The sequence below is a fragment of the Streptomyces sp. NPDC015345 genome (assembly GCF_043078805.1).
In the GTDB taxonomy this organism is placed as follows: domain Bacteria; phylum Actinomycetota; class Actinomycetes; order Streptomycetales; family Streptomycetaceae; genus Streptomyces.
On record NZ_JBIBTX010000004.1, the window covers coordinates 794843 to 852513 of the forward strand.

The window sequence follows — 57671 nt, forward strand, 5'->3', positions numbered from 1 at the left end:
ACTCCCCGCGGGAGGCCCTCCTGATCGACCCGCAGCAGCGCGTCTTCCTGGAGGTGGCGCACACCGCCCTGGAGGACGCCGGACACGTGCCGAGCCCGGACGGGCCCAGCGTCGGTGTCTTCGCGGGCGGCAGCATGACCACGTACTACTCCGTGCTGCAGTCGCAGCGGGACCGGCTGCCCTTCGCCGACGACTGGGAGTTCCGGCTGGCCGCGGGCGCCGATCACCTCACCACCCGTGCCGCCCACAAGCTGGGCCTGTCGGGGCCCGCGGTCACCGTGGCGACTGCCTGCTCCACCTCGCTGACCGCCATTCACCTGGCGGCGCAGGCCCTGAAGAACGGGGACTGCGACGTGGCCCTGGCCGGGGGAGCGGGCATCCGGCTGCCGCTGCTGCCCGTCCGGTACACCGAAGGCGGCCCGTTCGCCCGGGAGGGGCACGTGCGGTCGTTCGACGCCGACGCGTCCGGCATCGTGGGCGGCAGCGCCGCCGCCGTCGTCGTACTCAAGCGGCTCTCCGACGCCGTCGCCGCCGGCGACCACATCCACGCCGTGCTGCGCGGCTCCGCCGTCAACAACGACGCGGGCGCGAAGGTCGGCTTCACCGCACCGAGCATCGAGGGCCAGGCCAAGGTCATCCGGGCCGCCCACACGGCCGCCGGCGTCGACCCCTCGTCGATCGGCTACGTGGAGACCCACGGCACCGGCACCCCGCTCGGCGACCCCATCGAAGTCGCCGCCCTCAACCGGGCGTTCGGCACCGGCCGGACCCAGAGCCCCTGCTACATCGGCTCGGTCAAGACGAACATCGGACACACCGACGCGGCCGCCGGCGTGGTCGGCTTCATCAAGGCCGTCCTCACCGTGGAACACGGAGAGATCGCGCCCAGCCTGAACTACGAACGCCCCAACCCCCAGATCGACTTCGCCGACGGCCCCTTCGAGGTCAACACCCGGCTGCGCCCCTGGCACCGTGCCGAAGGACCGCGCCGCGCCGCTGTCACCGCTCTCGGCATCGGCGGCACGAACGCGCATGCCGTCCTTGAGCAACCGCCCGCCCGCGGCGCCGCGCCGAGTGCCCGTACACCACAGCTGATCCCGCTGTCCGCCAAGACCGAACGGGACCTCGACGAACTCACCCGAGCCACCGCCCACCGGCTCGCCGAAACCCCGGACGCACGCCTCGACGACATCGCGCTCACTTTGCAGCAGGGCCGCAGGGAGCACCCGTACCGTCGCTTCCTCGTGGCTGAGGACACCCTCGACGCGGCACGCACCCTGGCGGACACCACCGCGCGACGCCTGGTGACCTCGACCGGCACACCCGCCGAGCGTCCGGTCGCGTTCATGTTCCCCGGCCAGGGCGGCCAGCACGTCGGCATGGCCCGCGACCTGTACCGGCAGCAGCCCGCGTTCAGGCACCACCTGGACGAGGCGTGCGACGCCGCTCTCGACGGCCTCGGGCTCGACCTGCGCGCTCTGCTCTTTCCCCGTGAGGACGACACGCGGGCGCTCGCCGAGGCACGGCGCCGGATCAACACCATCACGGTCGCCCAGCCGGTCGTGTTCGCGGTCGAGTACGCCCTGGCCTGCCTGTGGCGGCACTGGGGGATCGAACCCTCCGCCGTGGTCGGACACAGCCTCGGCGCCTACGCCGCCGCCTGCGTGGCGGGGGTCTTCCCGCTCGCCGACGGCATACGGCTGGTCGCGAGGCGCGGCCAGTTGCTCCAGACCGTGGAGGCGGGCGCGATGCTCGCCGTCAAGCGGCCCGAGGAGGAGGTGACGCCGCTGCTGCCCGACTCGGTGACCGTCGGCGCGGTCAACGGCCCCGGCCAGGTGACCGTCTCCGGGCCGGAGGCCGACATCGACCTGCTGGCCACCCAACTGGCCGACAAGCAGATCGACTTCCGCAAGCTGCGGATCTCCGGTGCCGGGCACTCCCCGCTCGTCGAACCGATCCTGGAGGAGTTCCACCGGACCGTCGCCTCCGTCGAGCTGCGCGACCCCGAGATACCGTTCGTCTCGGACACGACCGGCACCTGGGTGCGGCCGGGAGAGCTGACCGACCCCGCCTACTGGACCGCACACATGCGCCGGGCCGTCCGCTTCGGCGACGCCCTGTCCACGCTTCTCGCCGAGCCGGACCGGATCCTGGTCGAGACCGGCCCCGGCATGACCCTCACCACGCTGACCCGCCAGCACCCCGACCTCACGCGGCGGCACCTCGTCACCCAGTCCCAGCCGCACCCCACCGACCCCACGTCGAGCCATGCCGTCGCTCTCGACGCCCTCGGCAGGCTCTGGCTGACGGGCGCCCGCGTCGACTGGAGCGCGGTCCAGGCGCGGCGTCCCGGACGCCGCAGGGCCAAGCTGCCCGGGCACCCGCTGCACCGGCAGCACTACCTGGTCGAACCGGTGCGGGAAGCCGGCCGCGGAGCGGGACTGCCGATGCCGCCCGAGTGGATGGGGCGCGGCGGTGCCACGGAAGCCGGCCCCGCGTCCCCGAGGACGGCCGCCGCCTCGTCACCGACCGAGCGGGACATCACGGGCGTCTTCCGGGACCTCCTGGGAGTCGACGAAGCCGACCCCACCGACAACCTGTTCGACCTCGGTGGTGACTCCATCGTCGCGGCCAGGCTCGCCGCCTGGCTCCGGGACACGTATGCCGTCCCGCTGGAGACCAAGGAGATCTTCACCAACGCGACCGTGGCCGCCCTGGCCGCGTTGGTCGACGAGCGCACGACGACAGCACCACAGGAGAACCCCCGATGAACCTCACCACCTCACCCTGGCTGGTGCGCCGCCGCAAAAGGCCCGAAGCGCCACTGCGCCTGTACTGCTTCCCGCACAGCGGCGGCTCGCCCGGTGAATACGTGCGCTGGTCCGACGCGCTGGACGACGTGGAGGTCTGGGGCATCCAGGCACCCGGCCGCGGGTCCCGCGTCACCGAGCAACCGGCCACCTCCATCGAGGAGTTCGTCGACGGACTCCTGGACACCACCGAGTTCACGGCCCCGTTCGTCTTCTTCGGGCACAGCCTCGGCGGACTCACCGCGTTCGAGACGGCCCGCGCCCTGCGCGCCGCGGGCAGGCCGATGCCCGAGCACCTCGTCCTGTCGGCCTACCCCGCACCCCACCTCGACCACCCGCGCACCCCGCTGCACACCCTCGGGGACGACGCACTCCTCGACGCCGTCGACCGGCGCTACGGAGGACTGCCCGCGGCCCTGCGGGACGACCCCGAACTGGTACGCCTGGTACTGCCCGCCTACCGCGCCGACTTCACGATCTTCGAGACGTACCGGCACGAGACCCAGCGGCCCCTCGACGTCCCGATCACCGTGCTCGGCGGGAGCGACGACATCGCCACGCCCCTGCTGCCCGAGTGGCGAAGGCACACCACCGCACGGTTCGAGCTGCGGCTCCTGCCCGGTGGCCACTTCTACCTCCGTGACCGGCCGGAGGAGTTCATGCACGAACTACGGAGAACGATATGCCCCTGAACATCCTGCGGGACATGATCCACGGCACGCTTCCCTGGGACCGGCTGTGCGCCCTGCCCGAGGCGTCCGACGCGGACCGGCGCTCGGCCGACCAGGCGGTGGCCGCACTCCAGGAGATCCTCGACGAGCACGTGGACCCGCGCGCCGTCGACGCGGGCCGCCCCCTGGACGACGCCCTGGTGCGCGCCCTCGCGGACGCCGGATTCCTGGCCATGCTCCTGCCGCGCGAGGACGGCGGCCTCGGCCTGTCCGAGCACGGCGCGTTCCGGGTCTACGAGACGGCCGCCGCCCACAGCCCGGCGGTGAGCATGATGCTGGCGGGCCACAACTCGATGGGCCCCAGCACCTATCTGCCCACGCTGCCCGATGGCCCCCTGCGGGACCTGCTGGCCCGGCACCTCGCCGAGGGCTCGCTGTCCGCCATCGCCAGCACGGAGCCGGAGGGCGCCGCCAACACCGGCCGCACCGCGGTCGCCCGCCGCAGCGCGGACGGCACCGGCCATCTGCTGAGCGGCGACAAGGTGTTCATCACCAACGGCTCACGGGCCCGGCTGCTCGCCGTCACCGCCACCATCGAGGAGAGCGGGCAGGTCGGCCTGTTCTTCGTGGAGGCGCCCGCGCCCGGCTTCGAGGTGGTCGCCGAGCACGAGTTCATGGGGCTGCACGGCGCGCCCACCGCCCACATCCGGATGACCGACGTCTTCGTGCCGGACGGCCACATGGTCTCGGCGCACGAACAGTGGCGCACCGCCTCGCCCTTCGCCGAACTGCACACGCTCGCCCGCGTCTACCTGATCAGCGCACCGTCCATGGCCCTCGCCCGGCGCAGCCTCGCCTGGGCCCGCGACTGGGTCGCCACGCGCCGCGTCGACGGCAAGGAACTCGGTTCCTACGAAGCCGTGCGGTGCATGATCGCCGCATCGGCCGCCGATGTGTACGCGATGGACAGCGCGGTGCGCTGGGCGCTCGCCCGGCAGGGCACCGAGGCCCCGCTGTGGGAACGTGACGCGCTGAAGAACATCACGTCGATGGGGGCCTGGCGGGTCACCGACCGCACGGTCTCCCTGCTCGGCGCGCAAGGCTACGAGAGCGCCCGCGGCAAGGCGGCCCGCGGGGTGCCGGACCTGCCCGCCGAACAGGCCCAGCGCGACGTGCGCGGCCTGCGCGTCGGCGGCGGCGTCGACTTCAACCTCGACCGGGTCCTGGCGGCCCGGCTGCTCGCCACGTACTACCGGGGCGAGCAGCCGGACGCGACCGGGCCCGTCACGCCCGGCGCCACGGCCCTGTCAGCCGCCAACCAGGGCCACCTCGCGCAGGTCGAGCGGGACGTGCGCCGCCTCGCCGACGCCTGCCGTGCCCTCACCGCCTCGCTGCCGCCCGCCGAGCTCCTCGCCCGCCAAGAGACGCTGATCACCGTCAACCGGATCGTCACCGAGCTGTTCAGCCAGGCGGTCGTGCTGGCCCGCACCGCGCACACCGCATCGGCCGACGCGGCGGCACCGCTGGCCCAGGACCTCGCCGACGTCCACTGCGACGCCTCCCAGGGGCGCCTGGCAGGGCTGTGGGACCGGCTCGCACGCGACGTACCGGCCGCTTATCCGCGCCTGGCGCAGGCCTGGATGGACGGCGAGAGCGCCGGCCTGCTCCACATCTGACGCGCCCCCTCTCCCTACACACGAAGGACGACAGGAACACCATGACGACCCTCACCGAGACGGTGCAGGCCGCGGGCACGGGCGACGACCTGGAGCGGTGCCCGCTCCCCGACACCTACCGCGCCGCGCACATCCGCGCGCAGGACACCGAGATGTTCACCGGCGTGCAGGACAAGGACGTCCGCAAGTCGCTGCACGTCGGTTCGGTGCCGATGCCCGAGATCGCCCCGGACGAGGTGCTGATCGCGGTCATGGCCAGCGCCATCAACTACAACACCGTCTGGTCGGCCATGTTCGAGCCGCTGCCGACCTTCGGTTTCCTCAAGCACCTCGCCGCACAGGGCGGGTGGCACGCCCGGCACGACCAGCCGCACCACGTCCTCGGCTCCGACGCGTCCGGCGTCGTCGTACGCGTCGGCTCCGCCGTGCAGCACTGGAAGCCCGGCGACCACGTGGTCGTGGCCACCGCCCACATCAACGACCAGGAACCGGCCAGCCACGCCGACGGCATGATGGGCGAGGACCAGCGCGCCTGGGGCTTCGAGACCAACTTCGGCGGGCTCGCCGACTACGCGGTGGCCCGCGCCAGCCAACTCCTGCCCAAGCCCGCCCACTTGTCGTGGGAGGAGGCGGCCTGCAACCCGCTGTGCGCGGGCACCGCCTACCGCATGCTCGTCAGTGACCGCGGCGCCCGCATGAAGCAGGGCGACACCGTGCTGATCTGGGGCGCGAGCGGCGGCCTCGGCAGCTACGCCCTGCAGTTCGTACGCAACGGAGGCGGCACCGCCATCGGTGTCGTCAGCTCCCCGGAGAAGGCGGCGACCGTCCGCGAGCTGGGCTGCGACGTCGTCATCGACCGCACCGAGATCGAGCAGGGCGATCCGGGCAGCCTCCAGCGGCCCGACGGCTGGAAGCGCCTGGGCAAGGCCATCCGCAAGGCCGTGGGCGAGGACCCTCACATCGTCTTCGAACACGTCGGCAAGGCCACCTTCGCGGCATCCGTGTTCCTCGCCCGGCGCGGCGGCACCGTGGTCACCTGCGGGTCGAGCACCGGCTACCAGCACCAGTTCGACAACCGCTACCTGTGGATGAAGCTCAAGCGCATCATCGGCAGCCACGGCGCCAACCTCCAGGAACAGTGGGAGACCAACCGCCTCATCTCCAACGGCCGCATCGTGCCGGCCCTTTCGGCCGTGTACAGCCTCGACGACGCCGCCGAGGCGGCACGCAGCGTCCAGACCAACCAGCACATCGGCAAGGTCGGCGTGCTCTGCCTGGCTCCCGGGCCCGGCCTCGGCATCACGGACCCGGCGGCCCGTGAACGCATCGGCACCGACCGCATCGAGCTGTTCCGCAACGCCGCCGGAGGTGGCCGCTGATGCACGCGATCCGCGAGGCGATCCTCGCGACCGGGGAGACGGGCCCGCTGACCCCCCGCGAAGCGGCACACCTTCCGCTGCCGGAGTCGTACCGCGCCGCGGTGCTGCGCCGCGAAGACACCGAGATGTTCGCGGGGATGCCCAGCGCGGAGAAGGACCCGCGCAAGTCCGTGCACATCCAGGACGTACCGGTGCCCGAACTCGGCCCCGGTGAGGCCCTGGTGGCCGTCATGGCGTCCTCGGTGAACTACAACACCGTATGGTCGTCGATCTTCGAGCCGCTGCCGACGTTCGCGTTCTTGGAGCGCTATGGCCGGCTCAGCGAGCTGAGCAGGCGCCATGACCTGCCGTACCACATCATCGGCTCGGACCTGGCGGGCGTCGTGCTGCGCACCGGCGCCGGTGTGAACTCCTGGAAGCCCGGTGACGAGGTCGTCGCGCACTGTCTGAGCGTGGAGCTGGAGTCCTCGGACGGCCACAACGACACGATGCTCGACCCCGAGCAGCGCATCTGGGGTTTCGAGACCAACTTCGGCGGTCTGGCGGAGATCGCGCTCGTCAAGTCCAACCAGCTGATGCCGAAGCCCGACCACCTGAGCTGGGAGGAGGCCGCCTCGCCGGGCCTGGTGAACTCCACCGCCTACCGCCAGCTCGTCTCCCGCAACGGCGCCGGCATGAAGCAGGGCGACAACGTCCTGATCTGGGGCGCCAGCGGCGGACTCGGGTCGTACGCCACGCAGTTCGCGCTGGCGGGCGGCGCCAACCCCATCTGCGTGGTCTCCAGCCCCCAAAAGGCGGAGATCTGCGGCGCGATGGGCGCCGAGGCGATCATCGACCGCAACGCCGAGGGCTACAAGTTCTGGAAGGACGAGCGCACCCAGGACCCCAAGGAGTGGAAGCGCTTCGGCAAGCGCATCCGTGAGCTGACCGGCGGCGAGGACATCGACATCGTCTTCGAGCACCCCGGCCGCGAGACCTTCGGCGCGAGCGTGTACGTCACCCGCAAGGGCGGCACCATCACCACCTGCGCATCGACCTCGGGCTACATGCACGAGTACGACAACCGCTACCTGTGGATGTCCCTGAAGCGGATCATCGGCTCCCACTTCGCCAACTACCGCGAGGCGTGGGAGGCCAACCGCCTCATCGCCAAGGGCAAGATCCACCCGACGCTCTCGAAGGTGTACTCGCTTGAGGACACCGGCCAGGCCGCCTACGACGTCCACCGCAACCTCCACCAGGGCAAGGTCGGCGTCCTCGCCCTCGCCCCCCAGGAGGGCCTCGGCGTCCGCGACCCGGAGAAGCGGGCCCGGCACATCGACGCCATCAACCGCTTCCGTATCGGAGGGGACCAGTGAACTCAGCCATGACCGCGGACTCATCGGTCACGCCCGACGTCTGGTTCTCCTGGAACGACGTCGACGTCGAAGCCGACCCCGCCGAGGAGGCGGCTCTCGCGCCCACGGGCCTGCTCTTCGACGAGACGCTGCGCGACGGGCTCCAGGCCCCGAACGTCACCAACCCCCGACTCGCGCAGAAACTGCGGATCGTCGACCACATGGTCCGCTGCGGGATCCGCGCCGCCGACCTGGGCTTCCCCGGATCCGACCCGGCCGCCGCCAGGGAGTGCCTGGAGATCGCCCGGCACGTCGCCGACCGGCGCCACCCGCTGGCCATCGGATACGCGGGCCGCACGCACCCCGCGGACATCCACGCCATCTGCGAGATCGCCCAGCAGGCCCAACTGCCGGTGGACGCCTACGTGTTCATCGGCGTCAGCCCCATCCGGCAGTACGTCGAGGAGTGGGACGTCACCTCCATCGAGCGGACGATCCGCGCGGCGGTGCGCTCCTGCGACCGCGAGGGTGTCACCTTCGTCCTCGTCCTTGAGGACACGGTCCGGTGCACACCCGAGGTGCTGAGCCGCGTCTACGACGTGGCCATCGACACCGGGGTGGGGCGGCTGTGCCTGTGCGACACCGTGGGCGCCGCGGTGCCCGGCGGCACCGCGGCCCTGATCCGCTGGACCCGCCGCTACTTCGCCGGGCGCGGTCACGCCATGGCCCTCGAATGGCACGGACACAACGACCGGGGCCTGGCGCTCGCCAACTCGCTGACCGCGCTCTCCCTCGGCTGCGCCCGCGTGCACGGCACGATCCTGGGCGTCGGCGAGCGCACCGGGAACGCGTCCCTGGACCAGCTCGTCCTCAACCGCGCCCTCGACGGCGCCGCGGGGTACGACCTCATGGCGCTGCGCGAGTACGCCGAGTACGCCGAGGAGGTGCTCGGCGTGCCGATCCCGCAGAACCATCCGGCGCTGGGCGCGGACGTCTTCAAGACCAGCGCCGGCGTGCACGCCTCCGCGATCCTCAAGGCCCACGAGAAGGGCGACACGCTGCTCAAGGACGCCGTGTACTCCAGCGTCCCCGCCGCCCTGTTCGGACGCGAGCAGGACGTCCTCGTCGACGAGGCGTCCGGCGCCAACAACGTCCGGTACTGGCTGACCACCCACGGCTTTGACAGCGGCGACGACGCGGTGGTCAAAGCCGTCCTCGAAAAGGCCAAGGCCGGACGCGGCCCGCTCACCGACGCACAGATAAGGCAGATCATTGCGACAGCACCTTGAGACGACGGGCGCCGGGCGTCGGCGCACGATCGCGCCGCACGGCAACGTCCTCGTCCTGACCGAGGACCCCGGTACGGTCGCCGCCCAGCTGACCGGTGCCTGCGACCGCACCCCGGCCCAGCTCCTCGAGGAGCCGCTGCGCGCCAACATCTCGACCGACGAGATCATCCCGGGCTGGTGCTGCTACTGGTACGACGAGAAACTCGGCGACTACGCGTACCTCGGGCTCAGGGACAGGCAGTTCGGCGAGGGCGCGGTGAAGAAGTTCGCGCCGAGGATCATCGTCAGTGGTGAGGCGAAGGGCTGTGGATCCTCCCGTGAGCACGCCGTCTACGCCGAGAAGTACGCGGGCGTCGAACTCGTCTTCGCCCGCTCCTTCGAGCGCATCTACCAGCAGAACTGCCGCAACGTAGGCATCCTCACCTGCGACGACTTCACCCTCCTCGACGCCTTGCTGGCCGGTGAGGAACTGCCGCTCGAAGCCTTCACGCGGCGTGCCACCGCCGTGGAACGGTCCATCATCGACCTGGGCGGCCTGTTCGGCTTCAACCGCGCTTCACGGGACGGGACGGGCACCCGGGTCGAGGCCGCCTTCGACGGCGCGCGCCCCCGCAACATCGTGGAGAAGATCATCGAGGGCCGGCTCGCCCCGCGCAACGCGCTGCCCGAGGGCGCGAGCGTGCGCGTGGGGCAGTCCTACTTCCTGACCGCCGACGTGCGGTTCTCCCACGAGTACGTGACCCCCATGGCCGCGGGCATGTTCCGGCAGCAGTTCGGCCCCGAAGCGGGCCTCGACGACCCCGACAGCTGCTACTTCTTCCAGGACCACCTCTCCCTGGCCTCCCAGGTCCTCGGACAGCGGCCGAAGGGTCCCGAGCTGATCGAGCGCGTGGAGAACCTGGGCCGCCGACAGGAGGCGTTCGCCGCGCTGAACGGCGGACACTTCATCGGCCCCGCCGACACCGGCGGCAGCCGGGCCATCTGCCACAACTACATCGTCGAGAACGTCGCGGAACCCGGTCAGGTCGTCATCGGCACCGACAGCCACACCTGCACGGCCGGTGCCGTGGGCGCCCTCGCGTTCGGCGTCGGCGCCACCGACATCGCCAACTCCTGGTACAACCGCGAGATCCTGGTGAAGGTCCCGGACGTCATCCGGGTCGACCTCCGCGGCGACCTGCGGCCAGGAGTGTGTGCCAAGGACGTCATGCTCGCCCTCCTCGCCCACCCACGCATCGAGGGCAGCCGGACGCTGGGCAAGGTGCTGCTGTTCGACGGGCCCGGCGCGCGCTCCCTGAACATGGACGAGCGGGCGACCCTGTGCAACATGGCCGTCGAAGCGGGCGCCATGACCGCGCTGTTCGAACCGGACGAGATCACGGACGCGCATCTCGCGCGACGGGGCGGCGGCAGCGGGCCGGAGCACCCGCGGTCGGACGACGGCGCCGGCTGCGCGGCCACGCTCGCGCTCGCCCTGGACACGATCGAGCCGATGGTGGCCCTGCCCGGTGACCCGCGCAACGCCGTGCCCCTGGCCTCGGTCCGCGAACACATCAGGGTCGACAAGGTGTACGGCGGCTCGTGCACCGGCGGCAAGGCCTACGACATGGACATGTACGCCAGCGTCTTCGAGCGGGCCCGCGAGCGCGGCGTCCGCGTGCCGGAAGGCGTGCAGGCCTTCATCCAGGTCGGCAGCGAGAGCGTCATGGAGTACGCCCGCGAGCGGGGCTACGTCGAGCTCTTCGAGGAGGTCGGCGTGCGGGTCCTGCCGCCGTCCTGCGGTGCCTGCATCAACGCGGGCCCCGGAGTCTCCGTGCGCCCGGACGAGGTCACCGTCAGCGCGCAGAACCGCAACTTCCCCGGCCGTTCAGGACCGGGCCAGGTGTACCTGGCCTCCCCGTACGTCGTGGCGGCCACCGCCGTCGCCGGCCGCCTCACCCGCGTGGAGGACATGTTCACGGCGCGGGAGAGCGCATGAGGATCGCGATCGTCCCCGGCGACGGCATCGGCAAGGAAGTCGTCCCCGCCACGCTGCCCGCCCTCACCTGGCTCAGCGACGCCTTCGGGCTCGGTCTCACCTACGACGTCCTGGACTGGGGCGCCGACCGCTGGCTGGCCGAGGGCACCGGCCTGCCCGACGGCGCCATCGACCTCCTCAGGAAGGAGTACGCGGCCGTGCTCCTGGGCGCCCTCGGCGACCCGCGGATCCCGGACATGGCGCACGGCCGGGAGATCCTCCTCGGCCTGCGCACCGGCCTCGACCTGTACGTCAACCACCGCCCGCTGGACCTCGGCCACGGCACCGTCGACCTCTACCGCGAGAACACCCAGGGCCTGTACAGCCAGGTCGGCGGCGCTGTCAGCGGCCAAGGACGGATCACGGTCGCCATGGACGAGTGCGTCTACACCCGGGACACGGTCGAGCGTTTCGTACGCAACTGCCTGCTCCACCTGCGGGCGGCGGGGCGGCGCAAGGTGACGCTCGTCCACAAGGCGAACGCCGTGCCGCACACCGGGCGACTGTGGCAGGAGGTGTTCCGTGCCGAACTCGCCCGCGTCCCGGAGCTGACCGGGTCCGAGGAGTACGTCGACGCGTTCTGCTACCACCTGGTGCGCGATGCCTCCGCCTACGAGGGTGTCCTCGCCCCGAACATGTTCGGCGACATCATCAGCGACATCGGCGCCGCCCTGATGGGCGGGCTGGGCCTCGCCTGCAGCGCCAGCGTCTGCCCGGAGACGGGCTTCGCGCTGTTCGAGCCGGTGCACGGCAGCGCGCCCGACATCGCGGGCCAAGGCATCGCGAACCCGTATGCCACCGCGATGTGCCTGGCCATGCTCCTCGGCCACCTCGGCCACGCCGACGCGGCCACGCTGCTGCGCGACTGTGTCCTGGAGGCCGGGCACACCAACGCGGCGACCCCCGACCTCGGAGGCACGGGCACCACGGACGGCTTCATGTCCGCGGTGCTCGCCCTCATGGACAAGCGACAGGACTGACCCATGACCACTGACCCCGATCACGTCCGCACGGGCGACGAGGCACTGCCTCTGCCCGAACTGCTGCGGCTGCGCGCCCGACTGCGACCCGACGACACCGCCTATGTGTTCCTGCACAACGGCGAGGACCCGCAGGACCACCTGACCTACGCGGAGCTCGACGCCGCGGCGGACGTGCGGGCCGGGCTCCTCACCGCCCGGGGGCTCGGCGGGCGGCGCGCGGTGCTCATGTACCCGTCGGGCCTGGAATTCGTCCGTACGCTCCTGGGATGCATGCGGGCCAAGGTCGCGGCGGCGCCCGTCCAGGCGCCGCGCCGGCTGAAGGACGTGGAGCGCATCCGCCGCGTGGCCCGCGACGCGGGCACCACGACCGTGCTCACCGAGACGTCGGTCCTGCGCGAGCTGGAGGATCGGTTCGGGGACCTGGAGGAACTGCTCGGCCTCACCGTTCTCGACACGGACGCGCTCGCGGTGGCGGAAGCCGGGGCGGCCGCGGCCGCGGTGCCGGATTCCGCACCCGGCCTGGACGACATCGCGCTGCTCCAGTACACGTCGGGCTCCACCGGCGACCCCAAGGGCGTCATCGTCACCCACGCCAACTTTCTCGCCAACGCAGCCGAGACCGACGCCCTGTGGCCCTGCGCGCCCGATGGCACCGTCGTGAACTGGCTCCCCCTCTTCCACGACATGGGCATGCTGTTCGGGGTGGTGATGCCGCTGTGGGCGGGCATCCCCTCGTATCTGATGGCACCCGCCGCCTTCATCCGCCGGCCCGCCCGCTGGCTGGAGGCGATCGCCCGGTTCCGCGGCACTCACGCCGCGGCGCCCAGCTTCGCGTACGAACTCTGTGCGCGGGAGGCGGCCGAGGGCAGGACCGGCCAGGTCGGCGACCTCTCTTCGTGGCGCGTCGCGGCCAACGGCGCGGAACCCGTGCGCTGGCACGTGATCCGGGAGTTCACCGAGGCGTTCGCCCCGCACGGTTTCGCGCCCCGCGCCATGTGCCCGGGCTACGGGCTCGCCGAGAACACGCTCAAGGCCACCGGCGGTGACCAGGAACGCGAGCCGACCTCGGTGTGGCTGTCCGGGGCGGCGCTGCGCGAAGGGCGCGTGGAGACCGTCGGCGTGCGGGAGCCCGGAGCGGTCCCCATCACCAGCAGCGGCCGCACCGTGCCCGGCACCGAGGTGCGGATCGTGGACCCCGGCACGTCGCGCGCCTGCGTCCCGGACACCATCGGCGAGATCTGGATCAGCGGGCCCTGTGTGGCCGCGGGCTACTGGGGGCGCCCCGAGGCCACCGAGGAAACCTTCCGCGCCCGGGTGAGGAACGCGGACGGGAGCCTCGAGGACGAGCGGACCTACCTGCGCACCGGGGACATCGGCTTCCTGCACGCGGGCGAACTCCACGTCGCCGGCCGGCTCAAGGACCTCATCATCCACCAGGGCCGCAACTACTACCCCCAGGACATCGAACTCACCGCCGAGGGGTCGGCGGAGGGCCTGCACCCCAACTGCGCCGCCGCCTTCGCCGTCGAGGACCTCGGCAAGGAGCGGCTCGTGATCGTCGTCGAGGCCGACGGCCGTGCCGTGCGCGCCCACGGCACACAGGGCCTGCGCGAACGTATCGCCCGTGCGATCCACGAACACCACCGGCTGAGATTCGACGCGGTCGTCCTGGTGCGCAGGGGAGCGATACCGAAGACCTCCAGCGGCAAGGTGCAACGTCGCGCCTGCCGCACGCTCTACGAGAACGGTGACCTGCCCGACCTCGCCGCACCATCGGCGGTCCGCTCATGAGCGGCCTCGGCGCGCACACCGGTACGGCGGGCTCGCGCATCCTGGGGCTCGGCGCCTACCGGCCCGCCCGCGTCGTGGACAACGAAGAGGTGTGCGCCCGCCTCGACTCCGACGACGCCTGGATCCGCCGCCGCTCCGGCATCGTCACCCGACGGTTCGCGGGGCCGCAGGAGACGGTCATCTCCATGGGGGCGGCGGCCGCCGCCAAGGCCCTGGCGGACGCGGGGACTTCTCCCGCGGAGGTCGACCTCGTCCTCCTGGCCACCATGTCCCACCTGGAGCAGTCGCCCCCGGCCGCTCCCCGGATCGCGCACGCGGTGGACGCCGAAGGGGCGGCGGCCGTGGACATCGGCGCGGCCTGCGCCGGGTTCTGCCACGCCTTGGCGCTGGCCGACGCCGCCGTACGCTCCGGCACTGCCCGCCGGGTCGTGGTCATCGGCTCCGAGCGGATGAGCGACCTCATCGACCCGACCGACCGGTCCACGGCGTTCCTCTTCGGGGACGGGGCGGGAGCGGTCGTCGTCGGCCCGGGAGCCGAGCCGGAGATCGGGCCGACGGTCTGGGGCGCCGACGGAAGGGGGGACCGGCTCATCGCGCACGAGCACAGCTGGCTGAACGCCCGGCGGGAAGCCGGGGCGTGGCCCGTGATGCGGATGGCGGGGCCCGAGGTCTTCCGCTGGGCCACGCGCGTGGTGCCGGACATCGGCCGAAAGGCCCTGGCGGCGGCGGGAGTCGAGGCGGCCGACCTCGGCGCGTTCGTCCCGCACCAGGCGAACGCCCGCATCGTGGACTCGGCGGCCAGAGCACTGGGCGTCGGGGAACGCACCGCCGTGGCGCGGGACATCGTGGAGATGGGCAACACCTCGGCCGCCTCCGTCCCGCTCGCCATGGAAGCGCTGCGCGCCCGGGGGGAGGCGAGGCCGGGGGACACCGCGCTCCTGGTCGGTTTCGGGGCGGGCCTCTCCTATGCGGCGCAGGTGGTCAGGATTCCCTCATGAGAAGTTCAAGATTCCGTAATGTGGAAAAGTAATTCCGAAAACGCTTGCGTCTCGCGCGCGAGGAGACATAGCGTGCGGCGTCATGTTGTCTCCCAGTGGCGGTTCGTTCCCCTTCTTCTGCCTGGTGGTGACGGGAGTTGCGGTCGCGGCGTGGGCGCTGTCCCGGCTGCGGGACCCCGGCGAACTGCCGCACCCCGCCGGCTGGACCCTGGCCCGGCGCGACGTGGGCCTCGGCGGGACGGCCGTGCTGCTCGGCGGCACCGTGTACACCGCCTACACGGTCATCGCGGTACCCGGACTGACCTACGCCACCGGCGGGTTCGGGCTCTACGCCCTCACCTACACCCTGCTCCTCACACCCGCGGCACTGATCGTGCTGCCGCGCCTGCACAAGGCGGCGCGGCGGCACGGCCTCGTGACGGCCGCCGACCTCGCCCTCGCCCGGCACGGCTCGCACGCCCTGTCCCTCGCCGTGGTCATCTCCGGGCTGCTGGCCACCATGCCCTACCTGGCACTCCAAGTCATCGGCCTCGGCGCCGCGTTGAGAGGCATGGGCATCGACCCCACCAGCCCCCGCGTGATCCCCGGCCTCCTGCTCGTCTTCACCCTGCTGACCGCGGGCTTCCTGCCACGCGGCCTGCGGGTGTGCGTACGCGTCGCCGCGTTCAAGGCGGTCCTCATGGCCACCCTGCTGACGGTCGCCCTGATACTGCTTCTGCGCCACGGCACGGGCGGCGGCTGGGTGTTCGACGAGGCGGGGCAGCGCCTGGCCGCGCGCGGCATGAGCCTGGCACCGCCCGCGGGCACCGGCACCGCCTACATCACCCTCGCGCTCGGCAGCGTCCTCGCCCAGCTGATGTACCCCCAGGTCCTCACCGTCGCCCTGGCCGCCCGCTGCACGGACACGCTCAGACGGGCCACCCTCGCCCTGCCGCTGTGGACGATCGCCCTGGGCGTCTTCGCCTACCTCGGCTTCGCGGCGCTCGCGTACGGCATCGAGACCCCGGCGGGCCACGCCGAACTGGCCGCCCCCGCGCTGCTGCGCCGACTGGCCGCCCCCTGGCTCGCCGGCCTGCTCCTGGGCGGCCTCGCCGTCGCCGCCCTGCTGCCCGCCGCGGTCATGGCCATCGGCATGGCAACGCTGGTGGCCCGCAACCTCTACACCGAGTACTTCAACCCGACGGCCACCCCCAAGCACGAGGTCCGCATCGCCCGCTTCGCCGCCCCCGTCATCATCTCCGGCGCCCTCGTCTTCTCCTTTCTGCTACAGCCCCAGGACGCGGTCAACCTCCATCTCCTGGGCGGCGTATGGATCATCCAGACGGTCCCCGCGGTCGGCTGCGCGCTGTACACGCGCTGGTTCCACCACCGCGCACTGCTCGTGGGCTGGGCCATCGGCATGACCACCGGCACGGCACTGACCGTCGCCCACGGCTTCGACTCCGTCGTCACCCTGGAGTTCGGACACACACACCTGTCGTTCTACGTCGCCTTCGCCGCGCTCGTCCTCAACCTCATCGCGGCCGCGCTGCTCACCCCGCTGCTCGACCGCGCCGGGGTCATGCGTGGCCCCGACACGTTCGCGGCACGCGGCGGCCTGCCCCGGCGGGGCTCTCGCTTCGCCTTCCGCGTCGACTGAACGCACCGGCCCCCGTGGCCTTCCCGCCGATCCGAGCCGTACTGAACAGGAGTTGCAGGATGAAGCCCTTCAGCAGTCCGAGCCATGCCGGGCGCGGCGGGCGCGGCGGGCGCGACGGAGAAGGGGAGGGAGATGAGCGGCCCACCGACATCACGGACATGCCGCGGAACACGTACACACCAGGACACGGCCTCAGCCCCGTCATGGACATGCGCAACGCAGACCGGGACGCCGCGGTGGCAGCCCTCTTCGAGGCCCATCACACCGGCCTGCTGCGCCTGGCAGTCCTGCTGGGCGCCGGAGCCGACGCCGAGGACATCGTGGCGGAGGCGTTCTACCAGCTCCAGCGCCGCTGGGGAAAGGTACGCGACAAAGGGGCCGCGCTCGGCTACCTCCGCGGCGTGATCCTCAACCTGGCCCGCATGCGCCTACGCCATCTCCGCGTGGTCCGCCGCCACGCCCGGTGGAACCTGGAGGCCACCGAGGACTCGGCCGAACAGCACGCACTGCTGCGCGAGGAGCACCGGCACGTGGTGCGTGCCCTGCGCACGCTGCCCGCCCGGCAGCACCAGGTACTGGTCCTGCGATACTGGCTGGACCTCAGTGAGGCGGAGATCGCCCGGACCATGGGCATCTCCCAAGGAGCCGTGAAATCCCACGCGTCCAGGGGCATGGCGAAACTCAGCCGCATCTTGAAGGGAGCCGACGGATGAGCGGGGGCACCGAAGAACAGCTGCGATCCGCCCTCGCCGGGCTCGCCAACACGGTCCACGACGCGCCGGACGCCTACCAACGGGCCCAGCGGCAGTGGCGCCGCAGGGACATGAAGCGCCGCGCGATCACGGTAGCGATCGTCCTGGCCGTGGTCGTCGTCGCCTGCGGCATAGGCATCTGGGCCCTCTCCGGAGCCTCACCCGGGCAGCACGTCATCTTCAACGGCAACGGCAACGGCAATGGCGGGGGCGCGGCGGGAGATACGAGCGTCTACCCGCCGGGAGCCCCTTGAGGCACTGCCGCAGCACCAGATCCATACGTGGGCGGCGTGGTGCGCGACGGGCGGAAGGCACCTGGAGGCTTACGCTTGTGCGGGCGCCGACCGTGCTCCCGGGTGCTCCCCTCGCGCGAGGAGAGGTCAGGCGATGGACGAGGACACGTATGGGGCGGCGGCCCGCCGGGTGCGGCTGCTGCTCATGTCGGATACGCATGTGCCGCTGCGGGCCAGGCGACTCCCTGACGAACTGCTGCGCGCGGCAGACGAGGCCGATGTCGTCATCCACGCCGGGGACTGGGTCGATGTCGCGACCCTGGACCTCCTGGAGGGACGCGCACGGCGCCTGGTCGCCGTGTTCGGCAACAACGACGGCGCCGAACTGCGTGCGAGGCTGCCGGAGACGGCCCGTGTCGAGCTGGGCGGCCTGCGGTTCGGTGTCGTCCACGAGACAGGGGCGGCCCGCGGCCGGGAGGCGCGCTGCGCCGCGCGCTTCCCGGACCTCGACGTCCTGGTCTTCGGCCACAGCCACATCCCCTGGGACACCGAGGCGCCCGGCGGACTGCGCCTGCTGAACCCGGGATCACCGACGGACCGCAGGCGACAGCCGTACCGCACGTACATGACGTGTGTGGTGACGGACGGGTCCCTCGGCGAGGTCGTGCTGCACCGCCTACCGATGCGCTGACCGCCCACATCCAGCGCCACGCCGGCGCCCTGCACAAGAACGACGGCCACGGCACCCCAGCCGAACCCCGAAGTGCAGATCCTCGGTCCCGACCTGCACGCCTGCTTCGACGAGGATCCCAAGCAGGCAAGTGCTGCGCGCCGAAGGGTTCTTGCGTGGGCAGCCGACAATCGGGCGCTTGTCCTGCCGGCTCACATCCCCGGCAATGTTGCCGCCGAGGTCAAGAGGGAACGGGAGCCGGTTCTCGATCAAGGAGTGGGCGCCGTTCGGCAGCTGATCCGGTGGTCGGCGGCAGGCGACTCGACCCCATGTGTCGAAAGACGCCGCCCGAGGCCGGGCGCGACCCGGTCAGCTGTCGATTGTGCGTTCGTCGCTGCGCTGATTGGCGCGGTCCACCTCGGCCATGTGCTCCTCGGCCCATTCCCGGATCCTGGCCAATGGTTCTTCGAGTGTCAGGCCGAGTGGGGTGAGCCGGTAGTACACACGGGGTGGCACTGACGCTTCCACCCGACGGTCGACCAGGCCGTCGCGGGTCAAACCCCGAAGGGTGACCGAGAGCATCTTCTGCGAGACGCCAGGCATCCTGCGCTGCAGTTGCGCGAAGCGCACCTCCTCGGGGGATGCCTCCGCCAACACCTTGATGACCATGGACGTCCACTTGGTGCCGATCCGGTCGAGCAGACGGCGGGTGGGGCACTGCGGATCGAACAGATCGCCGCGGTGCTCCCGCGTGGAGCGCTGTGTCGGGGAGGTCACCTGGAGCTCACCACCTGTGGCAGAAGTGCGGTCTTGGGCCCCGCAGCGTAGTTGCCTATCGTTTGGTTGTCACCTTTCGTAACCACAAGGAGTTGCTGTGCCCGACGCCCCCCGCGTGTCCAGCCGTCCCCCCTCCGGTGTCCAGCTCCGGCGGGTCGCGGTCAACGGCGTTCGCCTCAACGTCGCTGTCGCCGGCGAAGGACCGGCGGTGCTGCTGCTCCACGGATTCCCGCACACGTGGCGAGTGTGGACCGACGTCCTGGACAGCCTCGCGGCGCGGCATCGGGTGATCGCTCCGGACCTGAGAGGAACGGGCGCGAGCACGCGTGCACCGGAGGGTTACGACGCGGGCACGCTCGCTACCGACGCGGAAGGACTCCTCGACGCGCTGGGGGAGACCTCGGCGGCTGTGGTCGGCATAGACGCCGGTACCCCGGCGGCCTTCCTTCTCGCCATGCGTCGTCCCGGCCTCGTACGGCGACTCGTGCTCATGGAGTCGCTTCTGGGCAGACTGCCGGGGGCGGAGGAGTTCCTTCGCCAGGGGGCACCATGGTGGTTCGGCTTCCACTCGGTGCCCGGCCTCGCGGAGACCGTCCTGACCGGGCACGAAGACCGCTACATCGGTTGGTTCCTCGACGCGGGCACTCTGGGAGAGGGGATGGATCCCGGCATCCGAAACGCCTTTGTCCGCGCGTACACCGGGGCCGAGGCCCTGCGCTGCGCCTGCGCCTTCTACCGCGCACTGCCCACGAGCGCCGAACAGATCGCGCAGGTCGCCGCCAACGGGCGGTTGACCATGCCCACCATGGCCATCGGTGCCCACCCCGTCGGCAGAACCCTTGAACAACAGCTGCGCGCGATCACCGATGATCTCGTCGGCCACATCATCGAGGACTGCGGCCACATCATCCCGCTGCACCGCCCTCAAGAGCTTCTCGGTCTGCTCAAACCGTTCCTCGCCTCGGCAGGGACAGCCATCGAGCCTCACGCGACCACCTGTGACACCCTCCGGGGACGGTGAAGGGAGCAGCAGCCGCGGTCACGCGACGACGTTGGTCCGGCGATGAGCAGGCCGGCGACCGTCCCGGTCCAGTTGGGGCGCGCTGCGTGACCTGTCCACCATCGTGCCGTCGACGACAGGACATCCACCCGCCGTACCTGCATCGGCCCCTTGGCCAGGACGGACGGCCACTCCCTGCCTCGACGGCTCCGACGGGAGGCGGGAGACAGGGAGGCCGGCGGTGCCGAACAGTGGGTTCAGGGGGTCAGCAGGTGGAGTTGGTCTGGGTGAGCAGGCCCATCCGCCAGGGCAGGCGGAGGTAATCCCCTCCGGCGGCTGGGTCCATGCCCTGGTAGACGTACTGCAATCGGCACGGATCGATGGTGAGGGTCTGGTCGTTGCCCGCGCGGATCAGCTCGCCGTGACTGATGTCCTGTGTCCACGCGCCGCCGGGGAAGGTGACGTTGGCGCGGCCGGCGAAGGGTTCGTTCTCCGTGGCGGCGAGTGGCTTCCAGCTGCCGGTGAGGCCGGTGGAGGTGAAGGAGCGGAAGTAGCGCCGGCCGGTGGAGCCGATGGCTTCCTGGAGGAGCAGGTACTGGTTCTGGCCCGCGACCTTGTAGACGTTGGTCGCCTCGAAGAGGTTGAACTTGGTGTCAGTGAGCACGATTTGCGTGTTCCCGAAGCCGTTCGGGAAGTTGGCCAGGCTGGTCTGGGCGCGGTAGATATGGCCGTTGTCGTCGCTGAAGAACAGGTGGCAGTCGGCCGTGTCGCAGATGACCCAGAAGTCGATCCAGGTGCCGTCGCCCTTGTTCTGGGTGACGATGGGCGGCTCCTGCGAGATGAAGGTGCGCGGCGCGGACCACGAGCGCGGGTTGGCCGGGTCGGTGCTGGTGGAGTAGGTGGGCGGACCTGTCTGGTAGACCATGTACCAGAGCTTCTGCGGCGCGAAGTAGAACACCTGGGGCGCGGCCCGGTAGCCGGGTCCCATGGGCGAGCTGTCGAGGTAGGTGTGTGGTGCGGAGGACGCCTTGGACCAGTCGTCGAAGTTGAACTGCACCAGACCCCAGCCGGCGGGGCTGGCGGTCGTCGCGTAGGTCAGCCACTGGTTGTTGTGGCGGACGACGGAGAAGTCCTTGATCGCCAGTGCCTGCGGGTGCTGGGCGTCCGGCTTGGGACCGGCCAGGACACCACTGGAGGACCACCGGAACGTCGACGGCAGCGCGCCGCCCGAACCGGAACCGACCCGGACCAGTCGCCACTGCTGGTTGGTTCCGCCCCAGTCGGTGTACTGGACGACCTTGGCGCCGTCCGTGGTGGACGCGCCCTGCACCTCGACGGCCTTGCCGCTGTTGCGGTTGATCAGCCGGATGTGGCCGTCCGGCGAGTCTGCCAGCCGGAACTGCTGGTTGGCGCCGTTGAGGTCACTCCACTGCACGATGCCCGCGCCATCGGCGGTGGAGTGGTTGAGGACGTCCAGCGCCTTGCCCGAGTGCTGCGCCCGCAGCCGGTAGTGGCCGCCACCCGAGTCCACGAACTGGAAGCGCTGGTTGGTGCTGTCGGTGCGGGTCCACTGCTGGAGCGGCGCGCCGTTTCCGGTGTCCGCGCCGGAGACGTCGAGGGCCTTGCCGCTGGCCCGGTTGACCAGCGCGTACCACGCGTTGGGATCCACGGTGGCCGCCTGCGCCGGTCCCGCGGTACCGATGTCGGTCAGGAGCACCGCCAGTAAGGCGGTCACCACGGCGAGCAGTGTTGCCCGTCTGCTGCGCCCTCGCCTGCGCTTAGGTGTCATGGGCGTGCCAGTCATCTGCTGTCCGTCCTCTACTGAATGTCGTCCGGGTGAGGGGGAGCGCTCCCATTGTTCGAGATATGGAACAACGGCCGGTAGGTCGGAGGTCTGAAGGGGCACGGTATTGACGCCCACGACTGCCGTCAACGGGTCCGGAGGGCACGGGTGTTCATGGAAGTCGTCGGGTACCGCCCGCGCATCAGCAACCGGCAGGAGTGGTCGAGACGTGAGCGTCTCCTCTGCGGAGTGAGACACGGCCCGCTGGACTACCAGTCCCGTGCGTACGTCTCGCCGCACATCGGCGCCCTGCCGGCGACCCGCACCGCTGTCGAACCGCAGGCCACCAGGAGTGCACCGGGCAACGGCGGCACGTGTGCGCGCTCGCCCCGATGTGGTCCCAAGTGCATCCTCGTTCCGGTGTGGTGTCGGTGAAGGCGTACCAGTTCGACGACAGGACGTACGCCGGGCCCGTGCGACATCGGCGCCGTCGGCTTCTGGTACGACAAGGCGCTGTTCGCCGATGCGGGGGTGCGGACGCCGTCGCCGAGCCGACCGCGCGCACGAGGCTGCCGGCGGCCTCGTATCCGCGGAGGGCTTCGCCAGTGCTAGCGTGCCGCACGACCGCAACACGCCCTTGTTCAGGAGGTGTTGAGCGCGTGCCGCTTCCCGGGACGGATGAGGCCACGGGCGCAGAGGATGGCACGCAGCGCCCGGGACTGGGGCGCCTTCGCCGTACCTACCGCCCGCAGCGCACCAAGTTCTCCGCGTACGTGTTGCTCCTGCTGGCCCTCACCCCCTTCTCGGCCCTGACCTACCTCCTGACGATCCTCCTCGGCGCGTCCTTCGGCTGGGACGGAGCCGTCGCGGCCGGTGCGGTCGGCGGGTTGACGCTGCTGGTGCTGTTCTCCGTGAGGGTGCTGTGGTGGTGGCGGCACACAAAAGTGGAGTTCCTTCTCTACGAGAAGGGCTTGGTCGCCGTCGCGGCCGACGGGACGGAGGCGGTTTACCCCTGGGAGGCGACTGCCGTCTTCACGGACGGGTTCGACCGCTACAAACTGTCCAACTCCGGGGGAACGGTGGTCACACTCGGGGCCGCGCATCGTGGCCCCGCACTCGGTGGGGAGAAGATCCGGGGCCTGCGCACCCATACGTTGATCCGAGGTGCCCAGCTCCCCCAGGAGGAGGAGTGGGGTCCGGCGATCCGGCAGGGTGTACTCGGTGCCCAGCTGGCCCCGGCCGTCGAAGCGGCTCTGAACGGCGGTGAGGTGGCGTTCGGGGACCTTGTGTTGAGCCAGGACGGGCTGACCGTACGGCGCCGGCGCGGCCGGGATGACTTCACTGCCTGGCAGGACGTCGACTCGCTTACCGGCACGGCTGAGGGTGGCCTCTTGGTCACCTCGCGTGGCAGCGACTTCCCCACCTATTTCGCAAGGTCCGGGTATCAGGTGCCCAATCTGGAGATCTTCCTTGATGTCGCCTGCCGGCTACACGAACGCGCGTCACGATCCGCTCCAGCCACACCGTCTCCGGCCGCCGCCCCCGCCACGATCACGCCCTCCTCTCCGCCTCCGCGACCTGTTTCGCCGGAATCCGCGTCCCCGGCCGCGGCCCCAGTCCCGGCGGACCACGGGAGGGCCGTCCGCGATGACGAGGAGTCACCGACCGATGTACCGCGGCTCCTGGCCCTCTACGTCACCTTCGGAGTGGCCGCTTGGGCGGCCTGGCGTCTCGGCACCCGGCAGGAGGCCGACGGAGTGGGTTCCGTGCTGCTCGCCGCTGCCGGGGCTGCCTTCGGTGGGTTCTTCGGCGCGGTGTTCGGTCTGGGTCTCGCGGCAGTCTGCATGGCCGCGCCGAAAACGGTGGGCGGGCTGCTGGTCGAACCCCTGATCCGCTGGTTCCGGCATCGCCGATACGTCGCTACGGCCGCCCTCGCCCTGTGCACGGTCGTCCCGCCGGTAGCGCTGCTCATTCTCGCATTCCGCGCGATCCCTTCTCGTCTGGTCCCCTGCGTGGTGCTGCTCTTCTTCGGCGGCTGGACGTTGCTGCTGGCGGTGAAGCGGTGCGAGGCGTCCGAGCGCCTGGTGGTGCGGCACCTCCCGGACGCCCCCGGTGTGCTGCTGGTCGTCGCCGCCGTCGAGCAACTCGTCTCCGGCGACGTACTGACCCTCACGCCGGCAGCCGGGCTCTTCTTCCCGCTCGCCGTCTGGCTCTCCTGGCGCGGCTGGCGAAAGCTGAAGGACTTCGGGCGGCCGATGGTGCAGGCGCTGGCCGACATCGTCCTGTCCGTGGAACTCGGCCTGGTGATGAGCGTGTTCATGGTGTGGCTGGCCAACGTACTGTCATTCACCCCACCCCAGGTCGCTGCGGTGCGCGGCATGGTGGAAAAGGTACAAGCACTGACCGAGGTGCACTGGTCGTACTGGCTGGCGGTCTACGCGGTGCTGGCCGTCGGCAGTTACGCCGTACTGCGCTGGCCGGAGCGCGCGGCGCGGGTCAGAGGGTGGCTGCGTCCGGCGCGGTTCAGCGAATCCCGGCTGCCCTTCGGCCTCACCGCGAACTTCGCACGGCGGTCCCTGTCAGGGATCAACATCGGCATCATGGTCGCCCTGTTGTTCCTCGTCGTCATGGCTCCGGTGTCCGAGGGTGCGTGGAAGCGGCCGGTGGCTGAGAGGTACGCGCTCGAGGTGCAGCGCAGGCAGTACGCCGAGGGTGCCGCGGCCGCGTACAAGGAGATACACCAGCAGGTCTCGGCGCATCCTCTGGACGCTGCCCGCCTGAGGGCCGTGGTTCTCGCCGTGCACCGGGCTGCCCCTTCGCCACCCGGGGAGCCCGTGAACCGGACGGCGCTGGACATCGCCCGGCAGGTCGGCCGCTTCCAAGCCGCTGCGCTCCCGCTCGACGACTCGGCGCCGCAGCCCGCCCGGACACCGGAGGCCGACGGCCTCGACGACCGGCTCGATCAGCTCGACGAGGCCCAACGGCGCACCGCCGAGCGGGAGCAGCAAACCGACCGGTTCGCTGAACTCGCCTCCCTGGCCGTCACTCGCACCTTCGATGCCCTGGACCTGGGTGAGAACCAGGCCGTGCAGCTCGTCAAGGAGTATCTGGGCGGACTGGTGGAGGACGGCCCGGTGAAGAAGATCTTCCACCGGTGGGGCGAAGGAATCGGTGGGCCCCCACCGGAGGGCGGCAGGCTCGTACGCATCGACGTCCGCCGTCTGACGACGGTGGCCTACGAGCGTACGCACGCGGCAGTCGAACGCGCCGACGCCGGTCTGCTCGCCTTCTACGGCCGATTCGGCATCGGCATCCCCACCGAGAACGCGTCGTTGAGGCCCGCTGTCGATCTGGCGAACCAGCACCGGTATCTACGGCAGGGCACAGGACCCTGCACCGGCTGCGTCACTTCCACAACCGGCGGTTCCAGCACGGGCGGAGGCGGCGGCCGCCGCTGAACCGAGGCCGTCCGGACCCACTTCGCGTAGGAGCAGGCCTGCCGGCCAGCCGTCGAAGGTGATGTGGTGCACCAGAATGCCCACGAACGCGTGCCGGGGAGTTCTGCCGGTACTTCACGCAGCCGCCCGTCGACGGTGAAGTGAGCCCGGGTCTGCCAGAACTCACCGTGCAGGACCGCCACTTCACCGCTTGGGAACGCGGCAGGCTGAGCAGCCGGTCCTGCCGATGGTGCCCGGCGCTCGGGAGCGCCGCAGCCACGATTATGTTCGCGTCGGATCAAGAAGTGGCTGCCGGCCCACCCACAGCGGTCCGGCCACGCGTGGACCGTCTGCCGTGACACCCCGAAACGCAAGGCCACCTCGACTACCGGTCGACCAGTGGGTGGCGGGCCCGGGTCGTCGCACAAGCCGTCCAGGCCGTGTTCGAGGAAACGAGTTGGGACCAAGGAGCTGGTAGCAGGACTTTGGTCCCTTTTCTTATCTAAATCCTATGTGGCCCTTTCATGGCAGCTACGACATATGCCACAGTTCTTCAAGATCATTTCGGGGTTGGGGGCTTCCGTTCGGGTTCCCGCGCCGCCGCACTTTGCGTGTCCTACTGGAGGGGCTTCATGAATCACCGTCAGCGCACCGCGACCGGTCTGGTCGCCGCAGTGACGGTCACCTCACTCGTCCTTGCGATCGCCCCGTCGGCCTCCGCCGATGTGCGAGACCAGCGCAGCGAGAAGGCAGCTGCGCGAAGAGTGTCGAGGGCGTAAAGGCGGGCTCCGGGACGATCGTCTACCCCGACGCCGCGGACTCCACCGACCTCGCTGTCCAGCCCACCACGGACGGCGGCGCCCGCACACTGGTGACCCTCAAGGACAAGGACGCTCCCACCGAGCAGCGCTTCGACCTCCAAATACCGGCCGGTGCGCACCTGGCCGCGAACGACAGCGGCGGCTACGACATCTTCCAGGACACCGGAAAGGGCTTCACCACCCTCAAGGGCACCATCTCGGCGCCGTGGGCCAAGGACGCCAACGGCAAGGACGTTGCCACCAGCTACAAGCTGGAAGGCGGCACGCTGGTGCAGAGCATCGACACCAACAGCACCACAGCCTTCCCCGTGGTGGCCGACCCTCACTACACCTGGGGCATCATCAGCGGGACGGTCTACTTCAACAAGAGCGAAACCCGGAAGATCGCTCTCGGGGGCGGTCTCGCTGCCACCATCATCGCGTCGATACCCGCGGGCTTCACCACCGCTGCCGGCATCACTGTTGCCGCGATCACCACGATGGCGAACATTGCTCAGTCCCACAAGAAGTGCCTGAAGATCAAGAGCTATGGGAAGCCCGGTGAGTACTCGGGTAAGCAGGGCGACGGATACTGCCGCTGACATTCCTGCGGAGAAAGGTGCATTTCGATGACTATCGTCTGGCTCGCGCTCATCGTCGTCTTCGTCCTGGTCGAGATCTGGCTGACGAAGCGGTCCCACCGCCGGTCCGCGTGGCGCACGCTTGACGGAGACCGTGTCGCCTTGGCCGTCGGTGTGGCGTGGTGCGCTGTCGCTGTCGCCACCGCGTGGGCCGATGACGGCGACCCCATCGGCGGCCTGCTCTTCGGCGGACTGACAGGCGTCGTCGTCGCCTGCGTCGTCGCCACAGCGCGACGCAAGATCGCGTATATGCGAGGCAAGAACAGCGCCTCCTATTGATCACTTCGAATACGGGTGGGCACGCCGGGAGTGGGAGTCACTCCTTGGCCCGCCCGCCGGCGCGAAGGCACCGGGGCAGCCACTCAGCGCCCTCATCGCCTGCGCACCCGGCCCAACTGCGCGCTGCCTAAGTGAACTTGGGTTGGTCGAGCTGAGGGTGCAGTCACATCACCGGGTGCTTAAATGCTCCCGCCTGATCCAAAAGGCGTTGTAGTCGGCGGCGGCGAGCTTTGGAGGTTCTGATGGCGGCGATGACGGTGGGCAGACCATTTCGGGGGTTCCTGCGAGAGCTGACGTTCCTCACCGCATGGGTGGTGGCAGCAGGCGCAATGGTGGTGTTTCCCACGGGCCGGGCGGAAGCAGCCGCCGCTTCGTCGATCAACATCATCGCTGCGCACAGCGGCAAGTGTGTGGCAGTGGATGGCTCGTCCCAGCTTCCGGGTGCTCCGCTCATCCAGGCGGAATGCGCCGGACAGGCCGGTGCCGTATGGACGTTGCGGCCGTCCGCATCCGGCCGGGACACGGTGAACATCATCAACGTGCACAGCAACCAGTGCCTGGAAATCGCTGGCCATTCCGGGACCCCACGGGCACGGCAGGCCGAATGCAACGGACAGAAAGAGGCGGACTTCCTCTTCACCGACCGGGAGACCTTCGCGTGGATCGAGTCATCGGCCACCACTCCGTCGCAGTGCCTCCAAGTTGTCGACGGTTCACACACTCACGGCGCGCCGATCGGGCTCACGGACTGTCACGGGCAGACAGGCACCGCGTTCCGACAGCGTGCGCCGAAAACGGGCAACGATCCGGCAGCGCCCCCGGAGATGCCGATGGTGACGGCCGCCGACCTCGAGAACGACGGAAAGGCCGATCTCGCCGTCCTGCGCGCCGAAGGCGTCATCACCGGTCACAGGAACGTGGACGGCCGCTTCGACGGTGGCACTGTTTGGAGCAAGGGCTGGGCCAATTTTCTGGGTATGCCGGGGCAGGGGCGTCTTTATTTCGCTGATGTGTCGGGTGATGGCAGGGCTGACCTGGTCGTCCATGGCACCGATGGTGAGGTCAGCGTCCGTACCAACAAGGGCACTTACTTCGATGGCGGCACTGTTTGGAGCGAAGGCTGGGCCAACCACCTGGCTATGCCCGGACAGGGAAGCATCAGTTTCGCCGACGTGTCAGGCGACGGCAGAGCCGACCTCGTCGTCCACGGCTCCGACGGCCAGATCGGCGGCTGCGTGAACCTGGGCGACCGCTTCGACGCTGCGGTCCCGATGGGCAGGATCTGATGCGAGCACTGGACTGACCCTAAGGCTTGTCCCGCAATGATCTTCGAGTCGGTGTAGACGCGGTGGCATCCGTGGTCGGCGCACGCGCTTCTGGCCGATGTCGGTCCGGAGGTGTCGCACTCGGGCGCTGTGCCATGACCTAGATCACGCGATGGCATGTCACTTTTCGGAGAGCCGGCCCGTCAACTCCGTGAACATCCAGTTGTCCTTTACACGGAACAGGAAACCTCGTGTTCGCCGCCTATCTCGCAGTCACTCTTCTCGCCTCGGTCACCAACGGATTCGCCGCCGTCGCGAACCTCGTCGGTCACGACTACCCCAGAAGTCAGGCGGACAAGATGGGGCTGCCTCACTCGACGATGCGCCCGTTCGGCGTGCTGCTGGCGCTGGGCTCGCTGGGGTTGCTGGCAGGGTTCGCCGTGCCGGTGCTGGGCGCGCTCGCCGCGGGCGGCCTCGTGTTGTACTTCCTCGTCGCGTTCGGTGCCCACCTGCGAGCTCGCGACTACCACTTCGGCGGCTGGGCCATGTTCTTCTCCCTGGCGGTGGCCGCCCTGGCCCTGAACCTGTCGTACCACGGCTGAGCTGTCTTGATCCGCTTACTGCACATCGCTGACGGAAGGAAGCCAGCCCCGGTGAACACCCCCAAAGACCCCCGGCCACTGCTGTACCGCGCGGCCGGCCAGTTCGCCGCACTCGTCGCCACCGTCGAACCTGGGCAGCTCGACACACCCACCCCTTGCCACGAGTTCGACATCCGCGCTCTGATCGCCCACGTCCTGGGCAATACGCTTGCCTATCCGCACATCATGCAAGGCACCTACAGAGCGGCTGAACCCGGAAATGTCGCCGAGGTCCCGGGCGACGACTGGGCAGCGGCGTACGCGGACGCCGAGGAGCGGCTCATCGTGGCCGGGTGGGCGATGGACGATCGCGCGCTGGACCGCATGGTGGATCTCGGCTTCGCTACCCTGCCTGCGCCTGCACTACCAGCGGATCTTCGGTGACCCCGTCGACTGGGTCCACCGCCGGCTCGGTCACACCTCGCAACTGTCGACCTTGATCTATCTACATGCCCTGCGGGAATTGGAGATGGAGACACGCATAGCCCTCGTCCCGGACACCTGGGAGGACCCGCGAACACCCCAGTCGGTGAGCTGGGCGGGCCGCCCGCGGACCTGCCCGAGGAAGCGGCGACGCGGTGACCCGCCGCCGAGGCCGGGGCAGCACTGGAACGAACCGCCCGGCTGCCGTCCCCGCCGAGCCCTACGAGGCCCCACCGCTGGTCCGGGAGGATGTCCCGGGCTCACTCCTCGTCGACTTCCACGGCGAGGACGGCCGAAGCAGAACCCTCGACTTCAGCACGCTACCCATGCCGGGCCGGCGGCGGTTCCTGGCCCGGTCGGTCGCCCTGCGAACCGGCTACAGCGGCGGGGCCAGGACTCTGGAAAGCTCACGGCACGCCTGGGACGCTGTGCTGAACTGGTCCCGGTTCCTCGAGACCCTCGTCCTTCCGCCCCCGACTCCGCAGCACCTCACCCGCGCACACGTGGATGCCTACCGGACCCGCGCGGATGCGACCCCCCGCACGGCCGATGCGCTCACTGCGTCCTCGCCGAGCGGGTCAACGCCCTGCTGGCCGGGCCCGACGGCACGATCACCCCACAGCTGGAACCGCTCGCGGCCGCACTGGCGCGCGCTCCCTCACCATTCCCTGCTATCCAGTGGCTCAAGGAGAGCCCGAACACCAGGCTCCTCGCCCGGCTGGCGTCCGAAGGGCACGAGCTCAGCCACGAGCTGCTGGATGAGCTTCCGCCCAGCCGGAACCAGCGATACATCCGCCAAATCCTCGTCCACATCGAGGTGTTGGAGGGACGCAACGAGGACCTCGAACGCATCCCGGGTTGGCTGGAGCACGAGCTCGCCGACAAGTCGGCCGCGCACGCCAGCCTCGCCCGTCCCTTCCTGGACTGGTTCCTGCTCCGACGCGCCCGCCAGCGGGCCGCCATGCGCCGCCACCCTGCCTCCGCCGACCGCGACCTGCGGCGCCGCGTCAGCGTCGCCTTGGACTTCCTGGCCTGGACGGACCAACGCGGCCTGGCCCTCGCCGACCTCGCCCAGGAGCACATCGACGACTGGATCGCCGGGGCCACCAGCCAGCGGCGCTACCTGATCCGCTACTTCCTGAAATGGACCACGAGCCGCCGGCTCACCTGCGAACGCACCGTGCCCTCCATCCCTAGCCAGGAGCCCCAGAACCTGCTCGACGACGACGATCGCTGGCGGCTCCTCCAGCGCTGCCTGACCGACGACGCCCTGCCGCCGGATGTCCGGGCCGGCGGCGCGATCACCCTGCTGTTCGGCACGTCCACCCAACGTCTTTGCCACCTGACGCCCGAACACCTCAAGTTCGGTGACAAGCGCGCCCACCTGCTCCTGGGCCGCCACCCCGTCCTGCTGCCTCCACGGCTCGCCGAGCTCCTCCGGCAACCTGCCGAACAGCCCCAAGTACGGCCGCAGCTCTCGCGAGCCCACCCTGGTCCTCGCTGGCTCTTCCCGGGCATGGTCCAGGGCAAGCCCATCTCGACACACGGCATGACCCAGAAACTCAACCGCCACGGAATCATGGTCCGCACCGCGCGCAACGGGGCACTGGCCGCGCTTGCTGCTGATCTCCCTAGCCCGATCCTCGCCGACGTGACCGGCATGCACCACCACACCGCGCTCCGCTGTGTCGCCTACGCCAGACGCGACTGGGCCGAATACCTTGCGGCTCGTGCTGCAGACGAGCGGCAACAGGCACGGACACACGGTTGATGCTCAGTTCGCCGGGGGCGGATCGACTTCGCCGCCAACGCCGGAGCGTCCTGCGGGAACGCCGACGACGTACACAGTCACATGCCGTCGGACGGATTCGCCGAAGACCTCGACCATGGCATCGGTGACAGACGTGATCAGCTGTGTGGGGGCATTGTCGATGCCTGGCAGGTTCAACGCCGCTTCGCGCACGTTCAGCGAGACGATCGGTGCGTTCACCGCGGCGGGTACGCCGCCGATGCCCCAGCGGTGGCGTGGGATGCCAAACAGTTCGACGACTGCCATGGGGCGTGCTCGCTCTCCGTATACCTTGACCAGTGCCTCGGTCAGGGCAAGGACGAGTTTAGGCTCGACTTTTCCGTCGAGCTCCTCTTCGTGGATCCGTACCTCGAAGTGTGGCATCACAGCTCCGTTTCAGATGGTTCGTTACCATGAAGACAATTTCACTTTGGAGGCAAAGCACCTTTGTCATCAAAGCTAAATGGAGGGATGGTCGATGTCAATCGAGGGCCGGAGCCGCCGCAAGACGGACCGGGAGGAACCCGAGCCGGGAGTCGACGAGGCGATCAGGGCACTGCTGCTTCTCATGCCTCGCATGGTTGGACGCGCGAAGCGGATCCGGGTGCCCGAGGAGCTCCAGTCGCTTGCGCTCGCGCCGCGGCACCTGTCGCTGCTGTCCTATCTGCTGTTCGACGGCCCGATGACCGTGAACGATCTGGCCGCCCGTCTGGAGGTCGCCCCGACCACCGTCAGCCTCATGGTCAGTGAGCTGAGCCGGAAGGACATCCTGGAGCGGCGCGAGGACGAATCGGACCGGCGTCGGCGCATCGTCAGTATTACCGATAGCAAACGACCGTCCATCGACAGCTGGTTGGCACGGGGAGCACGCGCCTGGCGTCAGGCACTGCACCCCCTGGCCCCCGAACAGCGGCAGATGTTTGTCCAGACTCTGCGGGCATACGAGGCGGCCATGGCCGATGAGGACGACTGATGATGAGGCTCCTCGGCGATACGGTCGCCTCCCGGGGCCACGGCGCAGGTCAACAAGTTCATCACCTATGCCGACCAGCTCTGCGTGGCCGCCGACCGACCCGACACCATCCCCGCAGCCGGCCGAAGCCGCACCGGGTTCAAGACCAGCGTCTTCGGTCGCACACTCGCCTGGTTTATCGCCCGGCGCCCCGGCGGAGTCATCGCTGGGCGCCCTGCAATATCGGCATCAATCAATCCAAATGTTCGAAGGATATGCAGGCACCAGTGCCTCCGGCTTCCGGGCCGAGGTCGAGAGCGAACAGGCACTCGCCCGCGGCGAGACCTACATCACCATGATCGACGCCCACGAGCGCATCGACCTGACCGGCCCCTCCGCCGAAGAGGTTGCCCGTCGGCTGGACGAGTTCGGCGAACGAGCCCAGTTCCAGGGCCAGATCGCCCTCGACGAACACCGGCTGAAGCGGATCATGAAACGACACGATCCAGCGATCTACCCCGGCGAGTACATCACCTGCGTCCACGACCCCAAGGTCCTCTGCGAGAAAGCGAAACGCGGCAGAAGCGAGGGACTCCCCAGCCACGGCGGCTGCAAGCCCCTGTCCTGCAGAAACGTCTCTCTCACCCCAGAAAACGTCACCGCATGGACCCGGGAACTGGCCCGCCTTGAAAAAAAGGATGGCCACTCGCCCGGCCATGCCTCCCCTCTTGTGGCATCGCCTCCAGGAACGTCACGCCGAGATCACCGAGTTCCTCGCCAACAACGCGCGAACGGAGGCGCTCTCATGACCATCCGCGTCTCGGATCTGCCGGAGGCCCTGGCCCGCAAGAGGATGAACGAGATGCTGGAGATCTGCCAGCAGACCAACACCAAGCCCAGCGTTCTGAGGCTGGCCCGCCGGCTTGGCCTGAGCAACACCACGTTTCGCCGGCGCTTCCCCGACATCGCTCGCGAGCTCGGCGCCCTCCGATCCGCTTCGGTCATTCCCGCCGACGGGCCCAGCGAGCACGACAGGCTCATCGCCAGGAATGCGAAACTCCGCCGACGTAACCAAGAGCTGGTCTCCAGGCTGGCTCTCGCAGTAGCCCAACTCCAGCATCTCGCCATGACCAACGAACGACTTCGAGAAGCACTGGAGAACGCTTCCAAGATCACGAGCATCCACGGCAAGAGGCCCCCTCGCTGAGTCATTGAGCGGTGTGCATTGGTGAAGTCGCTGGTGACCTGCGACTTCACGACGCAGCATCGGCTCGCCCTTGCCCAGCAACTTCAAGGCGTTCATGGACGCGTACGTCGCCAGGGCCATTGCCGAGGAACTCCTGGTCTTCCACGATGACTCGCAGGAGCTGCGTGCAGTCACCCTCATGTGCAGGCAGAGGTGCGTGAGAAGTGATGGCGCTCGAAAGCCACCGACGGCAGGATGGTGCTATGGGTGGGGGCAATTGGAGAGCACGGTCCTTGGCATTGCTAGGAGTGGCGGCTGTGGTGTGGCTCGCTGCCACTGCGTTCCGGGACGGATGGAGCGAGGCAGATCCCCTCGCGAGCGTTCTGGGAGCGGGCGCCGGTATCTTCGCGTTGCTCATGGCCTTGAGCTCCCAGCCCGGTTCGGACAGAGCCAATGAGGCAAGCGTACCGGCGCCTCCAGTGATTCCGGACTGGGTGGTGGACCGCGAGGAATCAGAGAGGGTCGTGGCGTTGGTACGCCGCCGAAGTGGCGGCGGCGGATCGGTGGGGATCGCGACTGGTCTGCACGGGGCGGGCGGCTTCGGCAAGACAACACTTGCCCACATGGTGTGTGCTCACCCCAAGGTGCGCCGGCGGTTCCCCGGCGGTGTGCATGTGATCACCATTGGTCGTGATGTGCGAGGGCGGGCCGCGATCGCGGCCAAGGTCGCGGAGGTGACTCGCTACGTCACGGGGGACACCCTGGAGGCTGGCACCGACCCGGATCAGGCAGGGGTACGACTGGGGACCTTGCTAGATCAGCGGCCTCGTACGCTGCTGGTGCTCGACGACGTATGGGAGGCAGAGCAACTCGCGCCGTTCCTTCACGGAGGTGGCAGGAACTGCGTACGGGTGATCACCACCCGAAGGCCGGAAGTCCTTCCTGGCGGCGCGGACCGGGTCGTCGTCGACCGGATGTCGCAGCGACAGGCCGAGGCAGTTCTCACGCACGGCCTTGGTGAGTTGGAGGCATCTCTGGTCCAGGACCTCGTGCTGGCGACAGGCCACTGGGCTCTGCTGCTACGGATGGCGAACCAGCGTCTCGCGGCACAGGTCGCCACCGGTGCCGGTCTCAACGAGACAGCCCGACACCTGCTGGAGCGACTCCAGCAAAGGGGGCCTTCCGGGCTCGACCTCCTGCCGGGTCCAGTCGTGGCGCTTGACCTGGACGATCCCCGGCGCAGGAACCAGGCGGTGCGGGCCAGTATCGAGGCCGCCACCACTCTGCTTCCCTCAGAAGGCGCCCGCCGCTTCGCGGAGTTGGGCATCTTCGCGGAGGACGAGACGATCCCTGTCGGCCTGATCTGCCATTTGTGGCAGGCCACCGCAGGTCTGCCCGAGATGGAGTCGCGGGCCTTGTGCAAGCAGATTGCTGATCTCTCCCTCCTGAGCCTGGACGCCCGGACCACAGGCGGGACGATCACCATCCACGACGTGGTGCGCGACTACTTACGCAGCGAACTCGGCACCGAACTCGGCTCGGTCAACGCCTGCTTCATCAACGGTATAGCCCAGGTAATCCCTTGGGACACCGCTCCCACCTCCCAGACAGGTCAGGCCCGGGCCTGGTGGGAGACGGGGGACGGATACCTCGTGGATCACCTCATCGAGCACATGGTCGAAGCGGGCCTGCTCACAGAAGCCCAGGAAGTGGCATCCGATCTGCGGTGGGTCCGTGTGCGCCTGCACCAGCGCGGACCCACCGCACCATGGAGCGATCTCTCACTCGTGCCCACGCCGCCGGCCCGACTCATGGCACGGGAGCTGGGACGTGCCGCTCCGCTGCTCACTCCCACGCAGCCGGCTCAACTTCTGGACGGTGTCCTGTACGACCGCCTGGCCAACGTCCCGGCCTGGCACGAGCAAACGGCACGAGTGTCGCGGAGCGGCACCTTACTCGTCCGCCGGAACACCCCACCCGATCTGCCCGACCCATACTTCACCTTGGAACTGCCCGACCGCATCAGCACACCCACGGCAGTCGGGATCGGGTCAGACGGGCGACATGTGGCCACCGGACATGCCGGCGGCGCGGTCCACCTCTGGAATGTCAGCACCGGCCAGCTCCTACGCACCCTGTCCAGCCCACCCGGACGCATCCACGCCCTGGCGATCAACTCCGACGCCCTCCGCCTCGCCGCAGTCATAGACCGTGAAGTGTGTTTTTGGGACCTTCGCGATGGACAATGCCGTCAGCAACAGTTCAGCAACTACGGCGGTTTCTCTGAGGGCACAGCACTCGCCGTCTGCGAAGATGACATCTGGGTCGCCCACCGAGGTGACGCTCTCCAAGTCAGGGTTCGGGGTCTGCTTTCCGAAACCTGGCGCAGTGTGAGTGACACTCGGCCACCGCTCTTCCCGCACAGGTTCTCGGTGAGCTCCGACGGACGCTGGCTCGCCGTCGAGAGAGACGACCGCACCATCTACATCTGGGATACCCACCGTTACTACCGCGATGGCGAACTCCCTCTCGTCCTGACCCGGTACCAAGGAGGCGCGTCCGCGCTCGCCCTCAGTGGCGACAGACGGCACCTGGCCACTGCGTATCCGGATCACTCCATCCGTATTTGGGATACCACGAACAGCGTCGGCGCACGTGTCTTGAGCGGCCCCATCGACCCGGCGACGCGTATCTCGACGAGCCCCGACTTCAGATGGCTTGCCGCCGCGGGTGAAGCCGCCCCAACAGTGCATGTGTGGGATCTGTCGCCGCCATCACCCGCCATCAGCCGCGGCAACCCGGTCCAGGACGTCGCCGTCAGTCCCGACGGCACCTGGCTCGTCACCGCGAACGCCGACCACACGCTGCGCACCTGGAACGCTGTGACCGGTGACCCACGCGTCACGATCACAAGCCGCACAAACTCCATCCAGTCGGTCACCATCACCCCGGACAGCAGCAAGATCATCTCCCTAGGGGGAAGCCGCCATCTGACCCTTTGGGAGGCTGACCTAGGCACACACCTCACCCAAACCCGCATCGGATCGGGCCAGGAGACAAGGGGATGGGCTGTCGCACCCAACGCCGAATGGGTCGCCACCAGCAGCAGCGACGGCAACATCCGTGTCTGGGAGGCCGGCTCAGGAACACTGCGGCATGTTCTTTCGGAACATGGCCCCCACGTTCACGCCCTGACCGTCACTCCTGACAGCGCGACCCTCGTCAGCATCGCAGACAACAGCGACCTCTGCCTTTGGAGCCCGATCACGGGCCAACTCCTGCGCTCGCTCCCGGGACAACGCTCAGCGGCGAAAGCGATGGCGATCAGCCGGGACGGCAGATGGATCGCTGGCGCTGGCACCGACCAGAACGTCTACCTCTGGGACACCACCCTCGACGACACCCCCCGAGCTCTGACGGGGCATTCCGCGATGGTGAAGGCGGTGGCAATCAGTCCGGACGGCAGATGGATCGCCAGTACCAGCGCCGACCAGAGCATCCGCCTCTGGGACGCCGCCAGCGGAGAACCAGCTGCACTCATCCGTACGACGGCTACTCTGAACTCCTGCGCCTTCCTCCCGCACAGCCCATCCTTTTACGTCGCCTCAAACAGCGGCCTGTTCGCCTACGACATCCCCGTGAGCAGCGCGGCCTGATGGCGTGCGCAATGAGACTCGTTGCGTCGTGAAGTCGCGGGTCACGGGCCTGGTGTGCGGGGCGATCGGGGTACTCGCAATGGTCGTCGGCGCCATCCCCTGACGCGAGGTCAGAAGCTGTCCAACAAGGCTCTCTCCGCTGTCCGGGCGTCGACCCGAAGCTGCTCGCGCTGGTCCACCTGCGCGCCGGCCAGATCAACGGTTGCTCGGCGTGCGTCTACGCAAGTTTCGCCGGGGGAGGGAAGAAGGCCGGGGACACCGACGAGCGGCTGCACAACGTAGCGGCGTGGCGCGAGGCGCCGTTCTACACCGATGCGGAACGCGCGGCACTGGCGCTGACCGAGGCCGCCACGCGGCTGCAGGACGGTGCGGAGGGCGTCATCGACGAGATCTGGGACGAGTTCAACGCCCATTTCAGTGAGGAGCAGATTGGCGCGATCAACCTGGAGATCGCGTTGACCAACTTCTTCAAGCGGATCAATCGCGCCATCAAGGAACCGGCCGGCCAGACCTGGGGTTGAGTCCGGCGTGGCCCTTACCCACTGATCGCGCAGTGGTGACGGCACTCGTGGTCAGAAGATCGGCCTCATCTCGTGGAGTTGACACGTGTTCGTGTCGCCATGCGGCGTGGGTTCCGGCGGCCAGCTGCTGTTCGCAGGCGATCCGAGCCCCGGCTCCACCCAGGGGCCACCGCCGTTCTGCCCTCGGGGGTGCGCGGCCCGGGCACCGCCTCCCGGGTGGTCAGATCCAGGTCGAGGCGTCTGTCCATGTCCGGCTCGAACCGTCGTAGGGATTCACGTGGCTCCAGAACAGCGACACCGGGCCGCTAGGCGCCGCGCTTCGTGGCCGTCGGCTTCCTCGCCGGGGGCCTTCTTCGTGGGCGTCTTCTTGGCAGCAGCCTTATTCGCGGTTCTCTTCGGCTTCATCTCATGCACAGTCGCGTGCTCGCCCTCGCCGCGGCTCTCCTGCGCGCGCTGCACCGACTGCGCCAGGGCGTCCACCAGTTGGACGACCGTCCCCGCCGCGCTCCTCGGCTGCTCGGGGAGGCTTCTTGCCGTCGGCCTTGGACCGGCGCGGGCTGACAGCGCCGCTGTTCTGGTCCGACATCAGCCCGTACGGCACCTTCCGGCCGGAGATGGACACCCGCCTCGACCTCACCCCGCACAGCGGTCCAGGGAGGAGGGGGTGATCGGCCGCGAGCGGCGGAAGTCGAGCGCACGCGAAGTGAAGTGCGGCCGGTGTGGGCCCGCCGCCGGCATGCCACGTGAGGCGGGGCTTCCCCTGCACCCTGTTCGCCCCCCGTGGATATGTGGCCGGGCGGCTGCCCGGACTGAGCGGCACCCGCGCCCGTACGCCGGGCCGGACCACACGGGAGCAGCGGGCTGACCAAGTTGCGTGAGTCCATCGCGCGGCGAACCGCCGGTCATGACGGGTCTGGGTGACGACATGCCGGCCGTACCTCGACGAAGAGCGTCGGTCGTTTGACCTTGACGCTGCGTCAACTTCTAGCATCGGGGGCATGTCGATCACTGTTCTTGACACCTGCTCCGCCATGAGGCGGATCCTGCTGGCCCCGGTCGCGGACCGCGTTGACCTGCTGCGTTCGATGCTGGAGCCCGCCAGGGGCATGTACCGCTACTACCCCGGCGAGGTCGACCTGGTGGCCATGCACCTCGAAGCGTCCGGGTTCCCCATCGACCGCGACGAGGAGCGTTGCCTCGACGCGCTCGAAACCCTGGCGGCGGCCGGAGCCTGGGAGCGGATGCAACGTGCCCTCGACGACGCTTCCACCGTACTGCTGGAGGCGACGCCGGGGCTGGGGTCCCCGGACATCACCGTGCTCTTCGTGCTCGGCGATCCGGGTGACGAGCACTTCATGGATCCTTGCCGAGGAGTGACCGGGTTCGGCGGCATCTCGGGCCACATCGTGATCACGCTCTGGCCCTTCCCCGAGAACGTGGAACGGCTGGAGGCCACCGCTGTGCACGAACTCCACCACAACCTGCGGTTCGGCCCGGGCGGGGTCGTGTGGGACCCGATGACCGTCACGGTCGGCGATCACATCGTCTCCGAGGGCCTGGCCGACGCCTTCGCCCGACAGCTCTACGGCGACGAGCTCGGCCCCACCCGCATCGGTGTGCCGCACCTGCACGACGACGAGATCTTCGGCAAAGTGCTCACCGGGCTCGACGTGACAGGCATGCAGAACTTCACTGCCTGGGTGCACGGCGATCCCAGCGCCGAGCGCTTCGGCCTCCCCCCAGTGGGACTGCCGATGGGCGCCGGGTACGCCGCGGGCAACAGGCTGGTCGACACCTACCTGGCAGCGACCGGGCAGACGGCGGCGCAGGCCCTGCACGCCGACAGCTCGGAGATCATCGCCGCCACGCTCCGCCGCGGGTAACACTGGGACGATGGAGTGGACGATCCAGGAACTCGCGACGAGGGCTGGTATCACCAGCCGCACCCTGCGGCACTACGACCGCGTCGGGCTCTTGGCCCCGTCTCGGGTCGGCGCGAACGGGTACCGCTACTACGACCCGGGCGCGGTCGCCCGGCTCCAGCGGATCCTGCTCATGCGCCGGCTCGGCATGGGCTTGTCGGCCATCGCCGAGGTCCTGGCCGACGAGGTGGACACGTGCGACGGGCTCCGCGCCCACATCGCCGCACTGGAAGAGGAACGGGACCGCATCGAACGGCAGCTCCGGTCCGTGCGTCACACGCTCGAGGCTCTGCAGGCGGGGGCGGAACCACGGATGGACGTTATGTTGGCGGGCTTCAACGACCGCTACAAGGACGAGGTCATCTCACGTTGGGGCGAGCGCGCGTTCCAAGTGAGCAACGACTGGTGGCACGGCAAGACCCTTGATCAACAGCAGGCCTGGAAGCAGGACACCGAAGACCTCGTCGCCGCATGGGTCACCGCGGTGAAGGCCGGGGTTTCTCCGACTTCGGAGCACGCTCAGTCACTGGCTGCCCGGCACGTCCAGTGGCTGAGTCAGATTCCGGGTACCCCCACGGCCGAGGGCGACCGGGAGCGCTCGATCGAGATGGTGAAGGGCCTGGGGGACATGTACGTCGAAGACCCTCGCTTCGCCGGCATGTACGAGGATGCCGCGGGGGCGACGTTCGTCCGCGACGCGCTGCAAGCGTACGCGCGGACCCGGATGTAGCTCGTGTGGTTCGCAGAAATGACTAGTTCCGTGAGACGGCGGGACCCCTACCGGACCATGTCCGGTTTGCCCCTGAATTTCGTTCTCGCAACCTCTCGCAAAACAGCTTTCGCACAAAGCCCCACGCGATAGGTGCTGCGACAGCTGCGCGTCGAGAACGACGATGGGGGCCAAGGTCCCCTCCACGAAGGTTGGACGCGGTATCACCCGCAGGCCAGGCCCGCTCATTCGTTGGGCATGGAGGGAAACGTGACAACCATTGGCGCTATGCCATCGGATCGACGGTGGCTCCGAGTCACCGGTTCAGCTGAACGTGCGCCGGTAGGTTTGCGGGCTGACGCCGGTGGTGCGTTTGAAGCGGTCACGGAAGGCGGTGGAGGAGCCGAAGCCGACCTGGCAGCCGATGCGCTCCACGGAGTGCTGAGTGGTTTCCAGCAGGTGCTGTGCCTGACGGATGCGGGCTCGGTGGAGCCACTGGAGCGGGGTGGTACCGGTCTGGTCGCGGAAGCGCCGGATCAGGGTTCGGGTGCTGGTCCCGGCCCGCTTGGCGATGTCGGCGAGGGTGAGGTCGCGGGCCAGGTTTTCCTGTAGCCAGGTGAGCAGCACCTCAAGCTCGGAGCCCTGCGGTATGGGCGCGTGGTCGTAGACGATGAACTGCGCCTGTCCGCCCTCTCGTTCGAGAGGCATCACTGACAGGCGGGCGGCGTCGGCGGCGACGGCCGAGCCGTAGTCACGGCGGATCATGTGCAGACACAGGTCCATACCCGCGGCAGCGCCGGCCGAGGTGAGCAACTGGCCGTTGTCGACGTAGAGGACGTCCGGGTCGACGTCGATGTCCGGGTGGGTGGCGGCCAGAAGCCCGGCCGCGCGCCAGTGGGTCGTGACGCGTAGCCCGTCGAGGAGCCCTGTGGCAGCCAGGGGGAAGGCGCCCACGCAGATGGAGGCGATCCGGGTGCCGTCGCCAGCGGCCGACCGCAGCGCCTCGTGCACGGCGGGAGGGAGCGAGGCAGCGAGATCGGTGACGCCCGGCACGATGATCGTGTCCGCGCCCTGAAGGCCCTCCAGCCCCCAGGGGGCGCGCAGGGTGAAGGCGCCGGCGTCGACCTCGTCGCGTTCGGCGCACACCCGGACCTGGTAGCCGGGCCGCCCGTCGGGCAGGCGGGTCCGGGAGAAGACCTCGATCGGGGTGGACAGGTCGAACGGGATCACCTGATCCAACGCGAGAACGGCAACCGTATGCATGGCCAGAACTTACCTCCCCATCAGCTTGGCGGATCCAGGCTGCCAAGCCGGAAGCTCCTTGTCGTACCAGCTCACCCCCTTCAAGAAGGCGTTGGCATTATCCCGTTGAAACCTGTCACTAGTGCCACTAGGAGGGCGTACGGAAAGCCGGTTGACTTCGGAGCGTCCCGATGGAAAGCGACACCGAAGGAACACCCATGCACATCCAGGTCGTCCTGTTCGATGGCTTCGACCCACTCGATGCCATTGCCCCCTACGAGGTGCTGTACGCCGGCGGCGCGGTGACGAACGGCGCGGTGACCGTCGAGCTGGTCACCGCAGAGGGCCCTCGTGAGGTCGTCAGCGGCACCGGAGGACTGACGCTGTGCGCCACCGGTGCCCTCGACCTGGAGCGCGCCGACATGTTTCTGGTGCCCGGCGCCTCCGGCCGCGTGGGCGAACCCGGCGAGGCCCCGGCCGAAGAGGTGGGCGTCGGCGAGTGGAAGCAGGACGAGTTCATCCAGGTGCTGCTGGGCCGCGCGCTGACCACCGATCTCCCCGCGCTCCTCAAGCAGGCGATGGACGCCCCCGACATCACCGTCGCCACCGTCTGCGGCGGCTCGCTTGTCCTGGCCATGGCCGGCCTGCTGGAGGGGCGTCACGCCACCACCCACCACATGTGCCTCGACATGCTGGCTGCCAGCGGCGCCCACGCGGTCCGCGCCCGCATCGTGGACGACGGCGACCTGATCACCGGCGCCGGTGTGACCTCCGGTCTCGATCTGGGCCTGTACATACTGGAGCGCGAGGTGGGCCCCCGCGTCGCGTACGCCGTTGAAGAGCTCTTCTCCCACGAGCGGCGCGGCACCGTCTGGCGCGCGCAGGGCCCGACGCCCACCCCCCTCTGAGCCCCCGGCCCTTCGCGGATCAGTCGCTCACCATCCCCCCGGGCCCCCTGCACAGTCAGGAAGGACATCAGCATGTCCGTCGAAGGCGCCTGGAACCTGGCCATCCCCACCCCCAACGGCAGGATCAAGGCCGTGGTCGAACTTCGTGAGCGGGTCGGCACCCTGACCGGCGTCGCCCACGGATCCGGCGAGGAAGCAGCACTCGCCGACGTCACCCTCGCCGGTGACCGGGACCGGCTCGCCTGGAAACAGGCCATCACCAAGCCCATGCCCTGCTGACTGCGACGGCCGCCGGCGTACTGACACTCGTGATCCAGCCCGCTTAGAAACCGTGCTCTGGCCAAGCCGACGGTTCCGCCTCGCAGTTGCCAACTCGCCTGGCGCCGGGCCGCCTCGCCATGGCCACCGGCATCCTCAACCTGCTCCGGGCCACCGGCCCTTCGCCCCACCTGACGCATCGCGGCTCACACCGAGCTGCTCCCTGACCGTGACGCTGACCAACGTGTTCACCGTCCGCCTCAAGCCCATCTCACATCCTCGATGGGCCCCACCCACGGCTGTGCCTAACTGTTCGCCGTCATCACGACCTGGCGCCTCAGACAGCAGGAAGAAGTCATCCCCTCATGAACCTTGTGTCTCCGGTGATCGTCGGCATCATCTACTGCCTGCTCATGTCCCTGTTCAAAGAACCACACCGACGCCACTTCAACGCGATCATGGTGGGCGGAGCCGGCGCTGCCTATCTGAGCGGGGGCGGATTCGGCCCGTGGGAGCTCCCATTGGTCGCACTCGTGGCCTACGTCGCCTATCGCGGCCTGGACTCCTGGACCTTCATCGGCGTCGGCTGGTTGCTCCACACGGCCTGGGACATGGCCCACCACCTCAAGGGCAATCCGATCCTGCCCTTCTACCACGACTCGTCCCTGGCCTGCGCCATCTGTGATCCGGTCATCGCCTTGTGGTGCTTCCGCGGAGGGCCTTCCCTGATCACGCTCGCCCGCCGCGGGTTCAGGTCCGGCCGGACAACAGAACACGCGCACGATCACGCCTCTGCCCCCTCCGGACCAGACCGCACCAGCATCTGACGGTCAGGCTGGGAGCCGGAAGATCCGATCAGGTCCGGACGCTGCTCGAAGACGCCGACGGGCATGCGGACCGCCAACGGCCTTCCGTGACGGCTCCCCGAGATCTGTGCCAACCCTTCGCGGGGGACTGGTGGGTGCGAGACGGCGTACGCCTACTTCGTCGTTTCCGAGGCGCTCACCAACATCGTCAAGCACGCCCGTGCCACCCGGGCGGAAGTGACCGTCGCCCGGCTGGAGGCGATACTGCGGGTTGCCGTCACCGACGACGGCGCGGGCGGTGCCGCCCTGTCCGGCGGCACCGGCCTCAAAGGTCTCGCGCAGCGCGTGGGTTCGGTCGACGGGACCTTCCGGCTGACCAGCCCCGCCGGTGGCCCCACCGTGATGAATGTGGAGCTGCCGTGCGTCGCGCCGTGATCGCCGAGGAATCCGTACAGGCGTCAGAGCCGACCCTGGCCCGAGGCTCTCAATCGGCACCGGGAACAACCGACCCATCCGGCCCGACCCACACATCCGCGCCGGGCAGGGGGATCAGTGCCTGGACAGAGCACCATGGATGACGTCAGAGCTGCCGAGTTGCTCCGGAGTGGCCGCCGGGCCGCGCTCCGCTGTGGTCAAGAGCCATCCTGAAGAGGCAGCCAAGCAGATCAGGGTTCGTGACCGCAGAGCCCTCCACGGGCGCCTTCCTGGTGCCATGCGCCTTGAGCGGCCAGCCCCCGCTACTTCTCCGCCTGATAGAGCTTGATGTTCTTGTTGACGAACAGGTGCACGTAACCGCACCGCCAGCAAATCAGGCCCGTGGCGCTCTCGTCGGCCCAGGCCAACTTCAGGAACTCCATACCGGTGCTGTTGAGCAGGACACTCCGCTCTCGGAACAGGTCTCCCTGACAGACCTGGCAGGTCAGCCAGACTTCACCCAGTGCTGCACGTACCGGCTTCGCCATTGAGTGCCCCCCCGTCTTGCCATGTGAACGCAACGAGACTACGGGGCAGCATGAGCCGCTCAGGCGCCTACCCCTACGCAGGCAGCACACAGGGCTATGGAGCGCTCAACGGTCGGCTGCTGGCCCGCTGCGGTGCGACCTCTCGATGGGGCGGTGTGGTCTACGCGGGCACACTCGTCGCCAGGTGTGGACAGGAGGCCGCCGCATTATGTTCGGTCGGTACTCGGGGTGATGAGCTGGGACCACACGGCATCGGGGCGCAGAGGGAGGGTGCTGAAGCGGCGGCCGGTGGCGTCGCGCAGGGCGTTGGCCAGCGCCGGGGCGACCGGGTTGAACGGGAGTTCACTCATCGGCTTGGGCATCTGGTGGCGGGCGGGGACGTCGGGGCGGGCGAAGTGGACCTCGGTCGGGGGCAGATCGCCGTAGTGCGGGACGGCGTAGGTCCGCAGGCCGGACGTGATGATGTGGCCCTGGTCGTCGGTGGGCAGGCTCTCGAAGAGCGTGGTGCCGATACCTTGCGCGACGGCCCCTTCGATCTGCCCGCGGCACTGGGTCTCGTCGAGAACTCGGCCGGCGTCTGCGGCGTGCACGCTGTCCAGGACGGTCACGATTCCGGTGGTCGTATCGACGCTGACGCGGAACCACTGGGCGCTGAGGGCCAGGGTCGGGGGGTGTTCTGCGGTGGTGGCACGGCCGGATGCCATCAGGCGCTGCCCGGCCGCCTGCGCGTACGCGTGCAGAGCGGTCAGAGGCAGGGCCGTCTCGGCGCACCGGACCTGGTCCGTGTCCAGCCGGCAATGGGCGGGACGGCTGCCGCAGTGGACTGCCGTCAGTTCGGCCATCTGCCGGGACAAACTCTGGCAGGCACGGGTGACCGCCGTGCCTGCGAGAAGGATTCCGGTGGATGCGAAACCGCCGGAGTCGTGGGCGAGCAGGTCGGTGTCGGCCTGGAGCAGGCGGATGCGGTCCGGTCGGGTGTGCAGGGCGTCGGCGGCCAGACGGTGCAGGACGTGGGTGGTGCCGCTGCCGAACTCGGGTGCGCCGACGGCGAGGTCGTAGTGGCCGTCGGCGCGCAGAGCGACGCTTGCGGTGGCGATGTGGTCGTCCGCGGGTTCGGTGTGCCCTGCGGCGACGGCCAGGCCCTCCCCGACCAGAACATGCGGGCGGGCCGCCGGCACGGGCCGGGCAGCCCGGCGCTGGACGCGGGCGGCGGCGAGGGCGTCCAGGCATTTTGACAGGCCCGTGTCCATGATCGGGTGGTGGCCGCCCGCCCCCGCGAAGGGGCTCTTGTCGCCGGCTTGGAGGTATGCGGTGCGGCGCATGGCCAGGGGATCGAGGCCAAGGACGCCGGCGAGTTCGTCGAGGGCCGACTCGACGGCGAAGGTGATTTGGCCGACGCCGTAGCCGCGGAAGGCGCCGGCGGGCACGTTGTTGGTACGTACGCTGTAGCCGTCGACCGCGATGTCCGCGCACCGGTACAGGGCGAGCGCCTCGGTACACCCCCTGCGCAGCACGGCCGGGCCGTGGTTGCCGTAGGCGCCGGTGTCGGCGACGACGCGCAGCTTCAGGCCGGTGAGGGCCCCGTCGCGCCGCGCGCCGAGGGCGACGCGCACCATGAAGGGGTGGCGGGTGGTGGTGGCGGTGAACTCTTCGGCACGGGTGTACTCCAGTTGCACAGGGCGACCGGTGTGCAGCGCGGCCAAGGCGGTGATGTCCTCGGTGAGCAGGTCCTGCTTGCCACCGAAGGCGCCCCCGAGCCGGGCGGTGGTAACCCGGACCCGCTCAGGCGGGAGGCCGAAGATCGCACACAGGCGACGGCGCGCCAGGTGCGGGGCCTGGGTGGTGGTATGGACGTGCAGGCGCCCGTCGGCCGCCCTCCAGGCTCGGGTCGCGTGGCATTCCAGGGCGGTGTGCTGCACACGCTGGGTGTGGAAGGTGGCCGCGTAACGGGCGTCCGCCTGGGCCAGGCCCCGCTCCACATCCCCGGTGGCCAGGTGTACCTCCTCGACGAGATTGCCGTCGGGGTGCACGCGCGGGGCGCCGGGATCCAGCGCCTGCTCGGCGTCGGTGACGGCTGGTAGGACCTCGTAGGTTACGCGGATGAGCGCGCAGGCACGCTCGGCGGTGGCCGCGCTGTCAGCGACGACGGCGGCGACGCGCTGCCCGACGTGACGGACGACGTCGTCCAGGACGCGGGTGTCGGCGGGGTCGTCGTCGGTGCGTTCGTGCAGGGCCGTGGAGAAGCGCCCCGGCGGGGCGTGCTGGTGGGTGAGGACGGCATGCACGCCGGGCACGGCCCGGGCGGCGGTGGTGTCGAAGTGCCGGATGCGGGCGTGGCGGTGCGGGGAGCGCAGCAGGGCGAGGTGCAACAGACCAGCCGGTTCGGGGTCATCAAGGGTGAAGCGTGCGGTGCCGGTGACGACACCGAGGGAGGCCGGATCCGCCGCATCCCAGGCGGATGATGGGCCGGGATGGGCATGTGAGGCCCTCACGGCCTCGCCGATGGGCTGGTAGCCGGTGCACCGGCACACGTTGCCCTTCAGGGCCTGCGGCAGGTCGGCGTATTGCTCCGGGGCAAGGGCGGCGGTGGTCATGACGAGGCCGGGGGTGCAGTAGCCGCACTGGAACGCCCGCGCCCGGATGAACGCCTCCTGCACGGGATGCAGCCGATCCCCCGCGCCCAGCCCCTGCACAGTGGTGACGGCGCGGCCGTCGGCGCGGTGCGCCGGATACAGACAGCTGTGAACGGCCAGGTCGTCGACGTGCACGGTGCACGCACCGCAGTCGCCCGTGTCACACCCCTTCTTCACCTCCCTCCAGCCGTGTTCGCGCAGATAGGTGCGCAGACACTGGCCGGGGGCCGGCGGCTGTACGGTCTCATGACCGTTGATCCGGACCGAGAAGGGCATCCTCTACCTCCGCGACAGGGCACGCCGTACCTCGTCGGCCAGCTGAAACACCAGGTGACGCCGCCACGCGGGCAGGCCATGGACGTCCTCGACGATGAGGCCGGGCCCCAACGCGTCCTCAAGGGCGTCGTGCAGGACGGTGGCGGCCGGTGGTCGATCGAAGGTCAGCACGACGGGCCGGATGGTCGCCGCGGTGACCGCGATGCTCGTCCGGCCCGTGCCGGAGGCGCGGGTGCCGGTCACCAGGGCGGCCGAGCGGCCCAACGGGCGCAGGCTCACCCGGCGCCAAGCCACGGGCCGAGTGAGCGCCGCGGCCGGCAGGTGAAGTGAACGCAGCAGGTCACCAGGCCGGAGCACCGTGTGGCCGGGCCCGGTCACGAAGTCCGTCACCGGCACCCGGCTCCGACGCCCGTCCCGTCCCCGCACCTGGCACATGCCGTCCAGGGCCACCGCCAAGGAGATCATCGGGCCGGCCGGCAACGCCAGGCACACATTGCCGCCGACGGTGGCGGTGTTCCACACCTTGAAGGACGACGAGAAGGCCCGGCAGCAGTCGGCGATGAGCGTCCGGGCCTGCGGCCACGGCTGCCCAGGCGTGCGGGCGAAGGCCAGCAGGTCGCTGATGGTGCAGGTGGCCGCCACCCCGAGGCCGTCCTCGGTCACGGTCAGGGGCGGCCATCCGCACCGGCTCAGATCACGCAGCCGCCACAGATCGGTCCGGGGCTCGGCGAACAGTGCCGTACCGCCCGCCAGCCACGCCTCTCCCGGCTCCCACGGCAACGTACTGCACCCGTCGACGACCTCGCGCACCGCCGTCAGATCCATGACAACCTATGTTTGAGACCGGAAAGAACGGTCAAGGCGTCAGACACGCCCGGGTCTTCCTCCGCGGTGTGAGCGGTGCGCATGCGTATCAGGTGCTTCCTTGCCGGGGTCGGGGCACTGCCATCACACCGGACACAGCCCCCGGTTGCACGCTCTGTTGCTCTGTTCAAGTGTCTTTCGCAGCCTTCAGTCAAACCGGCCGAGGGACGACGGCAGCACCGTCCTCGCTCACTCACCTGTCTTCGACGCGGCCGCACCACTTCCGTTGGGATTCCTGCCGGGAAGGCGGATCGACTGGGCGTGGCGGAACACGTTGTGGGGGTCCCAACCCTGCTTGGTGCGTTGCAGCCGGGTGTAGTTCTCCTTGTAGTACAGCCGGTGTGCCGGCGGACCGGAGGTGTTGCGGACGGGGTCGTCGAGGTCGGTGTCGGGGTAGTTGACGTAGCAGCCGTCCGTGTGGGCGGATGTGGAGGTGCATGTATCGCCTGGCTGGTCGGGCCGTCCGCCCCGTGTGCCTTCGGTGTGGCGCCCCACATGACGCTGTGGCCAGGCGCGCTGGTCGGCGCGGAGGACGCGGTGCGCCGGTGATGCTCTGGCCGTAGCGGAAGAGGGTGCGCAGTGCTCCTTGACGGTGACAAGGCGCTCGTAGTTGCCGCGGTAGTAGGTGTGTTGCCAGCCGGGCAGGCCAGGGTCGGGGAAATTGACGTAGGCGGTGTGGGTGTCAAGGGCGCGGCACAGGGTGTGGCACATGATGCGCTGCTGGACCAGGAGGTGTTCGACGATGCCGTGCGGGGTGTTGGGGTGCCAGTGGCTGCCGACATCGATGACGTATACGGCGTCGCGGTGAGGATAAGCGGTCTCATGCAGCATGGGGGTGGTGCTGGCGCCGCCCATCGCGAAGAGCGTGACGCAGTCGGCGTTGCCGGTGTGGCCGGGTTGCCGACTCTGAACCCAGCCGATGATCCTCTCGGGGGTGTGCCCGCCACGTGCGACGGCCTCACTCGCCGGCCCGAGAGCAGCCCTGTGCCGCTATCCGACCAATCCCGCAATCACCGTCGGCCGGGAGCGAACGTGCAGGGGGCCATCAAGCCTGGTGGCCGAAGTGCTCCCGGTCGTCGTTGAGGACATACCCAGCCCCGAAGCACGCCACATCGGCACCGGCTCATCATCGACCTCGGCGGGTGCCGCGGTGCCGCGGGCACAGCTGGCGCAGGCGGTTCGGCGCCTGCTCATGGACTCGGCCCTGACCTGGACCGCTCCCAACTCCTCCGATGCCTGAGTACGCGTACTCAGGTGCCGTCTGCCGGACTCCTCCATGCTGAGGCGCGAACGCCGGACCGCCTCAGGGGGGACACACACATGGGCCACGCGCTGCAGTTGCGCACTGCCATGCCTCAAGATCACGACTGGATCCACGAGCTGCGCCACCGGGTGTACGCGGAGGAGCTCGGCCAGCATCCGGTCGATCCGTCGGGAAGGCTGAGCGACGGACTCGACGGCGACAACGTGTATCTCGTGGCCGCGCGCGGCGAGACACGGATCGGCTTCGTCAGCCTCACCCCGCCATGGGTCGGCCGCTACTCCCTCGACAAATACCTGACGCGCGAGGAGCTGCCGATCCTGACCGAAGAGGCGCCGTTCGAGATCCGCGTCCTGACCGTCGAGGAGCACTGGCGGTCCACCGCGGCGGCGGCGCTCCTCATGTACGCGGCCCTGCGCTGGGTCGCGGCGCGGGGCGGCCGCCGGGTGGTGGCGATGGGACGTACGGAGCTGCTGGACATGTACCTCGCCGCCGGGTTGCGGCCGGTCGGGCGCACGGTCCGCTCGGGAGCGGTCTCCTTCGAGGTCCTCAGCGGCTCCGTGGCCGAGCTGACGAGGACGGTCGCGGAGCGCCACGGCCGGACCCTGGAGCGGCTGCGGACGACCCTGGACTGGCGGCTCGACGTGCCCTTCGCACCGCGTGCTGACGGCTGTGAGCACGGCGGGGCGTTCTTCTCGGCGATCGGCACCGACTTCCGGACCCTGACCCGCCGTCACGAGGTGGTCGCGGCGGATGTGCTGGACGCATGGTTCCCACCCGCCCCAGGGGTCCGCGCGGTCCTTTCGGAGGACCCGGGGTGGGCGGCCCGGACCTCGCCGCCGACCGGCGCGGAGGGACTGCTCGCGGAAATCGCCGAAGTACGCGGGCTGCCGGTGGAGTCGCTGGTCGTCGGGGCGGGTTCGTCGGATCTGATCTTCCGGGCGTTCGGCCGGTGGCTGACGCCGGAGAGCCGGGTGCTCCTGCTCGATCCCGGCTACGGGGAGTACGCCCATGTCACCGAGCGGGTGATCGGCTGCCAGGTCGACCGGCTCCAGCTGCGCCGGGAGGACGGCTGGCTGCTCGACCCGGCCCGGCTCGCCGCCGCGACCGGTGACGGACGGTACGACCTCGTGGTGGTCGTCAACCCGAACAACCCGACCGGCCGCCACGCCCCGGCCGACACGCTGCGCGCGGTGATCGAGGCCTCGCCCGGGCGGACCCGGTGGTGGATCGACGAGGCGTACCTGGGCTACGTCGATCCGGCGGACTCGCTTGCCGGGCTCGCCTCTGCCGACGCCCGGGTCGTGGTCTGCACCTCGCTGTCGAAGATGTACGCGCTGTCGGGAATGCGGGCCGCGTACCTGGTGGCCGCTCCCCAGACGGCCGCGGAGCTGCGGCGCTGGACACCGCCGTGGCCCGTGAGTCTGCCGGCGCAGTTGGCTGCCGTGACGGCGCTGCGCGACCCGGCGTACTACGCGCAGCGCTGGGCCCACACCCATGTGCTGCGCGGCGAACTGGCGCACGGCCTGGCGGAGTTGGGCCGGTTCCTCTCGGTCGACGAGGGGGTGGCGAACTTCCTCACGGTGACCTTGCCGCCGGAGGGCCCGAGCGCGGCGCGGCTGGTGCGCGAGTGCCGGCGGCACGACGTGTTCCTGCGTGACCTGTCGCCGATGTCCCCGGCGTACCAGGGACGGACCGTGCGGATCGCCGTCCGTGACACGGCGGAGAACGCCCGGATCGTGGCGGTGTGCCGGAGCGCCCTGGACGCGCTGAGCGCGCCGACCGCCGTGGTGGCGGACACGCTGGGACCGGCCTTCCGGTGACGACGGTCGCCGGTCTCGTGCCGCACCTGTGCGGGGCGCTGGCGGTCGGGGGCGTCGCGGTGGCGGCGACCGGACGCCGTGAGCTGATGGTCCGCTGGTGTGTGTGGGCGCTCGGAGTGCCTCTGGTGACCGCCGCGTTCTGGCTCGGTCCACCGGGGATCGCGGTGCTCGCGGCCGTGGTCGGTGTGGTCGCGGTGGCGGAGTTCGGTGGGCTGCTCCAGCTGGGTCCGGTGGACCGGGCGGTGCTTGCCGTCGTGATCGTCGGACTCGTCCTGGCCGCCTGGCTGGTCCCCGGGGAGGTGTTCCGGGTGGTGGCGGCCGGGGCGCTCGCGATCGCCGGGGTGCCGTTGCTCTCGGGCGACGCGGAGCACGGGCTTCGCCGTCTGGGGGCGGGCCTGCTGGGCCTGGTGTGGCTGGGCGTCCTGGCCGGCCTCGTATCGTCCGGAGCCCTTGGTCTCGTGCTGTTCGTGGCCGTGTCGATCGCCGACATCGTCGCGTACGCGGCGGGTCGCCGTCTCGGCGGCCCCCGGCTCTCCCCGCTGTCGCCCGCGAAACGGTGGAGCGGCACGCTGGCCGGGGCCGCGGCCGGTCTCCTCACGCTGGCCGTGCTCTCCTCCCTGACATGGCAGACCGCGGTGGCCGTCGCGGTAGGCGGCCCGCTCGGGGATCTGCTGGAGTCGATGGTCAAGCGGGGCGCCCGCGCCAAGGACGCCGGCCGGTGGCTGCCCGGTTCCGGCGGCCTCCTCGACCGGATCGATTCCCTTCTCGTCGCTCTGGCCGTGCTGCTGGTGCTGGGGTGAGCCACGAGGCGGGGTGAGCGTGAGGCTGCGTGGGGGCCGGTTGAGGATAGTGGGAGACACCTGCGCCGTATAGCGGACGGCCCGGGTTGACGGTTCCGGGACCTGCTCGTCAGCAGCGGGGACCGGTACCTGTGGCCCCAGACCCACGACCCACGGCGCATCCCGTCGCACACCCACCCCGGCATACCCGCACGTGCCGCTGTTCCGCAGGCCGGCATACCCGCACGTGCCGCCGTTCCACAGCGGAGACCAGCACCCCGTACTGACCGCACTGCGCGACCATCTGCACGCTGCGGGCCGGCGAACCCCGCACGACGCGTGGGCGTCGGCCTGGGTAGGCCGCTGACCAGACGACGGAATCAACCGAAATGCCAGACACGGGTGGCCGGCGAAGACGAGTCGGCCGGCCCGGCCGTCAGGGCGTCGTCACCGAAGTCGGGGCCGAGCGCGTCGATGCTCGGGCCGAAGGCCTCGGACAGCGCCTGGCTCCAAGGGTGCGTCCAAGAGTCGTTCGGCGCTGAACCCGGCCGGGACCTGGTCTGCCGGCAGGGCACGGAAGGACGCGGCGATTATCCCTTCGAGCGCAGCTCGGGCGGCCTGGGCGGCGTACTCCTTGCTCAGCGTGACCGCGGCTTCTGGTACGGGCCTCCCGAGGCTCCTGGCCGAGCGTGGACGGGCAGGTCTTCTTGCCGCACGCCAAGAAGATCTTGGCGGCTGTCGAACAGGCCGAGCAGGGCCGTGCGCCCGGCAAGCCGTCCCTTGCGCGTCGATGTCCAGCGTGACCTCAATGTGCCGCTCCAACTGGCCTGTATCGGTGTTTCGCAACCATTGGTTGTGCCTGGCGTGACTCAGGGTTGTTTGATCGAGTGTTCTTCGCGGTGGTGAGATCTGCCCATGTCTACCCGCACAGAGCAGGTCATGTATGTCCAGACGCCTGAGTTCGCGCGTCATGCGGAGCGGATCGTGGAGGTGATCGATGCGACGTCTCGACTGAACGTGCTTCCGTTCAGCGACAGCCAAGGTCGCGCGGAACTACTTTCTGTTGTGTTCGGTGGTCCGCTGCCGGAATCGGTGGTGATCTACCCGCCGTTCTTTACCGAGTGCGGACTGAACACGACGTTCGGGGAGAATGTCTTCGTCAACCAGGGATGCACCTTCATGGACAAGGGAGGCATCCGTATCGGCAACGGCGTCATGATCGCCCCGAAGGTCAGCCTCATCACCGGAGGCCATCCACTGCCCCTGGCCGAGCGCCGCGAGTACCTCTCCTTCGCCCCGATCGTCATCGAGGACGACGTCTGGATCGGGACGGCTGCCGTGATCACACAAGGGGTGACCATCGGTGCCGGTGCGGTGGTCGCTGCCGGTGCGGTGGTCACGCGTGATGTCCCTGCCGGCGGCGTGGTCGCGGGAGTGCCCGCCCGGGTGATCAAGAAGATCGACTGAGCCCGGCCGGGCTGCCGGCCCGGGTGGGCCCGGGTGAGGGTGGACACCACCCGCCACCCGCCGGTCGATCAGCTCATCGTCGTCCGCTAGGGCGAGCGGGACGCCGAGCACACGGTCCCAAATCCCGCCCCGTCGGCGGCCCAGCGGCGGTGGCGGGCCACACGTTCTTCCAGGATCCGAACCCGGCCGGGGTCGTGTGCGGCAAGGGCCACGTCTCCTGGGGAACGTGGGTGCCCGCCGCCTCGGTGACCAGCATCCGGCTCGGTCCGCGCCGGATGGACATGTGCAAAGCGGACCGGCACCTGTCGCTGCTGCGTCGCGCCGACGAGAGCGAGCTGACGGCCGAGGAGCGTGCCACCCTCTTCGACGCGCCGTGACGGGAGTACGCCTGGACGGGATCGTCGCGGGTGGCCACCCGAGCCAGGCGACGTTCAGGAGGGTCAGGCGGCGCAACTGCCGGTTCACCCAGTAGAGGTGGGGGAGAGCCGGCCGACGGACGCGTAGCGCATGTCTTGGCCCTTGGGGTCCTCCGCATTCCACAGCCGGAAGCCCGCGGGTCGCCGACGGCGTCCAAGACGCGTCCCACACAGGTGTCTTCGATGTACTCGGGCAGGGCACCGAGGGGTTTCGCGGCCGACGGCGAGAAGCGGACCGCATACGGTTGCGGAGGCCTGTGCGTAGTGGCGGCCGATAGCCACGCGGACCGTGAGACTGTCGCCGTCGGCGGTGGCGACCTGGTGGGCGGGGTGGGCCAAGGACGAGGGGAGGACCCCGCGGTGATCGCGGAGCGAGGTCAGCCACACGGCTCTGACCTGGGCATTTTCCGCTATGCCGTCGAGCGCACGACGTCCTGCTTGCACGACTTCCGCCGCCTGCGTATCCGCTGGGAACGACGCGATGACATCCACGAAGCCTTCCTCGGCCTCGTCCTCTGCCTCATCACCCACTGCCACGCCCAATGCCTCCGTCAGGGCCTCTAGGGACTGATCCCCACCCAGGCCATCCTGTCGCTGGCCCGAGGCAGAGTCGATGCCCTGTGGGCCATGCTGCTGATCACCCTCGCGCAACATGACCGGGACCGGCGCGCCGTGACAGAACATGACCACGACCTGCCGGGCAGCCCGGGCACGTAGGTGAGTGGAGCCCGGAGCCAGGAAACCGATGTCGGTGATGTCCTCCACCACCCTCTCGATCCGGGCGAACCCCTCGCCGCGCGGCAGACTGCCGATGGCCATACGTTTCGAAGCGATCTGGAGGTAGTCCCCCGGGCGAAGCGTGGTACTCACGTACCTACCCCCGGTGTGCCGCCTCTCAGTGCGGCAGTCTGCGAGAGGACCAAGTGCTGTCAGTGCTCGTTGGTAACGTGCTTCGTTCAGTCGTGGAGTGCGTGAAGGGACGGGGCAAGTGCGGAATGTGACATGCCATCAGGTAAGCGAACAGCGGTTGGCCGAGGCGCTCGACGACATCGACGGGCGGGCCTACACGCGGTGGCATTCGCTGAGGTACGGCAGCATCTCGCCGACGCTGATCCGGGCCATGGCGGACGAACTGCTCGACCATGTCGCCGCGCGAACGGTGACGGAGCCGGGACTCGACGCTGCGGTCGGCATGGTCGCCGTCACCGCCGCGGAGTGTGTGCATGGAGTGCTGAGCATCATGTGCTTCCCGGACGGGGACCAGGAACTCCGGTTCCCCCTCGTCGGGGAGCTGATCAGCACGGACCCGGACGACGACGAGTTCGGGGACGGGCCCATTACCTTCCGGGACGTCGTCAAGGAGGCGCCCACCGCGCGGAACTGGCTCGACATGTTCGAGACGTGTGTCGTCAGCGGGCATGTGTGGGACTGGGAGCGGGTCACCGGGCTGCTGCTGCGCGGCGACTACGCGCCCGCCATCCGTGACGGCGTGCCCTACAACCGGTACACCTCCGTCTCCGACCCCGCCGACCTCGCCGCCATGGACGCCCTGTGCCCCTATCTCACCGAGGCGGCCGGGCATCTGCCCCGCGACTGGCCCACGGCTCCGCTGCGCAAGCCGGACGCCGGGGAGCGCGCGGAGGCCTCCCGGCGGCTCGATGGGGTCGGTGACGCGCTGAGCGCGGACCAGCGGCTGCTCCGCGTACTCCTCGACGACGACCAGCACGCCTTCGAGGACGCCCTCGTCGCCCGACTGGTCGCGTACCGGGAGAGCTTCGAGGCCGATGCCGGTGATCCCGCGCCCCGGTCCCTCCTCCCCCTCGGCACCCTCGCCCTGGCCTGCCTCGCCGTCCAGGTCCATGGGTGGGAACTCGGTGTCCGGTCCGGGTATCTGCCGTACGGTCTGCTGGGATCGACGGACGCGCTGCGCGGGGCGGCGGAGGGGAACCGGAACAACTTGGGTGGCTGGGCTGCCAAGTAGGTGACCCGGGGTGCGGAAGTGGGCCTGGTCCGGCATCCAGGACATCGTCGTGGAGACGGACCCGTCCCACCGAGGCAGCGCATACGTCTGTGCGACAGCCCAGGACGGAAGACCCCCTGCCCACGCCATTTGCCCTGTACGAACTCTCCAACTCGGCTGCACCACGCGGCCGTTAGGTCCCATCAGGTTGTGGTCGGGGGACCAGAGGGGGATGTCGCGGCGGATCCGGGTGCAGGGGAAGAATCGGCGTTCACGAGTGATGTCGTGTCCTCCACGGCGCCGTCCTTGTAGACCGGACCGACAAGTCGTCCGTCGCTGTCGCGGATCCCGATCCGCACGCCGGGCTTCCAGTGCGCCCGCCGCCACGTGCCGAACTCGAGCGGCCTGCGTGCCCCTCCCGGCGCTGGACGCTCCTCGGGCGGCTCTTCCGGGGGAGGGGTGAAGTGCAGGACACGGAATAGCCAGGAGCGAGGCCGGCCGGTCCGGTGGACTCCGTGGATTGGGCCGCAGCCCCGGGGCCGGGAGCGCAGGTGAGTGCGTCCACCTGGCGAACGCGAGCTGCACGGCCTCCCCGTAGAGCACGTGTCCGTCGGCGTGGTCGTCGCCGTACCCGTGCTCAGCAGTGCTCACGCTCCACGGCTAGCCACAGTTCGGCGTCGGCCTTGGTCCTCTCCGGCGACAGGCGGGTGCGCAGGATCTCGGGGCCGGTGCGGGTGCGGTACGGGTTCGACGGGAACCACTCGGTGAACACATCCCGCCACAGTTCCTGGATGGCCTGTGGTGCCGGCCCGGAGGTGGTGAAGACCGCCCAGGTGCCGGCCGGAACCGCCAAAGTGGTCATGCCCTCAAGAGCGGCCGCGGAGGTGATCACGCCGTGGTGGTAGTCGAGTTCAGTGCCCTCGGCACGGCTGGGGTCCATGCCGTCGCAGACCGCGACGATGCCGTACGGCTCCTGGTCCGACAGCTTCTCCAGGCGCTCCAGGGTCTGCGGATCGATCCCACGGACAAAGTCCATGATCGACTGGTTTGGCCCAGCATGCACCAGCGGTACCCGGGTCTTGAGCCCGACGACGGTGAAGTCCGCCTTCTCCACAACGCGGTATCGCATACTGCTGCTCCCCTCGATGGTGAGGCGGAAGGCCATCCGGGGCTGGGAGGTGAGGGCGGCGCCGGTACGCCGGGCCTCGCCCGGTCCGATGCCGTGCATGGCACGGAACGCCCGCGCGAACGCCTCACCGGAGCCGTAGCCATAACGCACCGCGATCTCCAGCAGCGTCGCACGTCCCGCGAGTACTTCGGCGCCCGCGAGGGTGAGCCGACGGCGCCGGACGTACTCCGACAGCGGCATTCCCGCGAGCGCGGAGAACATCCGGCGTAGATGGTGCTCCGAGGTGGCCGCGATGCGTGCCAGGGCCGCCACGTCGAGGTCCTGGTCGAGATGGCCCTCGATGTGCTCCATGGCCTGGTTCAGCCGCTCCAGCATGCCCGGCCTCCTTGCTCCTTCTCTTTCCCTTTTCACGACAACCTTGCCTGCGATCGCCGTGAAGCACGTCTACTCGGCGTTGCGGTCGGCGCTGACTCCGTCCGGCCCGGGGGTGTCCTGTCCCAGACCTCGGCGGATCGCGATCTCCACGGGTGAGTACGCGCCGTCGGCCCGTTCCAGTTCGTACGGTACGGCCGGCATCAGCGGCGGCTGCGCCATAAAGCGCGGCCGCACCCCATGGTGCGGTTGAGCCGCGTGCGCCAGGAACGGATGGCACAGGAAGACATCGCCCGGGGACCCGGTGGCAAGAGCGAGTGGCCGGTGGTCGGAGGCCGCCACCAGATCGGAGGCGAGGGTCAGCCCGCTCGCCCCGTCCTCCCCGTACTTCGCCAGTACCTTTGGCACGTCGAGGTGCGAGCCGACCCAAATCCGGGTCGGGGCGTCCTCCTCACCGACCTCGCTGAACAAGAACAGCATCAACAGTGC

Annotated in this window: 45 protein-coding genes and 7 pseudogenes (2 of these 52 running past the window's edge); 41 read left to right on the plus strand and 11 right to left on the minus strand. The window is 69.5% G+C overall.

Annotation, left to right across the window (positions count from 1 at the left end):
• The 14 genes from ACF062_RS20660 to ACF062_RS20725 form a co-directional block, all read left to right on the plus strand.
• On the plus strand, nt 1-2771 hold the final stretch of the coding sequence (locus ACF062_RS20660; RefSeq protein WP_392140055.1) for an amino acid adenylation domain-containing protein. It extends 3691 nt beyond the left edge of the window; 2771 of the gene's 6462 nt are visible here — the last part of the coding sequence; its start codon lies off the left edge, out of view; its stop codon occupies nt 2769-2771.
• Nucleotides 2768-3502 carry a thioesterase II family protein gene (locus ACF062_RS20665; RefSeq protein WP_392140057.1) on the plus strand — a complete coding sequence of 245 codons (735 nt, stop codon included), beginning with the start codon at nt 2768-2770 and terminating at the stop codon, nt 3500-3502. Before ACF062_RS20660 ends, ACF062_RS20665 begins: the two co-directional genes overlap by 4 nt.
• On the plus strand, nt 3493-5157 hold the full coding sequence (locus ACF062_RS20670) for an acyl-CoA dehydrogenase family protein (RefSeq protein ID WP_392140059.1): 1665 nt from the start codon (nt 3493-3495) through the stop codon (nt 5155-5157). The genes ACF062_RS20665 and ACF062_RS20670 overlap by 10 nt, the downstream gene beginning before the upstream one ends.
• Nucleotides 5158-5198: 41 nt before the next feature.
• Complete coding sequence (ccrA, locus tag ACF062_RS20675) at nt 5199-6536, plus strand: crotonyl-CoA carboxylase/reductase (protein WP_356570365.1); 1338 nt, start codon at nt 5199-5201, stop codon at nt 6534-6536.
• A complete protein-coding gene (ccrA, locus tag ACF062_RS20680) occupies nt 6536-7894 on the plus strand; it encodes a crotonyl-CoA carboxylase/reductase (protein ID WP_392140061.1) in 1359 nt (452 codons plus the stop codon). Before ccrA (ACF062_RS20675) ends, ccrA (ACF062_RS20680) begins: the two co-directional genes overlap by 1 nt.
• An 8-nt stretch (nt 7895-7902) precedes the next feature.
• Nucleotides 7903-9162 carry a LeuA family protein gene (locus ACF062_RS20685; protein WP_392140063.1) on the plus strand — a complete coding sequence of 420 codons (1260 nt, stop codon included), beginning with the start codon at nt 7903-7905 and terminating at the stop codon, nt 9160-9162.
• Entirely contained in the window at nt 9146-11140 is a 1995-nt protein-coding gene (locus ACF062_RS20690; protein WP_392140065.1) for an aconitase family protein, read from the plus strand. The genes ACF062_RS20685 and ACF062_RS20690 overlap by 17 nt, the downstream gene beginning before the upstream one ends.
• Nucleotides 11137-12159 carry an isocitrate/isopropylmalate dehydrogenase family protein gene (locus ACF062_RS20695; protein WP_392140067.1) on the plus strand — a complete coding sequence of 341 codons (1023 nt, stop codon included), beginning with the start codon at nt 11137-11139 and terminating at the stop codon, nt 12157-12159. The genes ACF062_RS20690 and ACF062_RS20695 overlap by 4 nt, the downstream gene beginning before the upstream one ends.
• Before the next feature lie 3 nt (nt 12160-12162).
• Entirely contained in the window at nt 12163-13953 is a 1791-nt protein-coding gene (locus tag ACF062_RS20700; RefSeq protein WP_392140069.1) for a fatty acyl-AMP ligase, read from the plus strand.
• Nucleotides 13950-14951, plus strand: coding sequence for a beta-ketoacyl-ACP synthase 3 (locus ACF062_RS20705; protein WP_392140071.1), 1002 nt, complete (start codon nt 13950-13952; stop codon nt 14949-14951). Before ACF062_RS20700 ends, ACF062_RS20705 begins: the two co-directional genes overlap by 4 nt.
• A gap of 82 nt (nt 14952-15033) precedes the next feature.
• On the plus strand, nt 15034-16590 hold the full coding sequence (locus ACF062_RS20710; RefSeq protein WP_392140073.1) for a sodium:solute symporter: 1557 nt from the start codon (nt 15034-15036) through the stop codon (nt 16588-16590).
• Nucleotides 16591-16649: 59 nt separating this feature from the next.
• Nucleotides 16650-17303 carry a SigE family RNA polymerase sigma factor gene (locus tag ACF062_RS20715; protein ID WP_392140075.1) on the plus strand — a complete coding sequence of 218 codons (654 nt, stop codon included), beginning with the start codon at nt 16650-16652 and terminating at the stop codon, nt 17301-17303.
• Nucleotides 17300-17596 (plus strand): hypothetical protein, encoded by a 297-nt coding sequence (locus ACF062_RS20720; protein ID WP_392140077.1) that lies wholly within the window; start codon nt 17300-17302, stop codon nt 17594-17596. The genes ACF062_RS20715 and ACF062_RS20720 overlap by 4 nt, the downstream gene beginning before the upstream one ends.
• Nucleotides 17597-17765: 169 nt before the next feature.
• A complete protein-coding gene (locus ACF062_RS20725) occupies nt 17766-18266 on the plus strand; it encodes a metallophosphoesterase family protein (RefSeq protein ID WP_392140266.1) in 501 nt (166 codons plus the stop codon).
• Nucleotides 18267-18614: 348 nt separating this feature from the next.
• Here ACF062_RS20725 and ACF062_RS20730 read toward each other — a convergent pair whose 3' ends face one another.
• Nucleotides 18615-19022 carry a winged helix-turn-helix transcriptional regulator gene (locus ACF062_RS20730; protein ID WP_392140079.1) on the minus strand — a complete coding sequence of 136 codons (408 nt, stop codon included), beginning with the start codon at nt 19020-19022 and terminating at the stop codon, nt 18615-18617.
• Nucleotides 19023-19119: 97 nt separating this feature from the next.
• Here ACF062_RS20730 and ACF062_RS20735 point away from each other — a divergent pair, with 97 nt between their 5' ends.
• Nucleotides 19120-20043 carry an alpha/beta fold hydrolase gene (locus ACF062_RS20735; protein ID WP_392140080.1) on the plus strand — a complete coding sequence of 308 codons (924 nt, stop codon included), beginning with the start codon at nt 19120-19122 and terminating at the stop codon, nt 20041-20043.
• 244 nt (nt 20044-20287) lie between these two features.
• On the opposite strand, the gene ACF062_RS20740 is transcribed toward ACF062_RS20735, so the two are convergent.
• Nucleotides 20288-21811, minus strand: a complete 1524-nt coding sequence (locus ACF062_RS20740) for a non-reducing end alpha-L-arabinofuranosidase family hydrolase (RefSeq protein ID WP_392140268.1) — start codon at nt 21809-21811, stop codon at nt 20288-20290.
• Between the two features lie 653 nt (nt 21812-22464).
• Here ACF062_RS20740 and ACF062_RS20745 point away from each other — a divergent pair.
• From ACF062_RS20745 to ACF062_RS20775, 7 genes are all read left to right on the plus strand, one after another.
• Nucleotides 22465-25263, plus strand: coding sequence for a hypothetical protein (locus tag ACF062_RS20745; protein WP_392140280.1), 2799 nt, complete (start codon nt 22465-22467; stop codon nt 25261-25263).
• An 850-nt stretch (nt 25264-26113) separates the two neighbouring features.
• Nucleotides 26114-26644, plus strand: coding sequence for a hypothetical protein (locus ACF062_RS20750; protein ID WP_392140082.1), 531 nt, complete (start codon nt 26114-26116; stop codon nt 26642-26644).
• 27 nt (nt 26645-26671) lie between these two features.
• Entirely contained in the window at nt 26672-26962 is a 291-nt protein-coding gene (locus ACF062_RS20755) for a hypothetical protein (protein WP_392140084.1), read from the plus strand.
• A gap of 242 nt (nt 26963-27204) precedes the next feature.
• Nucleotides 27205-28248, plus strand: coding sequence for an RICIN domain-containing protein (locus ACF062_RS20760; RefSeq protein WP_392140086.1), 1044 nt, complete (start codon nt 27205-27207; stop codon nt 28246-28248).
• 230 nt (nt 28249-28478) lie between these two features.
• Nucleotides 28479-28829, plus strand: coding sequence for a DoxX family protein (locus ACF062_RS20765; RefSeq protein WP_392140087.1), 351 nt, complete (start codon nt 28479-28481; stop codon nt 28827-28829).
• A 51-nt stretch (nt 28830-28880) separates the two neighbouring features.
• Nucleotides 28881-29252 (plus strand): maleylpyruvate isomerase N-terminal domain-containing protein, encoded by a 372-nt coding sequence (locus ACF062_RS20770; protein WP_392140089.1) that lies wholly within the window; start codon nt 28881-28883, stop codon nt 29250-29252.
• Nucleotides 29253-30111: 859 nt separating this feature from the next.
• Nucleotides 30112-31062: a hypothetical protein gene (locus ACF062_RS20775; protein WP_392140091.1), complete on the plus strand. Its 951-nt coding sequence runs from the start codon at nt 30112-30114 to the stop codon at nt 31060-31062.
• A 3-nt stretch (nt 31063-31065) separates the two neighbouring features.
• On the opposite strand, the gene ACF062_RS20780 is transcribed toward ACF062_RS20775, so the two are convergent.
• The gene (locus ACF062_RS20780) at nt 31066-31464 is read right to left on the minus strand and encodes a 4-oxalocrotonate tautomerase family protein (protein WP_392140093.1); all 399 of its coding nucleotides are present in this window, start codon (nt 31462-31464) and stop codon (nt 31066-31068) included.
• A gap of 94 nt (nt 31465-31558) precedes the next feature.
• Between ACF062_RS20780 and ACF062_RS20785 the strand changes: the two genes are divergently transcribed.
• From ACF062_RS20785 to ACF062_RS20815, 7 genes and pseudogenes are all read left to right on the plus strand, one after another.
• Nucleotides 31559-32053 carry a MarR family winged helix-turn-helix transcriptional regulator gene (locus ACF062_RS20785; protein WP_392140095.1) on the plus strand — a complete coding sequence of 165 codons (495 nt, stop codon included), beginning with the start codon at nt 31559-31561 and terminating at the stop codon, nt 32051-32053.
• Nucleotides 32054-32294: 241 nt separating this feature from the next.
• A complete protein-coding gene (locus tag ACF062_RS20790; protein ID WP_392140097.1) occupies nt 32295-33239 on the plus strand; it encodes a hypothetical protein in 945 nt (314 codons plus the stop codon).
• Nucleotides 33240-33742: 503 nt separating this feature from the next.
• Nucleotides 33743-36874, plus strand: a complete 3132-nt coding sequence (locus tag ACF062_RS20795) for an NB-ARC domain-containing protein (protein ID WP_392140098.1) — start codon at nt 33743-33745, stop codon at nt 36872-36874.
• Nucleotides 36875-37017: 143 nt separating this feature from the next.
• Nucleotides 37018-37395: pseudogene (locus tag ACF062_RS20800) on the plus strand (carboxymuconolactone decarboxylase family protein); the annotation flags it as partial.
• Nucleotides 37396-37803: 408 nt separating this feature from the next.
• Nucleotides 37804-37956, plus strand: a complete 153-nt coding sequence (locus ACF062_RS20805; protein ID WP_392140100.1) for a hypothetical protein — start codon at nt 37804-37806, stop codon at nt 37954-37956.
• A 437-nt stretch (nt 37957-38393) separates the two neighbouring features.
• Complete coding sequence (locus tag ACF062_RS20810) at nt 38394-39278, plus strand: DUF2268 domain-containing protein (protein ID WP_392140102.1); 885 nt, start codon at nt 38394-38396, stop codon at nt 39276-39278.
• 10 nt (nt 39279-39288) lie between these two features.
• The gene (locus ACF062_RS20815) at nt 39289-40047 is read left to right on the plus strand and encodes a MerR family transcriptional regulator (protein WP_392140104.1); all 759 of its coding nucleotides are present in this window, start codon (nt 39289-39291) and stop codon (nt 40045-40047) included.
• A 303-nt stretch (nt 40048-40350) separates the two neighbouring features.
• Here the strand turns inward: ACF062_RS20815 and ACF062_RS20820 are convergent, their stop codons facing one another.
• Nucleotides 40351-41289, minus strand: a complete 939-nt coding sequence (locus ACF062_RS20820; protein WP_392140106.1) for a GlxA family transcriptional regulator — start codon at nt 41287-41289, stop codon at nt 40351-40353.
• Between the two features lie 197 nt (nt 41290-41486).
• Between ACF062_RS20820 and ACF062_RS20825 the strand changes: the two genes are divergently transcribed.
• The 4 genes and pseudogenes from ACF062_RS20825 to ACF062_RS20840 all read left to right on the plus strand — a co-directional run.
• A complete protein-coding gene (locus ACF062_RS20825; protein WP_392140108.1) occupies nt 41487-42176 on the plus strand; it encodes a DJ-1/PfpI family protein in 690 nt (229 codons plus the stop codon).
• A gap of 72 nt (nt 42177-42248) precedes the next feature.
• The gene (locus ACF062_RS20830; RefSeq protein WP_392140110.1) at nt 42249-42455 is read left to right on the plus strand and encodes a hypothetical protein; all 207 of its coding nucleotides are present in this window, start codon (nt 42249-42251) and stop codon (nt 42453-42455) included.
• 344 nt (nt 42456-42799) lie between these two features.
• On the plus strand, nt 42800-43261 hold the full coding sequence (locus ACF062_RS20835; RefSeq protein WP_392140112.1) for a DUF6010 family protein: 462 nt from the start codon (nt 42800-42802) through the stop codon (nt 43259-43261).
• A 144-nt stretch (nt 43262-43405) separates the two neighbouring features.
• A pseudogene (locus tag ACF062_RS20840) lies at nt 43406-43675 on the plus strand (sensor histidine kinase); the annotation flags it as partial.
• Nucleotides 43676-43977: 302 nt separating this feature from the next.
• Here the strand turns inward: ACF062_RS20840 and ACF062_RS20845 are convergent.
• From ACF062_RS20845 to ACF062_RS20865, 5 genes and pseudogenes are all read right to left on the minus strand, one after another.
• Nucleotides 43978-44202 carry a hypothetical protein gene (locus tag ACF062_RS20845; RefSeq protein ID WP_223772523.1) on the minus strand — a complete coding sequence of 75 codons (225 nt, stop codon included), beginning with the start codon at nt 44200-44202 and terminating at the stop codon, nt 43978-43980.
• A gap of 206 nt (nt 44203-44408) precedes the next feature.
• Nucleotides 44409-47111, minus strand: coding sequence for a molybdopterin-dependent oxidoreductase (locus ACF062_RS20850; protein WP_392140114.1), 2703 nt, complete (start codon nt 47109-47111; stop codon nt 44409-44411).
• 3 nt (nt 47112-47114) lie between these two features.
• Nucleotides 47115-47936: an FAD binding domain-containing protein gene (locus tag ACF062_RS20855; protein ID WP_392140116.1), complete on the minus strand. Its 822-nt coding sequence runs from the start codon at nt 47934-47936 to the stop codon at nt 47115-47117.
• Nucleotides 47937-48164: 228 nt separating this feature from the next.
• A pseudogene (locus ACF062_RS20860) lies at nt 48165-48389 on the minus strand (BBE domain-containing protein); the annotation flags it as partial.
• 177 nt (nt 48390-48566) lie between these two features.
• Nucleotides 48567-48830: pseudogene (locus tag ACF062_RS20865) on the minus strand (BBE domain-containing protein); the annotation flags it as partial.
• Nucleotides 48831-49029: 199 nt separating this feature from the next.
• Between ACF062_RS20865 and ACF062_RS20870 the strand changes: the two are divergent.
• From ACF062_RS20870 to ACF062_RS20905, 8 genes and pseudogenes are all read left to right on the plus strand, one after another.
• On the plus strand, nt 49030-49215 hold the full coding sequence (locus ACF062_RS20870; protein ID WP_392140118.1) for a hypothetical protein: 186 nt from the start codon (nt 49030-49032) through the stop codon (nt 49213-49215).
• A gap of 80 nt (nt 49216-49295) precedes the next feature.
• Nucleotides 49296-51059, plus strand: coding sequence for a pyridoxal phosphate-dependent aminotransferase (locus ACF062_RS20875; protein WP_392140120.1), 1764 nt, complete (start codon nt 49296-49298; stop codon nt 51057-51059).
• Complete coding sequence (locus ACF062_RS20880; protein ID WP_392140122.1) at nt 51056-51859, plus strand: phosphatidate cytidylyltransferase; 804 nt, start codon at nt 51056-51058, stop codon at nt 51857-51859. Before ACF062_RS20875 ends, ACF062_RS20880 begins: the two co-directional genes overlap by 4 nt.
• A gap of 632 nt (nt 51860-52491) precedes the next feature.
• A pseudogene (locus ACF062_RS20885) lies at nt 52492-52633 on the plus strand (LysR family transcriptional regulator); the annotation flags it as partial.
• Nucleotides 52634-52777: 144 nt separating this feature from the next.
• Nucleotides 52778-53305: a DapH/DapD/GlmU-related protein gene (locus tag ACF062_RS20890; protein ID WP_392140124.1), complete on the plus strand. Its 528-nt coding sequence runs from the start codon at nt 52778-52780 to the stop codon at nt 53303-53305.
• Nucleotides 53306-53454: 149 nt separating this feature from the next.
• Complete coding sequence (locus ACF062_RS20895) at nt 53455-53682, plus strand: hypothetical protein (RefSeq protein WP_392140126.1); 228 nt, start codon at nt 53455-53457, stop codon at nt 53680-53682.
• A gap of 381 nt (nt 53683-54063) precedes the next feature.
• Nucleotides 54064-54285: pseudogene (locus tag ACF062_RS20900) on the plus strand (IS5/IS1182 family transposase); the annotation flags it as partial.
• Between the two features lie 424 nt (nt 54286-54709).
• The gene (locus ACF062_RS20905) at nt 54710-55702 is read left to right on the plus strand and encodes an immunity 49 family protein (RefSeq protein WP_392140127.1); all 993 of its coding nucleotides are present in this window, start codon (nt 54710-54712) and stop codon (nt 55700-55702) included.
• A gap of 616 nt (nt 55703-56318) precedes the next feature.
• On the opposite strand, the gene ACF062_RS20910 is transcribed toward ACF062_RS20905, so the two are convergent.
• Both ACF062_RS20910 and ACF062_RS20915 read right to left on the minus strand, forming a co-directional pair.
• Nucleotides 56319-57185 (minus strand): GyrI-like domain-containing protein, encoded by an 867-nt coding sequence (locus ACF062_RS20910; protein WP_392140129.1) that lies wholly within the window; start codon nt 57183-57185, stop codon nt 56319-56321.
• 69 nt (nt 57186-57254) lie between these two features.
• Nucleotides 57255-57671 (minus strand): annotated as a pseudogene (locus ACF062_RS20915) (phytanoyl-CoA dioxygenase family protein) (it continues 207 nt past the right edge of the window).

Excerpts from the sequence above, each read along its gene's own strand:
- ACF062_RS20665 (WP_392140057.1), top strand. The coding sequence starts at position 2,768 with ATGAACCTCACCACCTCACCCTGGCTGGTGCGCCGCCGCAAAAGGCCC.
- ACF062_RS20670 (WP_392140059.1), top strand. The coding sequence starts at position 3,493 with ATGCCCCTGAACATCCTGCGGGACATGATCCACGGCACGCTTCCCTGG.
- ccrA (WP_356570365.1), top strand. The coding sequence starts at position 5,199 with ATGACGACCCTCACCGAGACGGTGCAGGCCGCGGGCACGGGCGACGAC.
- ccrA (WP_392140061.1), top strand. The coding sequence starts at position 6,536 with ATGCACGCGATCCGCGAGGCGATCCTCGCGACCGGGGAGACGGGCCCG.
- ACF062_RS20685 (WP_392140063.1), top strand. The coding sequence starts at position 7,903 with ATGACCGCGGACTCATCGGTCACGCCCGACGTCTGGTTCTCCTGGAAC.
- ACF062_RS20695 (WP_392140067.1), top strand. The coding sequence starts at position 11,137 with ATGAGGATCGCGATCGTCCCCGGCGACGGCATCGGCAAGGAAGTCGTC.
- ACF062_RS20700 (WP_392140069.1), top strand. The coding sequence starts at position 12,163 with ATGACCACTGACCCCGATCACGTCCGCACGGGCGACGAGGCACTGCCT.
- ACF062_RS20705 (WP_392140071.1), top strand. The coding sequence starts at position 13,950 with ATGAGCGGCCTCGGCGCGCACACCGGTACGGCGGGCTCGCGCATCCTG.
- ACF062_RS20710 (WP_392140073.1), top strand. The coding sequence starts at position 15,034 with ATGTTGTCTCCCAGTGGCGGTTCGTTCCCCTTCTTCTGCCTGGTGGTG.
- ACF062_RS20715 (WP_392140075.1), top strand. The coding sequence starts at position 16,650 with ATGAAGCCCTTCAGCAGTCCGAGCCATGCCGGGCGCGGCGGGCGCGGC.
- ACF062_RS20720 (WP_392140077.1), top strand. The coding sequence starts at position 17,300 with ATGAGCGGGGGCACCGAAGAACAGCTGCGATCCGCCCTCGCCGGGCTC.
- ACF062_RS20740 (WP_392140268.1), bottom strand. The coding sequence starts at position 21,811 with ATGACACCTAAGCGCAGGCGAGGGCGCAGCAGACGGGCAACACTGCTC.
- ACF062_RS20755 (WP_392140084.1), top strand. The coding sequence starts at position 26,672 with ATGACTATCGTCTGGCTCGCGCTCATCGTCGTCTTCGTCCTGGTCGAG.
- ACF062_RS20760 (WP_392140086.1), top strand. The coding sequence starts at position 27,205 with ATGGCGGCGATGACGGTGGGCAGACCATTTCGGGGGTTCCTGCGAGAG.
- ACF062_RS20780 (WP_392140093.1), bottom strand. The coding sequence starts at position 31,464 with ATGCCACACTTCGAGGTACGGATCCACGAAGAGGAGCTCGACGGAAAA.
- ACF062_RS20785 (WP_392140095.1), top strand. The coding sequence starts at position 31,559 with ATGTCAATCGAGGGCCGGAGCCGCCGCAAGACGGACCGGGAGGAACCC.
- ACF062_RS20790 (WP_392140097.1), top strand. The coding sequence starts at position 32,295 with ATGTTCGAAGGATATGCAGGCACCAGTGCCTCCGGCTTCCGGGCCGAG.
- ACF062_RS20805 (WP_392140100.1), top strand. The coding sequence starts at position 37,804 with ATGCACAGTCGCGTGCTCGCCCTCGCCGCGGCTCTCCTGCGCGCGCTG.
- ACF062_RS20810 (WP_392140102.1), top strand. The coding sequence starts at position 38,394 with ATGTCGATCACTGTTCTTGACACCTGCTCCGCCATGAGGCGGATCCTG.
- ACF062_RS20815 (WP_392140104.1), top strand. The coding sequence starts at position 39,289 with ATGGAGTGGACGATCCAGGAACTCGCGACGAGGGCTGGTATCACCAGC.
- ACF062_RS20820 (WP_392140106.1), bottom strand. The coding sequence starts at position 41,289 with ATGCATACGGTTGCCGTTCTCGCGTTGGATCAGGTGATCCCGTTCGAC.
- ACF062_RS20825 (WP_392140108.1), top strand. The coding sequence starts at position 41,487 with ATGCACATCCAGGTCGTCCTGTTCGATGGCTTCGACCCACTCGATGCC.
- ACF062_RS20830 (WP_392140110.1), top strand. The coding sequence starts at position 42,249 with ATGTCCGTCGAAGGCGCCTGGAACCTGGCCATCCCCACCCCCAACGGC.
- ACF062_RS20835 (WP_392140112.1), top strand. The coding sequence starts at position 42,800 with ATGAACCTTGTGTCTCCGGTGATCGTCGGCATCATCTACTGCCTGCTC.
- ACF062_RS20845 (WP_223772523.1), bottom strand. The coding sequence starts at position 44,202 with ATGGCGAAGCCGGTACGTGCAGCACTGGGTGAAGTCTGGCTGACCTGC.
- ACF062_RS20850 (WP_392140114.1), bottom strand. The coding sequence starts at position 47,111 with ATGCCCTTCTCGGTCCGGATCAACGGTCATGAGACCGTACAGCCGCCG.
- ACF062_RS20855 (WP_392140116.1), bottom strand. The coding sequence starts at position 47,936 with ATGGATCTGACGGCGGTGCGCGAGGTCGTCGACGGGTGCAGTACGTTG.
- ACF062_RS20875 (WP_392140120.1), top strand. The coding sequence starts at position 49,296 with ATGGGCCACGCGCTGCAGTTGCGCACTGCCATGCCTCAAGATCACGAC.
- ACF062_RS20890 (WP_392140124.1), top strand. The coding sequence starts at position 52,778 with ATGTATGTCCAGACGCCTGAGTTCGCGCGTCATGCGGAGCGGATCGTG.
- ACF062_RS20910 (WP_392140129.1), bottom strand. The coding sequence starts at position 57,185 with ATGCTGGAGCGGCTGAACCAGGCCATGGAGCACATCGAGGGCCATCTC.